Origin of the sequence: Bradyrhizobium genosp. SA-3 (assembly GCF_004212635.1) — a bacterium.
Classification (GTDB): Bacteria; Pseudomonadota; Alphaproteobacteria; order Rhizobiales; family Xanthobacteraceae; genus Bradyrhizobium.
The window spans coordinates 1-56,070 of record NZ_PSRT01000049.1 but is presented as its reverse complement, the minus strand read 5'-3'; the positions used below and the strand labels follow the sequence as shown (position 1 = coordinate 56,070).

At 64.9% G+C, this 56,070-nt stretch carries 45 protein-coding genes and 1 pseudogene; 11 read left to right on the top strand and 35 right to left on the bottom strand.

Going from position 1 to position 56,070, the window contains the following annotated elements; translation table 11 throughout:
• Positions 1 to 106 precede the first annotated feature (106 nt).
• The 7 genes from CWO91_RS18810 to CWO91_RS18775 form a co-directional block, all read right to left on the bottom strand.
• Positions 107 to 1,093 carry an ABC transporter ATP-binding protein gene (locus CWO91_RS18810; RefSeq protein ID WP_130215177.1) on the bottom strand — a complete coding sequence of 329 codons (987 nt, stop codon included), beginning with the start codon at positions 1,091 to 1,093 and terminating at the stop codon, positions 107 to 109.
• On the bottom strand, positions 1,090 to 2,097 hold the full coding sequence (locus CWO91_RS18805; protein ID WP_130215175.1) for an ABC transporter ATP-binding protein: 1,008 nt from the start codon (positions 2,095 to 2,097) through the stop codon (positions 1,090 to 1,092). The genes CWO91_RS18810 and CWO91_RS18805 overlap by 4 nt, the downstream gene beginning before the upstream one ends.
• The gene (locus CWO91_RS18800; protein WP_130215173.1) at positions 2,097 to 2,990 is read right to left on the bottom strand and encodes an ABC transporter permease; all 894 of its coding nucleotides are present in this window, start codon (positions 2,988 to 2,990) and stop codon (positions 2,097 to 2,099) included. Before CWO91_RS18800 ends, CWO91_RS18805 begins: the two co-directional genes overlap by 1 nt.
• Before the next feature lie 9 nt (positions 2,991 to 2,999).
• A complete protein-coding gene (locus CWO91_RS18795; protein WP_091887160.1) occupies positions 3,000 to 3,947 on the bottom strand; it encodes an ABC transporter permease in 948 nt (315 codons plus the stop codon).
• Between the two features lie 35 nt (positions 3,948 to 3,982).
• On the bottom strand, positions 3,983 to 5,581 hold the full coding sequence (locus tag CWO91_RS18790) for an ABC transporter substrate-binding protein (RefSeq protein WP_130215171.1): 1,599 nt from the start codon (positions 5,579 to 5,581) through the stop codon (positions 3,983 to 3,985).
• A gap of 394 nt (positions 5,582 to 5,975) precedes the next feature.
• A complete protein-coding gene (locus CWO91_RS18780) occupies positions 5,976 to 7,526 on the bottom strand; it encodes an AMP-binding protein (RefSeq protein ID WP_130215169.1) in 1,551 nt (516 codons plus the stop codon).
• Between the two features lie 19 nt (positions 7,527 to 7,545).
• Entirely contained in the window at positions 7,546 to 8,700 is a 1,155-nt protein-coding gene (locus tag CWO91_RS18775; protein WP_130215167.1) for an iron-containing alcohol dehydrogenase, read from the bottom strand.
• A 476-nt stretch (positions 8,701 to 9,176) separates the two neighbouring features.
• Here CWO91_RS18775 and CWO91_RS18770 point away from each other — a divergent pair, with 476 nt between their 5' ends.
• The 3 genes from CWO91_RS18770 (at position 9,177) to CWO91_RS18760 (ending at position 15,035) form a co-directional block, all read left to right on the top strand.
• Positions 9,177 to 10,376: an efflux RND transporter periplasmic adaptor subunit gene (locus CWO91_RS18770; RefSeq protein ID WP_165405535.1), complete on the top strand. Its 1,200-nt coding sequence runs from the start codon at positions 9,177 to 9,179 to the stop codon at positions 10,374 to 10,376.
• Positions 10,373 to 13,531 (top strand): efflux RND transporter permease subunit, encoded by a 3,159-nt coding sequence (locus CWO91_RS18765; RefSeq protein WP_130215163.1) that lies wholly within the window; start codon positions 10,373 to 10,375, stop codon positions 13,529 to 13,531. Before CWO91_RS18770 ends, CWO91_RS18765 begins: the two co-directional genes overlap by 4 nt.
• Before the next feature lie 313 nt (positions 13,532 to 13,844).
• Complete coding sequence (locus CWO91_RS18760) at positions 13,845 to 15,035, top strand: ABC transporter substrate-binding protein (protein WP_128930826.1); 1,191 nt, start codon at positions 13,845 to 13,847, stop codon at positions 15,033 to 15,035.
• Positions 15,036 to 15,215: 180 nt separating this feature from the next.
• Here CWO91_RS18760 and CWO91_RS18750 read toward each other — a convergent pair whose 3' ends face one another.
• From CWO91_RS18750 to CWO91_RS18735, 4 genes are read right to left on the bottom strand one after another with little or no spacing between them, the layout of a single operon-like run.
• On the bottom strand, positions 15,216 to 15,602 hold the full coding sequence (locus CWO91_RS18750) for an MAPEG family protein (RefSeq protein ID WP_130215161.1): 387 nt from the start codon (positions 15,600 to 15,602) through the stop codon (positions 15,216 to 15,218).
• Positions 15,603 to 15,629: 27 nt separating this feature from the next.
• The gene (locus CWO91_RS18745) at positions 15,630 to 16,712 is read right to left on the bottom strand and encodes a lipocalin-like domain-containing protein (RefSeq protein WP_130215159.1); all 1,083 of its coding nucleotides are present in this window, start codon (positions 16,710 to 16,712) and stop codon (positions 15,630 to 15,632) included.
• Positions 16,702 to 19,164 (bottom strand): ABC transporter permease, encoded by a 2,463-nt coding sequence (locus CWO91_RS18740; protein WP_130215157.1) that lies wholly within the window; start codon positions 19,162 to 19,164, stop codon positions 16,702 to 16,704. The genes CWO91_RS18745 and CWO91_RS18740 overlap by 11 nt, the downstream gene beginning before the upstream one ends.
• A complete protein-coding gene (locus CWO91_RS18735; RefSeq protein ID WP_130215155.1) occupies positions 19,161 to 19,814 on the bottom strand; it encodes an ABC transporter ATP-binding protein in 654 nt (217 codons plus the stop codon). Before CWO91_RS18735 ends, CWO91_RS18740 begins: the two co-directional genes overlap by 4 nt.
• A gap of 257 nt (positions 19,815 to 20,071) precedes the next feature.
• Here CWO91_RS18735 and CWO91_RS18730 point away from each other — a divergent pair, with 257 nt between their 5' ends.
• On the top strand, positions 20,072 to 21,397 hold the full coding sequence (locus CWO91_RS18730) for an MFS transporter (protein WP_130215153.1): 1,326 nt from the start codon (positions 20,072 to 20,074) through the stop codon (positions 21,395 to 21,397).
• A 224-nt stretch (positions 21,398 to 21,621) separates the two neighbouring features.
• On the opposite strand, the gene CWO91_RS18725 is transcribed toward CWO91_RS18730, so the two are convergent.
• From CWO91_RS18725 to soxX, 11 genes are all read right to left on the bottom strand, one after another.
• Positions 21,622 to 23,340 carry an N-acyl-D-amino-acid deacylase family protein gene (locus tag CWO91_RS18725; RefSeq protein WP_130215151.1) on the bottom strand — a complete coding sequence of 573 codons (1,719 nt, stop codon included), beginning with the start codon at positions 23,338 to 23,340 and terminating at the stop codon, positions 21,622 to 21,624.
• A 198-nt stretch (positions 23,341 to 23,538) separates the two neighbouring features.
• Entirely contained in the window at positions 23,539 to 24,747 is a 1,209-nt protein-coding gene (locus CWO91_RS18720; RefSeq protein ID WP_130215149.1) for an MFS transporter, read from the bottom strand.
• Positions 24,748 to 25,066: 319 nt separating this feature from the next.
• On the bottom strand, positions 25,067 to 25,237 hold the full coding sequence (locus CWO91_RS18715) for a hypothetical protein (protein WP_165405534.1): 171 nt from the start codon (positions 25,235 to 25,237) through the stop codon (positions 25,067 to 25,069).
• Positions 25,238 to 25,322: 85 nt separating this feature from the next.
• Positions 25,323 to 26,360, bottom strand: a complete 1,038-nt coding sequence (locus CWO91_RS18710; RefSeq protein WP_130215145.1) for an MBL fold metallo-hydrolase — start codon at positions 26,358 to 26,360, stop codon at positions 25,323 to 25,325.
• A 283-nt stretch (positions 26,361 to 26,643) separates the two neighbouring features.
• Entirely contained in the window at positions 26,644 to 27,102 is a 459-nt protein-coding gene (locus tag CWO91_RS18705; RefSeq protein ID WP_130215143.1) for a hypothetical protein, read from the bottom strand.
• A complete protein-coding gene (gene soxB, locus CWO91_RS18700) occupies positions 27,099 to 28,850 on the bottom strand; it encodes a thiosulfohydrolase SoxB (protein WP_130215141.1) in 1,752 nt (583 codons plus the stop codon). Before soxB ends, CWO91_RS18705 begins: the two co-directional genes overlap by 4 nt.
• 252 nt (positions 28,851 to 29,102) lie before the next feature.
• A complete protein-coding gene (locus CWO91_RS18695) occupies positions 29,103 to 29,411 on the bottom strand; it encodes a hypothetical protein (protein WP_130215139.1) in 309 nt (102 codons plus the stop codon).
• Positions 29,408 to 30,271 carry a sulfur oxidation c-type cytochrome SoxA gene (soxA, locus tag CWO91_RS18690; protein ID WP_165405538.1) on the bottom strand — a complete coding sequence of 288 codons (864 nt, stop codon included), beginning with the start codon at positions 30,269 to 30,271 and terminating at the stop codon, positions 29,408 to 29,410. Before soxA ends, CWO91_RS18695 begins: the two co-directional genes overlap by 4 nt.
• A complete protein-coding gene (soxZ, locus tag CWO91_RS18685; protein WP_130215135.1) occupies positions 30,271 to 30,582 on the bottom strand; it encodes a thiosulfate oxidation carrier complex protein SoxZ in 312 nt (103 codons plus the stop codon). The genes soxA and soxZ overlap by 1 nt, the downstream gene beginning before the upstream one ends.
• Before the next feature lie 11 nt (positions 30,583 to 30,593).
• Positions 30,594 to 31,085, bottom strand: a complete 492-nt coding sequence (soxY, locus tag CWO91_RS18680; protein WP_130215133.1) for a thiosulfate oxidation carrier protein SoxY — start codon at positions 31,083 to 31,085, stop codon at positions 30,594 to 30,596.
• Between the two features lie 25 nt (positions 31,086 to 31,110).
• Positions 31,111 to 31,464 carry a sulfur oxidation c-type cytochrome SoxX gene (soxX, locus tag CWO91_RS43035; protein WP_165405537.1) on the bottom strand — a complete coding sequence of 118 codons (354 nt, stop codon included), beginning with the start codon at positions 31,462 to 31,464 and terminating at the stop codon, positions 31,111 to 31,113.
• 261 nt (positions 31,465 to 31,725) lie between these two features.
• On the opposite strand from soxX, the gene CWO91_RS18670 reads away from it, so the two are divergent.
• The gene (locus CWO91_RS18670; RefSeq protein ID WP_130215129.1) at positions 31,726 to 32,400 is read left to right on the top strand and encodes a DUF938 domain-containing protein; all 675 of its coding nucleotides are present in this window, start codon (positions 31,726 to 31,728) and stop codon (positions 32,398 to 32,400) included.
• Between the two features lie 11 nt (positions 32,401 to 32,411).
• Here CWO91_RS18670 and CWO91_RS18665 read toward each other — a convergent pair whose 3' ends face one another.
• Complete coding sequence (locus CWO91_RS18665) at positions 32,412 to 34,481, bottom strand: prolyl oligopeptidase family serine peptidase (protein ID WP_130215127.1); 2,070 nt, start codon at positions 34,479 to 34,481, stop codon at positions 32,412 to 32,414.
• A gap of 188 nt (positions 34,482 to 34,669) precedes the next feature.
• Between CWO91_RS18665 and CWO91_RS18660 the strand changes: the two genes are divergently transcribed.
• Entirely contained in the window at positions 34,670 to 35,917 is a 1,248-nt protein-coding gene (locus CWO91_RS18660; RefSeq protein WP_165405533.1) for an MFS transporter, read from the top strand.
• Positions 35,918 to 36,090: 173 nt separating this feature from the next.
• Complete coding sequence (locus CWO91_RS18655; RefSeq protein ID WP_130215123.1) at positions 36,091 to 37,344, top strand: MFS transporter; 1,254 nt, start codon at positions 36,091 to 36,093, stop codon at positions 37,342 to 37,344.
• Between the two features lie 287 nt (positions 37,345 to 37,631).
• Here the strand turns inward: CWO91_RS18655 and CWO91_RS18650 are convergent, their stop codons facing one another.
• On the bottom strand, positions 37,632 to 38,126 hold the full coding sequence (locus tag CWO91_RS18650; RefSeq protein ID WP_130215121.1) for a VOC family protein: 495 nt from the start codon (positions 38,124 to 38,126) through the stop codon (positions 37,632 to 37,634).
• A gap of 90 nt (positions 38,127 to 38,216) precedes the next feature.
• Positions 38,217 to 38,762, bottom strand: a complete 546-nt coding sequence (locus tag CWO91_RS18645) for a carboxymuconolactone decarboxylase family protein (RefSeq protein ID WP_130215119.1) — start codon at positions 38,760 to 38,762, stop codon at positions 38,217 to 38,219.
• Positions 38,763 to 38,900: 138 nt separating this feature from the next.
• Here CWO91_RS18645 and CWO91_RS18640 point away from each other — a divergent pair, with 138 nt between their 5' ends.
• Positions 38,901 to 40,100 carry an acyl-CoA dehydrogenase family protein gene (locus CWO91_RS18640; RefSeq protein WP_130215117.1) on the top strand — a complete coding sequence of 400 codons (1,200 nt, stop codon included), beginning with the start codon at positions 38,901 to 38,903 and terminating at the stop codon, positions 40,098 to 40,100.
• A gap of 154 nt (positions 40,101 to 40,254) precedes the next feature.
• Positions 40,255 to 41,394, top strand: a complete 1,140-nt coding sequence (locus CWO91_RS18635; protein WP_130215115.1) for an acyl-CoA dehydrogenase family protein — start codon at positions 40,255 to 40,257, stop codon at positions 41,392 to 41,394.
• Between the two features lie 286 nt (positions 41,395 to 41,680).
• Here CWO91_RS18635 and CWO91_RS18630 read toward each other — a convergent pair whose 3' ends face one another.
• From CWO91_RS18630 to CWO91_RS18580, 10 genes and pseudogenes are all read right to left on the bottom strand, one after another.
• A complete protein-coding gene (locus tag CWO91_RS18630; RefSeq protein ID WP_130215181.1) occupies positions 41,681 to 42,718 on the bottom strand; it encodes an amino acid ABC transporter substrate-binding protein in 1,038 nt (345 codons plus the stop codon).
• 54 nt (positions 42,719 to 42,772) lie between these two features.
• Positions 42,773 to 43,366 (bottom strand): L,D-transpeptidase, encoded by a 594-nt coding sequence (locus CWO91_RS18625; RefSeq protein ID WP_130215113.1) that lies wholly within the window; start codon positions 43,364 to 43,366, stop codon positions 42,773 to 42,775.
• A gap of 443 nt (positions 43,367 to 43,809) precedes the next feature.
• Positions 43,810 to 44,784: a hypothetical protein gene (locus CWO91_RS18620; RefSeq protein ID WP_130215111.1), complete on the bottom strand. Its 975-nt coding sequence runs from the start codon at positions 44,782 to 44,784 to the stop codon at positions 43,810 to 43,812.
• Between the two features lie 102 nt (positions 44,785 to 44,886).
• Entirely contained in the window at positions 44,887 to 45,450 is a 564-nt protein-coding gene (locus tag CWO91_RS18615) for a thioredoxin family protein (protein ID WP_130215109.1), read from the bottom strand.
• 31 nt (positions 45,451 to 45,481) lie between these two features.
• On the bottom strand, positions 45,482 to 46,180 hold the full coding sequence (locus CWO91_RS18610) for a cytochrome c biogenesis CcdA family protein (protein WP_130215107.1): 699 nt from the start codon (positions 46,178 to 46,180) through the stop codon (positions 45,482 to 45,484).
• Positions 46,181 to 46,662: 482 nt separating this feature from the next.
• Positions 46,663 to 47,274, bottom strand: a complete 612-nt coding sequence (locus CWO91_RS18600) for a sigma-70 family RNA polymerase sigma factor (RefSeq protein WP_091887231.1) — start codon at positions 47,272 to 47,274, stop codon at positions 46,663 to 46,665.
• A 451-nt stretch (positions 47,275 to 47,725) separates the two neighbouring features.
• A pseudogene (locus CWO91_RS18595) lies at positions 47,726 to 48,454 on the bottom strand (response regulator); the annotation flags it as partial.
• A 10-nt stretch (positions 48,455 to 48,464) separates the two neighbouring features.
• Complete coding sequence (locus CWO91_RS18590) at positions 48,465 to 50,210, bottom strand: ATP-binding response regulator (protein ID WP_130215105.1); 1,746 nt, start codon at positions 50,208 to 50,210, stop codon at positions 48,465 to 48,467.
• On the bottom strand, positions 50,180 to 52,207 hold the full coding sequence (locus CWO91_RS18585; RefSeq protein WP_165405536.1) for a sensor histidine kinase: 2,028 nt from the start codon (positions 52,205 to 52,207) through the stop codon (positions 50,180 to 50,182). Before CWO91_RS18585 ends, CWO91_RS18590 begins: the two co-directional genes overlap by 31 nt.
• Before the next feature lie 54 nt (positions 52,208 to 52,261).
• The gene (locus tag CWO91_RS18580) at positions 52,262 to 53,257 is read right to left on the bottom strand and encodes a TRAP transporter substrate-binding protein (RefSeq protein WP_130215103.1); all 996 of its coding nucleotides are present in this window, start codon (positions 53,255 to 53,257) and stop codon (positions 52,262 to 52,264) included.
• 143 nt (positions 53,258 to 53,400) lie between these two features.
• On the opposite strand from CWO91_RS18580, the gene ugpB reads away from it, so the two are divergent.
• Both ugpB and CWO91_RS18570 read left to right on the top strand, forming a co-directional pair.
• Positions 53,401 to 54,783, top strand: a complete 1,383-nt coding sequence (gene ugpB / locus CWO91_RS18575) for a sn-glycerol-3-phosphate ABC transporter substrate-binding protein UgpB (RefSeq protein WP_130215101.1) — start codon at positions 53,401 to 53,403, stop codon at positions 54,781 to 54,783.
• A 224-nt stretch (positions 54,784 to 55,007) separates the two neighbouring features.
• Positions 55,008 to 55,967, top strand: a complete 960-nt coding sequence (locus CWO91_RS18570; RefSeq protein ID WP_130215099.1) for an aminoglycoside phosphotransferase family protein — start codon at positions 55,008 to 55,010, stop codon at positions 55,965 to 55,967.
• Positions 55,968 to 56,070 lie beyond the last annotated feature (103 nt).

The following is a 56,070-nucleotide window of genomic DNA, read 5'->3' as shown; positions in this document are numbered from 1 at the left end:
ACCTCGGGGAGTGGTTTGGCGAAGATTCGGAGTTCTATGCTGCTACCGAGCACCACGGAGAGATTCCGCGGTATGGGTCCCGGCCTTCGCCGGGACGACGGCGGAGTTATTGGCTACGCCCCGTCCCCTCATTCAGCAAACACGCCACCCGATGTCCGCCAGCCGCCTCCACCAGTGCCGGCCGTTCCGTCTTGCACCGTTCCATCGCAAACCGGCAGCGGGTATGAAACGCGCAGCCCGAGGGCGGATTGACCGGGCTCGGCACGTCGCCATCCACCAGCGGTGCAAGTTTCTTCGCGAGCGGATTGGCGACCGGCACCGAGGCGAGCAGCGCCTGCGTGTAGGGATGCCGCGGGTTGCGGAACAGCTCGTCCTTGTCGGCGATCTCGACGATCCGCCCGAGATACATCACCGCGACGCGGTGGCTGATATGCGCGACCACGGCGAGATCGTGCGCGATGAAGAGATAGGAGAAGCCGTGCCGCCGCTGCAGGTCGATCAAGAGATTGATCACTTGCGCCTGGATCGAGACGTCGAGCGCGGAGACCGGCTCGTCGCAGACGATCAGCCTCGGCTCCAGCGCAAGCGCCCGCGCGATGCAGATGCGCTGACGTTGGCCGCCGGAGAATTGATGCGGGAAGTTGCGCATCTGGTCTGGTCGCAAGCCGACTTGTTCAAAGAGCTTGGCGACGCGCTCCTCCAGCGCCTTGCCGGTGGCGAGGCCATGCACAGCCAGCGGCTCGCCGACGATGTCGCCCGCGGTCATGCGCGGATTGAGCGAGGCGAACGGATCCTGGAACACGATCTGCATCGAGCGGCGGTGCGGCCGCAGCGCCGTCTTGGAGAGATGGGTGATGTCCTCACCTTCCAGGCGGATCTGGCCCGAGGTCGGCTCGACCAGCCGCAGCACGCTGCGCGCCACGGTCGACTTGCCGCAGCCGGATTCGCCGACGAGACCAAGCGTCTCGCCAATACCAAGCGCGAACGAGACACCATCGACTGCGTGCACGGTGCCGACCTGCCGGCGCAGCACGCCCGCACGCACGGGATAGTGCTTGATCAAGTCCGTGACCTCGAGCAGCGCCTCGCTCATGCCACCTCCGCCACTTCCTCCGCGCGCCAGCAGGCGGCGAGATGGCCGCCGCCCCAATCGGCGAGCGGCGGATATTCGTCCTGGCAGCGCTTGATCGCGAGCGGGCAGCGTGGCGCGAAGGCGCAGCCTTTCGGCAATCGCACCAGCGACGGCACGGTGCCGGGAATTTCGTTCAGCCGCGGCGGCGCGGCGACGCCGGACGCCGGCACGGCTGGAATCGAAGCCATCAGCCCCCGCGTATAGGGATGTTTCGGCGCGGCAAACAGCGCTTCGACGCTGGCTTCCTCGACCTTGCGGCCCGCATACATCACGATCACGCGCTGTGCGGTTTGCGCGACGACGCCGAGATCGTGCGTGATCAGCACCAGCCCGGTGCCGAGCTCCTTCTGGAGGTCGAGGATCAGCGCCAAAATCTGCGCCTGGATTGTGACGTCGAGCGCGGTGGTCGGCTCGTCCGCGATCAGCAGCGCCGGCCGGCACGCCAGCGCCATCGCGATCATCGCGCGCTGGCGCATGCCGCCGGAGAGCTGGTGCGGATACTCCCGTGCGCGCCGCGCCGGCTCGGGGATCCGCACCAGCCGCAGCATCTCGACTGCGATATCCGCGGCCTCCTTGGCCGACAAGTTCCGGTGCAGCCGCACCGCCTCGACGATCTGGTCGCCGATCCGCATCACCGGATTGAGCGAGGTCATCGGCTCCTGAAAGATCATGGAGATGCGATTGCCCCTGACAGCACGCATCTTCGCTTCATCCAGCGCCAGCAGATCGGTGCCTTCGAGCGTGACGGAGCCGCCGACAATGCGGCCCGGCGGATCAGGCACCAGCCGCATCAGCGACAGCGCCGTGACGCTCTTGCCGCACCCGGATTCGCCGACGATCGCCAGCGTCTCGCCGCGCTTCACGGTGAATGAGACGTCGTCAACCGCCTTGAAGAGACCGGAATTGGTGAAGAACACCGTCTTCAGGTTCTTCACGTCGAGCACGAGGTCGGATTTGTCAGCCATCAGCCGCGCTGCCGGGGATCGAGGATATCACGCAGGGCGTCGCCGAACAGGTTGGCACCGAACACGGCGAGGCTGATGGCGATGCCCGGGAAAATCACCAGCCACGGCGCAGTGCGGACATATTCGGCAGCGGATTCCGAGAGCATACGCCCCCACGACGGATAAGGTTCGGGAATGCCGAGGCCGAGGAAGGACAGCGAAGCCTCGGTCAGGATGGTCGAGCCGAGCTGGGCGGTCGCCAGCACGATCAGCGGCGCCAGCGTATTCGGCAGCACGTGGCGCAGCGCGATCCGCATCTCGCTCATGCCGATCGATTTTGCCGCCTCCACGAAGGGCTGTTCGCGCAGTGCCAGCGTGTTGGCGCGGATCACGCGCGCGACGGTCGGGATCAGCGGAATGGCGATGGCGATGATCACGTTCGGCAGCGACGGGCCGAGCGCGGCGGTCATCACCAGCGCCAGCACCAGCAGTGGCAGCGCCTGGAGAACGTCGGAGACGCGCTGGAACACGAGATCGACCCAGCCCGAGAGATAACCGGAGGTGAGGCCGACGATTACGCCGATCGAGCCGCCGAGCGCCGTGGAGCCAAGCCCGACCGCGAGCGAGATCCGTGCACCGTGGATGATGCGACTGAACACGTCGCGGCCGAAGGAATCGGTGCCCATCCAGTGCACGAGGCTCGGGCGCGCCAGCGCGCGGGCGGAATCGACCGTCAGCGGATCGTAGCGCGCGATGAAGTCGGCGAAGATTGCGGTGAGCACGAACACCGTCATGATGACGAGCCCGGCCGCGCCAAGCACATGCCGCTGCGCCATGAACAGCACGCGCCGCCAGCCGCCGGTCGCATGCGCCCCGGCCCGTCTCAGTTCAACGTCAAAGTCGATCGCGGCCAAGCTGATCTCCTAATCCGTGTACCTGATGCGCGGGTCGAACACCGCGTAGAGCATATCGACGGTGAAATTCGCGAACACGACCACGACCGCGATGAACATCACGAGGTTCTGCACGATCGGATAGTCGCGCCAGCGGATCGCCTCGACCAGGAAGCGGGCGACGCCGGGGATGTTGAACACGGTCTCGGTGACGATCAGGCCGCCGATCAGGAATGCCGCCTCGATGCCGATCACGGTGATGACCGGCAGGATCGCATTCTTCAGCGCGTGGTGATAGTTCACGGCAGCATCGGATGCGCCCTTGGCGCGGGCGGTGCGGATATAATCCTGCCGCAGCACCTCCAGCATGGAGGAGCGGGTGATGCGCATGGTCAGCGCAGCGCTGCGGAAGCCGACGGCGGCCGCCGGCACGGCATAGGTGGCGAAGGCTTCGAGCCAGGTCTGCGGATTGGGATTGAAGATCGGCATCTGGCCGAACATCGCCACCGACGCGGTGAGGATCAAAAGGCCGAGCCAGAACGAGGGCAGCGACAAGCCGCTGAGGCTGACGACACGTAGCGCATAGTCGAGCCGAGTGCCCTGTTTCACGGCACTGATGACGCCGAGCGGGATGCCGATGGACGCTGAGAACAACAGCGCGAGGCCGGCAAGCCGCGCCGTGATCGGAATCCGCGGCAGGATCTCCTGGAGCGCCGGCTTCTCCGACACGTAGGAATAGCCAAAGTCGCCGCGCAGAAGACCGCTGATCCAGTGCCAATATTGCACGATCAGCGGCTGATCGATGCCGAGCTCCTTCTCCAGATTGGCCTTGTCGGCGGGATCGACATAGCCGGCCGCGGCGAACAGGATGTCGACGATGTTGCCGGGGACGACACGCAGCAGGAAGAAGATGACGATCGAGATCCCGAACAGGGTCACGAGCATCAGGAACAGGCGCCGCACCAGATAGGCAAACATGCACTGCCTCCTGTCGAACCCGTCAGCCGCCCGCGTTACTTGTCGAGCCAGACGTCCTCGTAGCGAAAGCCGTTATAGGAGCTGTTCGACATGATCGTGATCCCCTTGACATAGGGCTGCCAGCAGGTGCCGGCCCGCGCATGGAAGATGATCGGACGGGCAACATCCTCCTGCAGCTTCTTGTCGATGTCCCAGACCAGCTGCTTGCGCTTGCCAACATCGATCTCCTGCGACTGCACGTCGAACAGCTTCTCGATCTCCTTGTTGCAGTAGTTGGTGTAGTTCCGCTCCGAGCCGCAGGAGTAGTTTTCGTAGAAAGACTGGTCGGGATCGTCGACGGAATTGCCGGTCAAGTTCAGGCCGAGCATGTAATCCTTGCGTGCGACCTTCGGGAACCAGTTCGCAGTCTCCACGACGTCGAGCTCGCCGTCGATATAGATGCTCTTGAGCTGGTCGATCAGGATCACTGCGGGATCGCGATATTCCGCGAGATTGCGTGTCGAGACCTTCACGGCGAGGTGCTTGTCGGGGCCGTAGCCGGCCTTCTGCATCAGCTTTTTCGCCTCCTCCCGGCTCGCGTTCACGTTCGGGCCATAGCCTGGAATGGTCTCCAGCTTGTCCTTGGGCATGCCCCAGATGCCCTGCGGCGGCGGCAGCATGGTGCCGCCGATATCGGCCTGGCCTTCGAACAGGATGTCGACGAAGGCTTTGCGGTCGAGCGCCATCGCCATGGCCCGGCGGATGTCGATGTTGTCGAACGGCGGGGAGGCCGAATTGACGATGATGTTGGTCGAGACGTTGGTCGGCTCGACCGCGCAGATCGCGTTTGGCGCCTGTGACTTGATGTCTTTGAGGAGCGGGATCGTGATGTGCGTCGGGAAGGTCATGTCGAACTTGCCGGCGACGAAGGCGAGGATCGCGGTCGAGCGGTTCGTGATGATCGTGTACTCGATGCCGTCGAGATAGGGCAGGCCCTTCTTCCAGTAGTCCGGGTTTCGCGTCAGCTTGATCGATTCATTGGCCTTGAACTCGACGAATTTGAACGGGCCGGTTCCGACCGGATGGGTGCGCATGTCGGCCGGCGAGACGTGACAGGGGTAGATCGGCGTATAACCGGATGCGAGCATCGCCAGCAGCGACGGTTGTGGCCGCTTCAGATCGAAGGAGACCTCGAAATCGCCGTTCGGCGTGACGTCGTTGACCTCGTTGTACCAGGCCTTGCGCGGATTCTGCCGCAGCTTCTGCTGCGATTTGCCCATCAGGAGATCGAAGGTGCATTTGACGTCGGCCGAGGTGAACGGCTTGCCGTCATGCCATTTGACGCCCTGGCGCAGTTTGAAGGTCAGCTTCTTGTTGTCGCCGCTCCAGGACCAGCTCTCGGCCAGCTCTGGCCTCAGGGTATCAGGGCTGTTCTGCGCGATGTGCTGGTCGTAGATGACGAGATTGTTGAACACGCCCATGAAGGGCACGTTGATCGAATAGGTCGCGCCCTCGAGGATGGACGCATTGGCCGGGCTGTCGCGATGATACATCCGCAGGATACCGCCCTGCTTGGGCTCGCCGGCAAGCGCAATGGTCGAAAACGCCAGCAAAGATAGCGCCGCCCTCGCGGCGAGCGCCCGCACGCTCCGCATCCTCGTCCTCCCTGGACATCGGCCTTTTGGCCTGTTTGAGGGGACGATAGCCGATGGGCGCGGAGGGAGGCAACCGGCAAGGCCGCCCACGCTCTCGACAATTCGGATGACGGAAGGCCGCAGGCGCGTTTCACTCTCTCACATGGTGAGAGTGCGGGTGCGAAGGGAGGGTTCCTGTGAGGATGTTGTGCGCAGCCGCATCAACAAACTCGGTTGTCGTCCCGGCGCAGGCCGGGATCCATACCGCGTGATCTATCGGTTGCGCATGATGGGAGTACCGAACGACTAATCATCGCCAAACCACTCCCTGGGGTTATGGGTCCCGGCCCCCGTGCGCAATTGCGCACTAGGCCGGGACGACACCGCGTGTGTGGCGCGAGATCGCCCAAACCCCTCACACGATCCGCGATGCCTTGTTCCCCCAGTACCGGTCCCGCAGCAAGCGCTTGTACAGTTTCCCCGTCGGCAGTCGCGGCAATTCCTTTTCGAAATCGACCGAGCGCGGCATCTTCTGCCGCGACAGCGATTTTGCGCAGAACGCGATCAGCTCTTCCGCCAGCGCGGGGCCCGGCACGACGCCCGGCATCGGCTGCACCACCGCCTTCACCTCTTCGCCGAGATCGGCATTGGGCACGCCGAACACCGCGGCGTCGGCCACCTTCGGGTGGGTGATCAGCAGATTCTCGCATTCCTGCGGGTAGATGTTCACGCCACCGGAGATGATCATGAAGGTCGCGCGATCGGTGAGGTAGAGGAAGCGGTCCTTGTCGACATAGCCGACGTCGCCGACCGTGCTCATGCTGCCGTCGGCCGAGCGCGCCTCCCGGGTCTTCTCCGGATCGTTGAAATATTCGAACGGCGAGGCGGTCTTGAACCAGACCTGGCCCGGCGTGCCGGTCGGGCATTCCCTCATGTTCTCGTCGAGGATGTGGAGGTCGCCGAGGAGAACCTTGCCGACGGTGCCGCGATGGGCGAGCCACTCCTCGCTGTTGCAGGCGGTGAAGCCGAGGCCCTCGGTGGCGCCGTAATATTCATGGATGATCGGTCCCCACCATTGGATCATGTCGTCCTTGACGAGGGCCGGGCAGGGCGCCGCGGCGTGGATCGCGATCTCCAGCGAGGACAGATCGTAGCGCCTTCGCACCCCCTCCGGCAGCTTCAGCATGCGCGAGAACATCGTCGGCACCAGCTGGGTGTGGGTGATGCCCCATTGCTCGACGAGCTCAAGGTAACGCTCCGGATCGAAACTCTCCATGATGATCACGGTGCCGCCCATACGGATCGTGAGGTTCACGGCCGCCTGCGGCGCAGAGTGATAGAGCGGCGCCGGGGACAGATAGACCATGCCCTCGCGGTAGTGCCAAAGCTTCGTCAGAAAATCGAACAGCGGCAGATTGTGCTTCGGCGGCTCCTCCGGCAGCGGCCGCAGGATCCCCTTGGGCCGCCCGGTCGTGCCCGACGAATACAGCATGGCAGTGCCGAGCCACTCGTCTGCGATCGGCGTCGTCGGCAGATCGGCGGTCACCTCCGCAAGACCGACGATGCGGTCGCTCTCGCCCGGGCCATCGGCGACGACGCAGAGCTTGACGTCGGGACAGGCCTGGATCGCCTCGCGCGCGATGTCGAGTTTGGCCACCGACGTGATCAGGATCTTGGATTGGCTGTTGACGAGGAGATAGGCGAGCTCGCCCGGTGTCAGGAAGGAGTTGATGCAGGTGTAGTAGAGGCCAGAGCGCTCGCCTGCGCCGCAGGCTTCGAGATATCGCGAATTGTTCTCCATGAAGATCGAATAATGATCGAGCCGCTTCAGGCCGTGCCTACGAAACAGATGCGTGAGGCGATTACTGCGCGCCTCCAGCTCGCGATAGGTAACGGTCTCGCCCGTCGCCGCCATGATGAAGGCAGGCTGGAGCGGGCGTAGGCGGGCATGCTGACCTGGGTACATCAGTCCTCCGGCTTTTGGATCATGCGGCAAGAAGCAGGATTTCTCGCACCTGCGCCGGGCTGTCGATCCTGCGCGGATTGTGCGGGATCCAATTCGTCCGCATCGCCTGTTCGGCGATGGCGTCGAAATGCTCCGGCGACACGCGCACCTCGGCGAGGCTGCGCGGCATGCCGAGCGAGCGAATGAAGGCATCGAGCACGTCGGCGGCATCTCGGCCAGGAAAGCCCATGGCTGCCGCGACGATCATCTGGCGCTCGGCATTGTCGGGCGCATTCCAGCGCATCACCGCCGGCAGCATCACGCAGGAGGTGTAACCGTGCGGCACGTCGAGGGCCGCGCCCAGCGCGTAGCCGATGCCGTGGCTCGCGCCCATCGGTACGCCCGCTGCGAGTGCGCCCATCGACAGCCAGGTACCGATCTGCGCATCCATCCGCGCGTCGAGATCGGCAGGATCGGCCTTCACCCGCGGCAGCGCGTCGGCGAGCATGGCGAGGCCCTTCACCGATTGCGCATCGGCATAGGGGTGCGTCTCGCGCGAGCAGATCGCTTCCACGCAATGATCGACGGCGCGGACGCCGGTGGAGAGAAACAGCCATTCCGGCGTGTGCACGGTGATCGCGGGATCGAGGATGGTCGCGCGCGGCACCATGAGCGGATGCCGCAGCATCTGTTTCACATGCGTGCTGCGATCGGTCACGCCTGCGATCGCGCTGAACTCGCCGCCGGCAATCGTGGTCGGCACGCTGATCTGCCGCACGCTTGGCGCGGTCATCTCGGGCGTCACGCCCTTGTGCACGCGGATGCGCTCGATGCCGCCGATATCGTCGATGCCGTTGGCGAGGCACAGCTGCACCGCCTTGGCGCCGTCGGTGATGGAGCCGCCACCGACGGTAACGATCAGATCGGCATTCACCTCGCGCGCCGCATGCGTGGCGGCGATCACCGCCTCGCGCGGCGTATGCGCCGGCATGGCGTCGAACAGGCCGGCGCAGCGCTCGCCGAGCGCCTCCTTGATTTTCGTAATTTCGTCGGTCTGCCGGTTGAGCGTGCCCGAGACCATCAGGAAGGCGCGGCGCGTTCCCAGCCGGTCCATCTGCGCGACGATGGCCTCGGCCGCAGGATGGCCGAACACGACCTCCTCGATCGCGCCATAAACGACACGTCCCTGGTGCACGCCTGTCCTCCCCGGACAATTCGTCTTGTTTTTGTAGGGGGTAGTCTAGACGAGCAGTTGCGGCCCGTCATGCGCGAAGACGCTGGCCGCGTCTTCTTCCTCTCCCCGCCTGCGGGGAGAGGGTTGGGGTGAGGGGGACCCTCCGCGAGAAAGGTGATAGTAGGACTCGCGGAGGCTCCCCCTCACCCGGATCTCATCTTGCGATGCGATCCGGCCTCTCCCCAGCACGCGGGGAGAGGCGAAGATTGTGCCTCCTCCATTCATGAGCCCCGCGAAAAAGTCCATTCGTGTCTCGCCGCTAATCATCGCGTGCGAGGCCGGCTAATCCCCCTGTCAACCCGCCATCCGGTCAGGGCATGCGGCCGGGCATTGCGCGTGCATTGGTCTTGAAGAGTTCATCATTGCCGCCCATGTTGTGTCCCCCGCGAGTGGGCGCTTATCCTGCATTTTCCGCGGCTTTTATGCGAGGACCTGGGATGACTGGACCGGACGGAAGCGAGCAGTTTGTCAAAAAGCACGATTTCGTTCAGCACAGCGCAATCGCCGGGCTTCTCGCCGCGGCATTCGCCCTGTCCGGCTGCGACAAGCCGGCGTCACAGGCCGCTGCCCCGCCGCCGGCGCCGGTGACGGTCTCCCAACCGGTCAAGCGCACTGTCACTGATTGGGACGAGTTCACCGGTCGCTTCGAGGCGGTCGAGGAGGTGCAGGTGCGCCCCCGCGTCGGCGGCTTCGTCAACTCGGTCGAGTTCCAGGACGGCGCCATCGTGCGCCAGGGCGATCTGCTCTACGTGATCGATTCCCGTCCGTTCGAGGCGGTGGCTACACAGGCGGAAGGTCAGCTGTCGGACGCGCGGGCCAAGGTGGAGCTTGCCAAGCGCGAGCTCGACCGCGGCCTCAACCTGGTGCAGACCAGCGCGGTCTCGGAGCAGGTCGTCGATCAGCGCCGCCAAGCCTTGCAGGCCGCGCATGCGGCCGAGACGCAGGCCGAGGGCGCGCTGAAGGCCGCCAAGCTCAACATCGAGTTCACGCATGTGACGGCGCCGCTGACCGGTCGCGTCAGCCGCCACCTCGTCAGTCCCGGCAATCTCGTGCAGGGCAGCGACAACGGCGCTTCGACGCTGCTGACCTCGATCGTCACGCTGGATCCGATCTACATCTATTTCGACATGGATGAGGCGACCTTCATCAAATACAGCAAGCTGTGGTTCGAGGGGCGGCGCCCAAGCTCGCGCGACACCGCAAACCCGGTGCAGGTGACGCTGGCCGGTGAAACCAAGCCGTCGCATGAGGGCACCGTGAACTTCCTCGACAACCGCCTCGATGTCTCGACCGGCACGCTGCGCAGCCGCGCGGTGGTCAAGAACACCGACCTGTCGATCCTGCCGGGCCAGTTCGGGCGCGTCCGCCTGATCGGCAGCGCGCCCTACGAGGCGCTGCTGATTCCGGACGTCGCTATCGCGACCGACCAGTCTCGCAAGATCGTGTTCGTGGTGAAGCCCGATGACACGGTCGAGGCGCGTCCCGTGGTGCTCGGGCCGCTCGATGACGGCCTGCGCGTGATCCGCGAAGGGTTGAAGGCGGAGGACCGCGTCATCGTCAATGGCATTCAGCGTGCCCGCGTCGGCGCCAAGGTCGCCCCGCAGACCGCGCAAGCCCCGGCCGGTGGCAAGTCATGAATCTTGGCCGCCTCTCCATCAACCAGCCCATCCTGGCGATGGTGCTGTCGATCGTGCTGCTGATCGTCGGCGCGATCGCCTACACCACGCTGCCGGTCTCCGAATATCCGCAGGTGGTGCCGCCCACCGTGGTCGTCACCACGCAATATCCCGGCGCCTCCGCGCAGACCGTATCCGACACGGTCGCAGCTCCCATCGAGCAGGAGATCAACGGCGTCGAGGACATGCTGTATCTCTACAGCCAGGCGACCTCGAACGGCCAGCTCACCATCACCGTCACCTTCAAGCTCGGCACTGATCTCGACAAGGCCCAGGTGCTGGTGCAGAACCGCGTCGCGATCGCACAGCCGCGTTTGCCTGAGGAAGTGCAGCGCAACGGCGTCACCACGCGCAAGAACTCGCCCGACATCCTGATGGTCGTGTTCATGCTGTCGCCCGACGACACGTTCGATCAGCTCTACATCTCCAACTATGCGCTGCTCCAGGTCCGCGACCAGCTGCTGCGTCTCGATGGCGTCGGCGACATCCAGATCTTCGGCGCACGCGACTATTCGATGCGACTGTGGCTCGATCCTGACCGGATCGCCAATCTCGGCCTGACCTCGGCCGAGGTGCTCGCGGCGATCCGCGCGCAGAACGTGCAGATCGCCGGCGGCCAGATCGCCGAGCCGCCGATCGCCGACCGCTCCTTCCAGCCGAACCTCACCTTCACGGGACGCTTGAAGGACCAGAAACAGTTCGAGGACATCCTGATCAAGGCCGGCTCCGACGGCCGGGTCGTTCGTTTGCGCGACGTTGCCCGCATCGAGCTAGGGGCACTGGCGTATTCCACCAACAGCTTCCTGCTGCGCAAATCGGCTGTGGCCATGCTGGTGACCCAGCGGCCCGGATCAAACGCGCTCGCGACGGCGAAGAACATCTCCGACACGATGACGAAGCTCAAGGCGAGCTTCCCTCGCGGTCTCGACTACAATATCGGCTACAACCCGACCGAGTTCATCGCGCAGTCGGTCCACGAGCTGATCAAGACCATCTACGAGGCCATGCTGCTCGTGGTCGTCGTGGTGCTGGTGTTCCTGCAGGGGTGGCGACCTGCGATCATTCCGATTATCGCGATACCGGTGTCGCTGGTCGGCACTTTCGCGGTGATGGCGGCGCTGGGCTTCTCCATCAACAATCTCACGCTGTTCGGTCTCGTGCTCGCCGTCGGCATCGTGGTCGACGACGCCATCGTCGTGGTCGAGAATGTCGAGCGGCATCTCGAACATGGCATGAGCCGGCGCGATGCCGCGCTGAAGACCATGGAAGAGGTCGGCGGCGCGCTGGTCTCGATCGCGCTGGTGCTGTGCGCGGTGTTCGTTCCGACCGCGTTCCTGGGCGGCATTTCCGGCCAGTTCTTCCAGCAATTCGCGGTCACCATCGCGGTCGCGACTGCGATCTCCTGCTTCTGCTCGCTGACGCTGTCGCCGGCGCTGGCCTCGCAGATCCTGGTGCCGCACGAGGAGAAGAAGCCACCGGCCGCCTGGAATGTCATTGCGCGGGGCTGGGATGCTTTCACTGGGGTCTTCAACCGCGTGTTTGAACGGCTGGCGCATGGTTATGCCGGTCTTGCCAATTTCGTGATCCGCCACTCCGTCGTGATGCTCCTGATCTACGTCGTGCTGATCGGCAGTGCCGGCTGGCTGATCGTGACGACGCCGCAGGGCTTCATTCCCGCGCAGGATCGCGGCTACGTCATCATCTCCGTGCAATTGCCGGGCGCAGCGTCGCTGGCGCGCACCACCGAGGTCGTGCGCGAGATCGAGCGGATCTCGCTGGATACGCCGGGCATCGTCCGCGTTGCGGCCTTCGCCGGCTTCTCCGGCGCCACGCGCACCCAGGCCGGCAATGCGGCGGCGCTGTTTCCGGTGTTCGAAGAACCCGAGGCACGGCTGAAGAAGGGATTGTCGGCCAACGCCATCACGGCCGAGCTGCGCAAGCGCCTGTCCGCGATCCAGGGCGCGTTCATCATCGTGATTCCGCCACCAGCCGTGCCCGGCATCGGCACCGGCGGCGGTTTCACCATCCGTGTCCAGGATCGCCAGGGTCGCGGGCCCGAAATGCTCGCAGCCGCGACCGACGAGCTGGTCGCCGCCGCGCGCAAGGCACCCAGTCTCACCTCGGTGTTCTCGCCGTTCACGGCCAACACGCCACAGCTCTTCGTCGACATCGACCGCACCAAGGCGCAGAAGCTCGGCGTTCCCATCTCCAATATCAACGACACGATCCAGACCTATTTCGGATCGACCTATGTCAACGACTTCAACCTGTTCGGCCGCACCTACCACGTCACCGCGCAGGCCGATTTCCCCTACCGCAAGGAGCCCAGCGATCTCGCACGGCTGCGCACGCGCAACGCCGCCGGCGACATGGTGATGCTCGGCAGTGTGGTCGAGTTCAGGGATGTCTCGGGTCCCGACCGCGTCGCGCGCTATAATCTTTACGCGGCGTCCGAACTGCAGGGCGAGCCGGCGCCGGGCACCAGCTCGACCACCGCGCTCAACACCATCAAGAAGCTCGCGGACGATACGCTGCCGAGCGGTTTCAGCTTCGAATGGACCGACCTGTCCTATCAGCAGGTCACCGGCGGCAATGCCGGTCTCTACGTGTTTCCGATCTGCGTGCTGTTCGTCTATCTCGTGCTCGCCGCGCAATATGGCAGCTGGACCCTGCCATTCGCGGTGATTCTGATCGTGCCGATGTGCCTGCTCGCCGCCACCATCGGTGTGCGCATCATGGGGCAGGACGTCAACATCCTCACCCAGATCGGATTCGTGGTGCTGGTGGGATTGGCGGCAAAGAACGCGATCCTGATCGTCGAGTTTGCACGCGACATCGAGAACGAAGGCAAGCCGCGGTTCGAGGCCGTGATCGAGGCCTGCCGGCTGCGCCTGCGGCCGATCCTGATGACCTCCTTCGCCTTCATCCTCGGCGTTCTGCCGCTGGTGATCTCGAGCGGCTCCGGCTCGGAGATGCGGCAGGCCGTCGGCGTCGCCGTGTTCTTCGGCATGATCGGCGTCACCCTGTTCGGGCTTCTGTTCACGCCGATCTTCTACGTGGTGGTGCGCAACCTGGCGGAGGGGCGGCGGGATAAGAAGGCGGAGGTCGCGGGCTGACTCGGGTTCGTGTGGCCTACCGGCATCTCCACAATCACGCTGTCGTCCCGGACAAGCGCAAGCGCAGATCCGGGACCCATAGCCACAGGATCGAGTTTGGCGAAGACTCGCGGCGACCAGCTGCGCGCGATAACTGCTCCCTGGGGTTATGGGTCCCGGATCTGCGCGCGCTTGAAGCGCGCTTGTCCGGGACGACAGCATTTTTGTGGGGCGCGCCCATACTAACGGCCTACGCCGAAATGGATGGGCACGCGCGGGGTTCTTCACTAGTATCCGCGCGATTTCACAACAGAAGACTGCTGGGAGACAACATATGAAATCAGCATTTTTGGCCGCCGCGGCCTCGGCCGTATTGTTGGCGGTGCCTGCCTCGGCGCAGGGTGTCAAGATCGGCATCCTCAACGACCAGTCCGGCGTCTATGCCGATTACGGCGGCAAATGGTCGGTCGAAGCCGCGAAGATGGCGATCGAGGATTTTGGCGGCGAGGTGCTCGGCCACAAGATCGAGCTCGTCACCGCCGATCACCAGAACAAGCCGGATCTCGCCAGCTCGATCGCGCGGCGCTGGTACGACGTCGAGAACGTCGACATGATCACGGAGCTGACGACCTCCTCGGTCGCGCTCGCGATCCATGAGCTTTCCAAGGAAAAGAAGAAGATCGACATCGTCGTCGGCGCCGCGACCTCGCGCCTTACCGGCGATGCCTGCCAGCCCTATGGCTTCCACTGGGCCTACGACACCCGCGCTCTTGGCGTCGGCACCGGCGGTGCGCTGACCAAGGCCGGCGGCGACACCTGGTTCTTCCTCACCGCGGACTATGCCTTCGGCTACGCGCTGGAAAAGGACACCAGCGAGATCGTCACCGCCAATGGCGGCAAGGTGGTCGGGTCGGTGCGCGTGCCGCTCAACTCGTCGGACTTCTCCTCCTTCCTGCTCCAGGCGCAGAGCTCGAAGGCGAAGATCGTCGGCCTCGCCAATGCCGGCCTCGATACCACCAACTCGATCAAGCAGGCGTCTGAGTTCGGCATCGTCGCCAGTGGCCAGAAACTCGCGGGCCTGCTGATGACGCTCGCCGAAGTGAACGGCCTCGGACTTCAGGCGGCGCAAGGCCTCGTGCTCACCGAGGGCTATTACTGGGATCTCAACGACAAGACCCGCAATCTCGGCGAACGCTTCTTCAAGCGCACCGGGCGGATGCCGAGCATGATCCACGCCGGCACCTATTCGGCGACGCTGAGCTACCTCAAGGCGGTCAAGGCCGCCGGCACCAAGGATCCGGACGCGGTCGCCAAGAAGCTGAAGGAGCTGCCGGTCAACGACGACTTCGCGCAAGGCGGCAAGGTGCTCGAGAACGGCCGCATGATCCACGACATGTATCTGTTCGAGGTCAAGAAGCCCTCGGAATCGAAGAAGCCCTGGGACTATTACAAGCTGCTCGCCACGGTCCCCGGCGACAAGGCCTTCTTCACCGCCAAGGAAAGCGGCTGCCCGCTGACGAAGTAGGGCAAGAGGGGTTCAACAATCTCGGTGTCGTCCCGGCAAAGGCCGGGACCCATACCGCGTGATTTCTCGGTGGCGGAAGGTAGACGTACCGAACGACTAGTCTTCGCCAAATCAAATCCTGTGCCTATGGGTCCCGGCCTTCGCCGGGACGACGGCTGAATGTGTTGCGGCGTAGTTGCTTCACACCATCCGCAACACCACCGCCCCCAGCGCCCCCGCCCACAGCGCCATGGCGGCGAGGCTCTGGATCGCAAAGCCTAGGCTGCGCTTTGCCGCCGCCTTGGAATAGCCGACGAAATAGACGAAGCGGCCGATGATCCAGACCACGCCGATGCTGGCTGCGATGGCGTCGCTGATATAGGTCGCGAACAGCCACAGCGCCGGCAGGAAGATCGGCATCCATTCCAGCGTGTTCATCTGGATGCGGAAGGCGCGTTCGAAATCCGGATGGCCCGACATCGCCGGCACCTTGACGCCGGTCTTGTCGCGCGACCGCGCGACGTTAATGGCGGTGAAGAAATAAAATGCGATCGCCAGCAGCGTGACGAGAGCGGTGAGATGATACATCGCTAGTCCCTTCGAAGAGATCGCGCTTCAATAGCCGGTCAGCTCGAGATAGCCAACGCCATCGTGCGTTCCGGCAAAGCTGATCGGCCCTTCCCAATAAGAGAAGCCGGTCCCCATCCAGGCCTTGGGATTGAGTGGCTTGCACAGGATCGAGAACGATCGCGAGGGGATTGCGATCTGCCATTCCACCGGCAGCTTGCGTCCCGCAACGTCCGCGGTTGCCTTCGGCGTCATCTGGATGTCGCTCCCTGCAATCATCTGCGTCTCGCCGGCGGCGCTGATCCAATTGCCGAACGGATAGCTTTGGCCGTCCTTCTGCCGCAGCCGGTACAGCATCAGCTTGTCGCCGGTTGCGAGATGCAGCGACAGCCAATCCCAGCCGGTCTGGTCGGCATCGAGCGGCTGGCTGCTCCATTCGCGGTCCATCCAGGCCTGGCCCGACACCTCGACCTGCTTGTCATCGATGGTGAGCGTGCCGCGCGCGCGGTAGAACGGCTGGCTGTAATAGTAGGACGCCTGCCCACGTTCGGACTTGCGGCTGTAGCCGCCGTCGCCCTGCAACACCACCGGACGGTCGGCCTCCAGCGTCAGTGCGTAGCTGAAGTCGGTGGCGGAGGCCTTCAGCGTCAGCGGCGCCAGCGTGCGATCGTCGGTGCGCTCAAGACCCTTCATCTCCCAATCGTCGATCCAGGCCTCGAACGGCTTGGCCATGACGCCGGCCTGCCCCACACCACCGCGTGAAAACGTCTCGTTGAAGCGATGGGTGTCGGCGCGCGTCACCGCCGCATGTCCCATCCACACCTGCTGATTGCCCCAGCCCTCGGCTTGCGGGCCCGGCTGCGCCGCCTGGCGGAACAGCGTCCATTGCAGGCCGCAAGCCGCGCCGCTGGCATCGACGAGATTTGCCGTGAGATACCACCACTCGATGCGAAATTCCGGATGCGGTCCGTGATCGCTCGGAAAGGTGAAGACCTTCCCCGGCGTCACCTTGGCAAAGCCATCGGTCGTCTCGCCGAGCCCGGCATAGCCCTGCGCGCTCGCGCGACGTGCGAGCGCCAGCGCGGCAACGCCGCCGACGAAGGCGCGTCGCGAGATTTTCTCAGCGCTCATTGGCGAACACCTGGACGAGGCTCGCCGGCTGCATCCGCGCCAGCCGTAGCATCGGCAGCAGTGCGGCAAGCAGCGAGGCGAGCAGCGCGACCGCGACCAGCTCGACCAGCTGCAGCGGAAACACATGGAACGGCAGCCGCCAGCCGAACGCCTTCACATTGACGATCGCGATCAGGCACCACGCCACCAAGAGGCCGAGCGGCACCGCCAGCAGCGATGTGAACAGTGCCACCGACAGCGTCTTGGTCAATTCGATCGCGGCAAGGCGCGGCCGGGTGAGGCCGATTGCCCACAGCGGCGCGAGCTGCGGCAGGCGGGAGTTCGCCAGCGTCAGCAGGCTCGTGAGCAGCGCGATGCCGGCGACGCCGAGCGTGAAGGCATTCAGCGCGGAGGTCACCGCAAAGGTGCGGTTGAAGATGCGGATCGATTCCGCCTTCACCGTCGCCTGATCGGCAATGCTTCGATCGTCGAGTGCAAACTGCTTCTGCAGGGCCGCGATCAGGCCAAGAATATTCTCCTTGGCGACGATGAGACCGATCCGCGTCTGCGGCGTCTGCGGAAACTGCCGGATCAGCGCCGCGATGTTGACGGCGAGCTGCCCCTTGGGATTGCCGTAATCGGCATAGATGCCGACGATATCGAGCTCCCAGGTCCCACCCGGCGCCGGCACCTCGACGACGTCGCCGACGCGGACGTTCAGCCGCCGGCTCAATTGCTCGCTGATGAAGGCGGCATTGCCCGGCACGAGCCGGGTCCAGGCGCGCGGCGCGGATTCCAAGAGCGGCCAGCGCTCGCGATAGAGCGCGTGGTCGGGCAGGCCGAGCAATTCCACCGGCTGGCCCTGAACTTGCGCCTCCGCACGTCCGCCCGAGAGGATCGCCTGGACATCGCTACGCTCGCGCAGCCAGTTCCGGATCGCAACACCTTGCGCATTGTCGGACGCGCTGATGTAGACGTCGGCCGCCAGCCGTCCATTGAGCCAGCCGATGAAGGTCCGGCTGAACGTCTCCACCATGGTGGACACCCCGACATTGACGGCGAGCGCGAGCAGCAGCGCCATCAGCGCCAGCGACAGTCCGGAGAGTTGTTGCCGGCTGTCCGCCCAGAACCACAGCGCGAGCGGCTTACGCGCAAAATGCTGGCCGACGAGCAGGATGAGTTCGAGAAAGGCCGGAAGGATCAGCGCCGCGCCGAACATCAGCGCCGCCAGCACGCCAAAGCCGGCGATCAGCGATTGCCCATAGTGAAGCAGCAGCAGCGCGACCGCGAACACCATGCACGCCGCAGCACTTTGCAGGATCAGCCAGCGGCGTTGCCGCTGCTGCCAGGCACGTGGCTGCGCGGTTGCCAGCACCGGCATTCTGATCGCCTTGATCAGGCTGGTCGCCGCCGCGACCAGCGCGCCGGCAACGCTGATGCCGACACCGGCCAGCCACCATTCGGAGCGCAGCGTCAGCTGCCCCGGGATCTGCGCGCCATAGAGCCCGCGCAACGATGCCGCGACGTCGGGCAAAAGCGCGGCCGCGATGAAATAGCCGCAGACGAGCCCGATCAGCCCGGCGACCAGCGCCAATACGACCAGCTCGACCACCAGCACCGTGTTGACCAGCCGCGCCGACGTGCCGCAGGCGCGCAACGTCCGCAGCATCGGCAGCCGCTGCTCGAAGGCGAGGCCGACGGCCGAGTTGACGATGAAGAGCCCGACGAAGAACGACAGCAGACCGAAGGCGGTGAGATTGAGATGGAAGCTATCGGTGAGGCGCTCGAGCTCCGTCTCCGCATTCGGCTCGATCCGCTGCAACTGCTCGCCGACGACGCTTTGAAGCGCCGCGGGCTTGCCCTTCGCCTTGCCGAGCACGAGCCGCGACACCTGGTCCGGCTTGTTGAGCAGCCGCTGCGCCACGCCGATATCGACCACGAGTACGTCGGGCACGAGCTGCGGCAGCACGCGCAGCGGCGGCAACTTCACGCCGCTGCTGATCGCCGGCGCCGCGCCTTCTATTTCCTGCAAGTCGGCCAGCGTCTCCCGCGCCACCAGCGTCTGGCCCGGCGGTGCGACGAAGCGGCTCAAATCAGAAGCGCCAAGGCGCGGCGCGTTACCGACATCGGCCGGCAGCGTCACCGGCTCGATGCCGAGCAGCCGCACCGAACGTCCATTGATCTGGACGCGTCCCTCCAGCACCGGCGAGACCGGCCAGCCCGCGCGGCGGAGTTTTATGAACAGCTCTTGGGAAAAGGTCGCGGTATCAGGCGCGACCAGCGTCGCGGTGCGAGCGCCGCCAAACGTCGCCGCGGCGCGGTCATAGGCGCTGCGGGCTTGCTGGTTGATCGCCTGCACGCCGCTCCACAGCGCGGTCGCCGCGATCAGTCCGATCAGCAGCGTTGCGAACTGCATCCTGTGGCGCCGCCAATGGCTCAGCAGAACGACGAAGACCCACAGTGCGCGCCTCATGCGATGCGCCCCCCATGCAAAGTGAGATGGCGGTCGAGCGTCGCTGCCAGATGCAGGCTGTGCGTCACCATCAGGAAGCCGCAGCCGGTGCGCGCCACGAGATCGCGCGTCAGCGCCAGCACGTCCTCGGCGGTGGCTTCGTCCAGATTGCCGGTCGGCTCGTCCGCCAGCAGCAGCGAGGGCTTTGTCGCCAGCGCCCGGCCGATCGCGACCCGCTGCTGCTGTCCGCCTGATAATTGCTCTGGATAACGCTTGAGCAGGCTGCCAAGTCCGAGCCTTTCGATCAGCTCTTTCGTCCAGACCGCATCATGCCGGCCCGCGATCCGGGCCTGGAAGGCGAGATTGTCCGCGACCGACAGGCTCGGGATCAGGTTGAACTGCTGAAACACCAGGCCGATCCGGTCGCGTCGCAGCTCCGCGCGTCCCGCATCCGACAGCTTGGTGACCTCGATATCCGCCAGTCGGATCGAACCGCTATCAGCGGCATCGAGCCCGGCGATCAGGTGCAGCAGCGTGCTCTTGCCGCTACCGGATTCTCCCGTCAGCGCGACGCGCTCGCCGGCCCGGAGGTCGAGATCGACGCCACGCAGCACGTGGACCGGCTCGCCGGCCGAGAAGAAGGTCTTGGATAGATTCTTGATGCTCAGCACGGGCCTGCCATTTTTTCACCTCTCCCGTCGGGAGAGGTCGCGCCGAAGGCGCGGGTGAGGGGTTAAGGCCTATCGTGGGACCTGAGCCCCTCACCCGATTTGCTGCGCAAATCGACCTCTCCCCAGCGGGGAGAGGTAAGAATGCTGCGTAGCACACTTGCTGCGGAAATGCCGGGTTGCGTTGGTCTCGAACCCGTTGTTAGCTCCCAAGACGGCCAAATCAAAAAACTGCCGAAAAGACATAAACGGGGAGATTCATGAGCGCTCAGGGAACGCCGTCCGCGGCGAGCAAGCCGACCGGGACGCCGAAGGGCGCCTGGACCATCACCTTTCTCCTGTTCCTGTTCATGCTGGTGAACTTCGCCGACAAGATCGTCGTCGGCCTCGCCGGCGTGCCGATCATGGCGGACCTCAAGCTCACGCCGGAGCAATTCGGCCTGCTCGGGTCCTCGTTCTTCTTCCTGTTCTCGATCTCGGCCATCGTGGTCGGCTTCGTCGTCAACAAGGTGCCGACGCGCTGGGTGCTGTTGGCGCTCGCGGTGGTCTGGGCGCTGGCGCAGTTTCCGATGGTCGGCACCGTCTCCTTCACCGCGCTCCTGATCTGCCGCATCGTGCTGGGCGCCGGCGAAGGCCCGGCCTTCTCGGTCGCCGCGCACGCCATCTACAAATGGTTCCCGGACGAGAAGCGCACGCTGCCGACCGCGATCCTGTCGCAAGGCTCGGCCTTCGGCGTGATCATCGCGGTGCCGGCGCTGAACTGGATCATCGTCAATCATTCCTGGCACTATGCCTTCGGCGCGCTCGGCGTCGTCGGCCTGATCTGGGTCTGTGCCTGGCTCGCGCTCGGCAAGGAAGGCCCGCTGGAGGACACGCAGGCGCTCGCCGCCACCGAAACCAAGATTCCCTATATTCAGCTTCTCACCTCGCGCACCTTCCTCGGCTGCGTCGCGGCGACCTTCGGCGCCTATTGGGCTCTGTCGCTCGGGCTGACCTGGTTCACGCCGTTCATCATCAAGGGCCTCGGCTTCTCGCAGAGCCAGGCCGGCTGGATCTCGACCCTGCCATGGATCTTCGGCGCCACCATCGTGATCCTGACCGGCTGGATCTCGCAATTGATGATGGCCCGCGGCTCCACCACGCGCGTCGCCCGCGGCGTGCTCGGCTCCGTGCCGCTGGTCGTCGGCGGCCTGATCCTGGCATCGATGCCGCATGTCCAGGGCGCCGGCCTTCAGCTCGCGCTGCTTGTGGTCGGAACGGGCCTGTGCGGCGCGATCTATGTCGTCTGCCCGCCCATGCTCGGCGAGTTCACGCCGACCTCGCAGCGCGGCGCGATCCTCGCGATCTACGGCGCGCTCTATACGCTCTCGGGCATCATCGCACCCGCCGTGATGGGCACCGTGATCCAGCACGCCGGCAGCATGCTCGACGGCTACATGACCGGCTTCACCATCAACGCCGCGATCATGGTCGGCTCCGGCCTGCTCGGTCTGCTCCTGTTCTGGCCGAACACTGAACGCGCCAGGCTGACCGGTGGTGCCGCTCCGCAGGCGGGCGCGCTGAAGAGTGCGGTGTCGCCGACGTAAGCGACATAGGGGGCGTTGTTGCCAGCCCAAACCTCAATCGTCGTCCCGGCCTAGTGCGCAATTGCGCACGGGGGGCCGGGACCCATACCCCCAGGGAGTGGTTTGGCGAAGACTCGGACTGGGCGTTCTGCAAGCCAACTCCCTTTCGTGGTTATGGGTCCCGGCCTTCGCCGGGACGACGGCGAGATTGAGGCGCGGTCATCGCGCCTCAATCTCCGCCTGCGCTAACTCGCCACCCCCTGCGCGCCGCGAATCAACTTCCCCGGCCGGCGCCCGGTCGCCTCGCCCTGTCGCCGCGTCACCACGCCCGACACGATCGTCGCCTCGTAGCCGTCGACGTCCTGCAATAGCCGTCGGCCGCCGACCGGCAGATCGTAATGCACCTTCGGCGGATGCAGATGCAGGCGGTCGTAGTCGATCACGTTGACGTCGGCCTTGTAGCCGGGGGCGATCAATCCGCGATCGGTGAGGCCGACCGAGAGCGCGGTCTTGCGCGACTGCGCCGCGATCACGAACGGGATCGACAGCTTCTCGCCGCGCTTGCGGTCCCGCGTCCAGTGCGTCAGCAGATAGGTCGGGAAGCTGGCATCGCAGATGATGCCGCAATGCGCGCCGCCGTCGGAGAGGCCAGGCACCGATTGCGGATCGATCAGCATCTCGCGCGTCGCATCCAAGTTGCCGTCGGAATAGTTGAGGAAGGGCACGTAGAGCATGCCGCGGCCTTCGTCCGACAGCATCGCATCGTAAGCGAGCTCCTCCGGCTGCCGGCCTTGCTTGCGCGCCTGTGGCCCGAGCGCATTCTCCGGCGGCTGCTCGTAATCGGGGGGATCGCCGAGCAAGAACATCTTGTCGTAGTTGGGCCGGAAGAACAGCGGATCGTCGGTCGCGGTCGCCGTCTCACTCAGGATCGCCTTGCGCACGTCGCTCTGATGCAGCCGCGCGAGGCGCTCCTGCAGCGGCAGATGCGCGATCGCCTTGTAGCTCGGATGGGTCTGGAACGGGTTGCGCGACAGCTCGAGCCCGAGCAGCAGCCCCACCGGGCGCGCCGCGATCTGCGCGGTGATGGAGAGGCCGCGCTGTGCGGCCGCATTGATCTCATCCAGCGTCTGGCGCCAGCGCTGCGGCGCCTTGTCGTTCTGGGTGATCGAGAACGAGATCGGGCACTTCGTCACGTCCGCCACCCGCAGCATCATCGGCAGGTCTTCATGGATGGTGGAGAGATCGAGCACGAATTGCAGCACGCTGCGGCCCTGCCGATGCATCGCGCCGGCAATTGCGGTGAGCTCGTCCTCGCCCGCCTTCAGGGTCGGCGTGAAATCGCCGGTCGAGGTGCGATGGTTGAGCGTGCGCGAGGTCGAGAAGCCAAGCGCGCCGGAGCGCACGGCCTCGCCCGCGAGCCTCGCCATCGCCGCATTGTCCTCGGCGGTCGAGGGATCGCGGCGGGCGCCGCGCTCGCCCATGACATAGACGCGCAGCGCCGCATGCGGCAGCTGCGCGCCGACATCGATGTCGAAATCGCGCTTGGAGAGCCAGTCCATGTAATCCGGAAAGCTTTCCCAGGCCCAGGGAATGCCGGCGCTCAGCACAGGCTCGGGAATGTCCTCGACGCCTTCCATCAGCTGGATCAGGCGGGTGTGGTCGGCCGGCTTGCACGGCGCAAAGCCGACGCCGCAATTGCCCATGATCGCGGTGGTGACGCCGTTCTGCGAGGACGGCGTGATGTCCTGGCTCCAGGTGACCTGCCCGTCGTAATGGGTGTGCACGTCGACAAAGCCCGGCGTCACCAGTTTTCCGCGCGCGTCGATCTCCTCGCTGCCTGTGCCTGCAACCTTCCCGACCTCGCTGATCCTGCCGCCGGTGATGGCGACGTCGGCCTCGAACAATTCGCCGCCGCGCCCATCCGCAACGGTGCCGCCGCGGATCACGAGATCAGGGGTGTTCATGGTGTTTCTTCCCGTTTTGTTTTTGTAGTTGCTGCGCAATTCGCTCTACTCGTCGTCCCGGACAAGCGAAGCGCAGATCCGGGACCCATAACCACAGGGAGTAGTTTGGCGAAGACTCGTGGTGACCAGCTTTGTGCTCCAACTTCTCCCTGTGGCTATGGGTCCCGGCCTTCGCCGGGACGACGACTGAGTGTGTAGCTACGGTTTGCCTCGTGCCTTCCGCTCCGTGAACGGTGACAGCACCACCGTCGCGACCATGAAGATCACGGAGGCGCCGAACACCCAATGCGGCGCGCTCTGGTCCATGATCCAGCCGAACAGCAGCGGGCTGACGATGCCGCCAAGATTGAATCCGGTGGAGACGATGCCGAAGGCGCGGCCCGCAGCGCCGGCAGGCGCGGCATTGCGGACTAGCATGTCGCGCGAGGGCGCGATCACGCCGGACAGGAAGCCCGCGGCCGTCATCGCGGCGGTGAGAGCCCAGCCCGGCAGCGTGACGAGTGCGATGAGCAGCACGATTCCCGCGTTCGCGGCAAAGCAGGCCGCGGCGACCTGGCCGTGCCGCTCGGTCCGGTCGGCGAGGAAGCCGCCCGCGAGCACGCCGATGGCGCTGGCGCCGAGGAACGCCGTCAGCGCGACATTGGCGGCGGAGTAGGAGGCGCCATAGCCGCTCATCAGCGCCACCACGCCGAAATTGTTGATGCCGGCGACCGACAGGCTCAGCAGCATGAACAGCGCGGTCAGCGTGATCAGCGCCGGCGTGATGACGGCCTGTTTCGGCGCGTTTGCGCTGCCCGGCTTCTTCTTATGTGCGCCGGCGTCGGGAATGTTTATGGCGATCAGCAGCAGCGCCACCGCGACACCGATCGCGCCCGAGGCGATCAGCGCCCCGGTACCACCGGACAAGGTGACGAGCGCCGCCACGATGGCCGGTGCGACGGCGCCGCCGAGAAAGCCGGCAAAGGTGTGGATCGAGAACGCGCGGCCCATCCGCGCCTCGTCCATGTGTTCGGCCAGAATTGCGTAGTCGGCGGGATGATAGACGCTGTTGGCGAGGCCCAGCAGCACGGCGCAGGCGATCAGCGAGGCGTAGCTGAGGTGCAGGCCGAGCAGGATCAGCGCGACGCCGCCGAGCGCGAGCCCGGCCAGCAGAATTCGCCGCGCGCCAAAATGATCGACGAGATAGCCGGTCGGTGCCTGCGTCAATCCCGACACCACCGCAAACACGGTGAGGGCGAAGCCGAGCTCGATATAGCCGACGCCGAGCTGGCTCTTGAGGAACGGGAACAGCATCGGCAGCACCAGCAGATGGAAATGGCTGACCCAATGCGCAATCGAAATCCCCGTCAGCGTGCGCAGCGCGCTGTCCGCCTTGCCTTGCTGCGGTGCGGCGAGAACGTCGACCATTGCAGTTCCGTCTTGCGTCCGAAAGGGAGGCGCAAACTATCGGGCAGAGCGGTTATTTGTCCATGAACGCAGGCGCATGGCAGGTAGTGCGGGCGGGGACGTGAGGGAGGTCGCTATGCCCCACGTCGTCGTCCCGGCCTAGTGCGCAAAGCGCACGGGGGCCGGGACCCATAACCACAGGGAGGAGTTTGGCAGCGGATCGTCGTTCGGTACTGCGACCTACCGCAATAGAGCGATTACGCGGTATGGGTCCCGGCCTTCGCCGGGACGACATTGGAGAATGTTGCGCCAGCGTGCATTCAACCGGCCAGCAGCGCCCTCACAACGGCTCGTCGTCCGGCCCGTAGCGGTCGCGCTTCGGCGTTGCGATGTCGCCGTCTTCGTAATCGTCGTCGATCTCGCGCGGCGGCGGGGGCTTTTTCGCCTTGTCTTGCGCTTGCCTGTCGTCCGCGATCTTGGGCGGCTGGCTCGGCTTGCCGGTCTTGGCCATGGCTGGTTCCGGATGGTGATGCTGCACCCGATCCTATCCGGAAAATATGTGCGGTACCTGACCTATCGCAAGAAGGGGCGGCCGTTCAGTGCATCACCGGCCCGCCCGCCTTCTTCCAGGCATCCAGGCCGCCGGCGATATGGGCGGTGTTGGAAAGGCCGGCCGCCTTGGCGGCGGCCACCGCCATCGCCGAGCGTTCGCCGAAGGCGCAGAAGAACACGACGCGGCGGCCGGTGGCGGCCGCGACCTCGCGCAGCATGCCGCCGGGCTTGAGGCTCTCCTCCACGGATTGATAGGGCGTGTGCAGCGCGCCTTCGAGCATGCCGTGCTTCATCCGCTCGTTGCTCTCGCGCAGATCGACCAGCAGGACGTCGGGACGGCCGAGGATGCGGATCGCCTCGATCGCGCTGAGCGCGCGGCCCTCTTTCTCGAGCTCCTCCTGATGCAGGCCGACATGCATGTTGGCGGGGACCGCCACATCCATCATCTTCGGATTGGGCAGCTTCAGATTGGCCATCAGCTCGATATATTCGTCGACCGAGCGCACCTGGAGCCGCGGATTGTAGCGCTTCTCCTCGCCGATGGTGGAGACGGTGTCGCCCTTGTAGTCGTGCGCCGGGAACACCATCGTCTCGTCCGGCAGCTTGAGCAGGCGGTTGAAGATCGAGTCGTATTGCGCGCGCGATGAGCCGTTCTGGAAATCGGTGCGGCCGGTGCCGCGGATCAGAAGCGTGTCGCCGGTGAAGACGCGGTCGCCCATCAGATAGGAGTAGGAATCGTCGGTGTGACCGGGCGTGTACATCACGTCGAGCGAAAGTCCCTCGATCGTCACCTTGTCGCCGTCGGCGACGCGCATCGCGACGACGTCGGCCTTGGTCTGGTCGCCCATCACGGTCATGCAATGGGTGCGGTCGCGCAGCTCGCCGAGACCGGTAACGTGGTCAGCGTGCAGATGGGTGTCGACCGCCTTGACCAGCTTGAGGTCGAGCTCGCGCAGCAGCTGGCAGTAGCGATCGACCTTCTCCAGCACGGGATCAAGGATCAGCGCCTCGCCGCCTGGACGGCTCGCAACGAGATAGCTGTAGGTGCCCGAAACGCTGTCGAAGAGCTGGCGGAAGATCATGGCAGGACCCGGCGTGGAACTGACTTCGAGGATTCTACTACGTCGGAGGCCAGGAAGAGAAGCAATTCACTGTGTAGACAAGAAAATTTGGAAGATTTTTATTGTGCGTGAGGTGGGGACAGGCGCCACAAATTCGGTGTCGTCCCGGCGCAGGCCGGGACCCATACTCCCAACGAGGAGTTTGGCGAAGACCAGTCGTTCGGTACTCCCACCGCCCCTCTCGAAAGATCACGCGGTATGGGTCCCGGCCTTCGCCGGGACGACAGGGGAGGGGTGGCCAAGATTACGGCCGCACCACCGTGTACCCGTTCTCCGCCAAAAACAGGATCTGCCCGACCCCGACCTGCACCGGCGTCGCAGCTTGGATGAACTCCGGCCGCTTGCCCGTCTCCCGCTCGAGCGTGTCGACGGTGTTGAGGCAGATGTCGAAGCGCACGCCCTGTGCGATCAGGCTCTCGACCTGCTTGCGGCGCTCGCTGCCGGACAGCAGCAAATCGATGCCGGGACCGAATGCCACCACTTCGATCGCGATCTTGTCGGGGTCGTAAGCCTTCAGCAGATTGTTGGCGACGCTCAAGACCAGCGCCTGCTTCCTCGCATCGCCGTCGGAGAGCTGAAGCACGACCTTGTGCTCGGCGAACGGCTTGTCCTGCAGCGGCACCTGCTGGGCAGAAGCCTGTGGGATCGCTGCCCAGGCGAGCACTGCCAGAAGCATCGCGGATAAGTGTTGCGACCGCATCATCCCTTTGCTGCAATGCCTGGATTGCCCTCGGCCCCTTTCAGCGTGACGCCGGAGCCGAGCCGCTCCTGAAACATCCGGCCCGAGCGCAGATATTTGCCGACGACGTCCCACACCGGCGCGCCCTGCTGGCCGTTGATCGAGGCCCAGCCTGCGACCTTGTAGCGGTGGCTGGCGCTGAGCGCCTCGCCGCTATTCAGCTTCAGCTCGGAGATGCGGCTGCCGATCGCGGCGTCCAGTGTGCAGGTGTAGCTGAGCCCGCCGGCACGCACCATGTCGCCACCCTGCTGGTAATAGGGATCGGCGTTGAAGAGGTTGTCGCAGATGTCCTCCAGCACGTCCTTGATCTGTGCGCCGGTCATCTCCTGCACATAGGTCTCGGGATAGCTGATCGCGGTTTCCGCGAGCAGATCCTCCATGGTCAGCGCCTGGCCTGACAGCGCGGTGACGCCCCAGCGGAAGCCCGGCGACAGCGCGATCTCGGCATCGAGCTCGGTGCGCAGCGCCGTGCAGATCAGCTCGTCGACGGGCCCGGAGAAATTGCCGCGGCGGTAGAGCAGGCGATCGGGCGTTGCGATCTTCTCCGACCAGTCAGTCACGTGCGGCGCGCGCAGCCGGCCGATCAGCTCAGCCATCCCGGGATCCGGCTTCAGCAGCTCGGAGAAGACCGGCAGCAGATGATAATGAATGTCGCTGACCTTGCCCTTGCCGATGGCGAGATCGAGCACGGCCAGAAATTTTCCGTTGGAACCGGCATTGGTGACGAGCGTGGTGCCACCAACGTTCTTCACAGGAATCGGCTGCGGCACGGCGTCATGGGTATGGCCGCCGAGGATGACATCGATGCCGGTGACGCGGCTTGCGAGCTTGAGATCGACGTCCATGCCGTTGTGCGACAGCAGGATGACGGCATCGACCTTGTCGGTGCCGCGCAAGGCATCGACATGCTTCTGCAACTCCTCCTCGCGTATGCCAAAGGTCCAGTCCGGCGTGAACCGCTTGGGATGCGCGATCGGCACATAGGGGAAAGCCTGACCGACGATTGCGACGCGATGGCCACCGAGCTCCTTGATGATCGACGGCTTGAACACGCGCCCGCTGGCCTTGTCGAAGGCAGGGGCGTCGTTGAACGCGGCCTCTTCGGTCAGGAACACGTTCTGCGCCAGAAACTCGCCCTTGAAGCGCCCGAGATTGTCGCGCAGCGCCTGCTCGCCATAGGTGAATTCCCAATGCCCGGTCATCGCCTCGATGCCGAGCAGATTGGCGACCTCGACCATGTCGCGGCCCTGCATGACGTTGGCGAGCCCCGTGCCCTGCCAGAGGTCGCCGCCGTCGACGAGCAGCGAATGCTTTTCCCCGGCGTCGGCGCGCAAGCGGTCGACCAGCGTCTTCAGATGGGCAAAGCCGCCGAGCTTGCCGAAGCGGCCCGCTGATTTCTCGAACTCGAAGCAGGTGAAGGCATAGGCATCCGCACTGTCTGACCGGATGCCGAAGCGCTCCAGGAAGGCGCGCCCGACCAGATGCGGCGGCCGCCCCGCCATCTCACCGATGCCGATATTGACGCTTGGCTCGCGAAAAAAGACTGGGTTGAGCTGCGCATGCGTGTCGGTGATGTGCAGAATGCGCGCATTGCCGAAGCGCTCGATGTCATAGATGCTCGCGGTGTCGGCGCCGCGCGCGAGCCGCGGCAGTCCAACAGATGCGACGGCAAGACCTGCGCTCTTCAGGAAATCGCGGCGCCGGATAGCCATCTCAAATTCTCCGCGCCCCCGACGCTGTCGACTGTTCCACAAGCATGATCCGGACCCTAAGGGCCGTGTTAAAGCATGATCCGGAAAAGTGCGCAGCGGTTTTCCGAAAAGATCATGCTCAAACAATCTAAAGCGCGATGACGATTCATCCTAATCTCATCGCGCTTTAGCGCAAAGTGTGGTGCGGCTTTCCGACAAGATCGTGCTCAAAGAATGATCTGGAGCCCGATGTTCTCGCGCGCCAGGCCCAGTCTAGCGGATTTCCATCGCCTTCCAGGCTTCTTTTTCGGAATTTGCCTGAAAGATCGACGCCTTCGCCAGCGCCTCGGCCTCTTTCGCTGCGGCAAATGCGCGGTCGAAATCGCGGCCATCGGCCGCCTTCTTCGCCGCCGCCAGCGTCGAGACGGTCGTGGTCCATTGGTGACGCAGGCCGGCCGCCTCCTTGGCCGCGGCCTCCGCGGCAGCATAGGCCGCCTTGTAGTCCGCTTCCGTTGCCGCGCGCGCCGACGGCAGCGCGATGGTCAACGCAAGCAATATGGCGATGAGACATGTCCGCTTCATGGCCGCGCTCCCGGCCCCGAGATCGGCAGGCCGTTGGCGACATAGGAGAGGAAATATTCGACGTCGCGATATTCGTCCGATTGCGGCTCCAGCGGAACCGCGCGGGTCTGGCTGTTGCAGGTGACGAAGCGTCGGCTGGTCGTGCCCATGCCGCTCCATTCGGAGCGGTATATCGGCATCGCGTTGAGGATGCCGAGCGCCGGCGCCAGGGTCTCGGCACGGATGCGCTCGCCCGGGCTCTGCACGTGACAGCTCGCGCAGGAGAAGTTCATCTGGCCGCGGCGCGTGTAGAAATAGCGCTTGCCGTTCTCGAACGCGGCGAGCGCGCGGGGGTCGTCGGGGATCTTGATGTCCATCGGCTTGCCGCGCGAGGTGAAGGCCATGTAGGCCGTCAGCGAAGCCATCTCGTCCTTGACGTAGGAATAGGGCGCCTCGCCATTGGCCTCGCGGCAGCGGTTGAGCGCGAGCTCCAGCGTGACGACCTTGCCATCCTTCGTGTCGAAATAGGGATAGTTCTGACGGATGCCGATGCCGCCGTTCGGGAAGCAGTCGGCGTAAGTCTTGCCGTTCTTGAACGGGGTGGCGAACATTTCCTTGCCGGCGTCGAGCGCGAACTCGTAAGGTGGGAATTCTTCCTTCTCCTGCCACTGCCGCTTCATGTCTTCGTTCATGGAATAAGGACCGTTGACGAAATCCTCCTGCTTCACGTTCGGAAACTTCTGGAAGAAGAAATTCTGGAACGCCTTGGCATCGGCGACGGGATCGACCTTGTCGGCCGCGACCACGCGCGGAGAGGTGAGGGCGAACGCAACGAGCGCGGCGCTGAGCGAGCCAAGCAGGAGGGCAGATCGGGTCTTTATCACGAGATCTTCGCGGCGGTCGTATCCGACGCACCCTTGTTGTCGGTCCACGATATCTTGAGCTCGTCGCCCTTCTTGGCGCCCTTGAAGCTGAACTTGACGTAGGGGTCCTTGGAGATCGCAGTGCCCCAATTGGCGACGAAGACGTCCTTGCCGTTGCATTCGAACTTCAGCTCCTGGATGAAGTGCGCCGGGATCAGCTCGCCCTTGGAATCCTTGACCAGGCCGGTATCCATGGGGTGCTGGATCAGCGCCTGCACCTCGGTAATGTCGCCGTTGGCGGTGGCGCGGACGCGAATGCTGGATGCCATCTCGGTTCTCCTTAGCCGCCGCAGCCGCCGACGGTGACCTTCACTTCCTTGGTCGCGCTGTAGAGCTTGCCGTCCGCCTCGACGATGGCGACCAATTTGGTGGTCTTGGCCATCTTTAGCCGGTTGGCGACGCCCGGAATCGTGCCGTCGGCGATCTTGTAGGACGCTGCGAGCGCAAACGGGTTCTCGGCGACGAAGAACGAGATCGAGGTCACCTTGTCGAGCGTCGTCGTCACCGAGACCGGCACCACGCCGCCGTTTTCGGCGATCTCGGGCGCATCCAGCTTGACCTTGTCGGACGGCTCGGCGGTCTTGCCGTAGAGCGCCTTGATCGCGTCGGCCTCGCTCTTCTGCTTGAAGGCCTCTTCCGGATATTTGTCGTTCGCCGCCGCGCGCGCAGGGCTGGCCGCGAACGGCAGGTTGCCAAGCCCGATCAGCGCGACAGAGGCCGCGCCCTGAAGGATCAGGCGCCGCGTCGGGTGAGGGCCGGTGGTCGTGGTCATCAGAGGTCTCCTGGCGTGCCGGCCGTTACAGCGTTTGCAGGAAATCAACGATCGCGTTGATCTCCTCTTCGGTCAAAATCCGGTTCCGGCCGAACGGCGGCATCATGGTCTGCGGATTGCGCTTGGTCTCGTCGAAGATGATCGCGGCCAGCTCGTTGCGGTCGGGGTACCTGGCTTTGATGTCCTTCAGTTCCGGCCCGATCGTTCCCGGCAGGTCGCCGCCCTTGATCACGTGGCAGGTCAGGCAATTGCCCTTGCCGCGCTCGAAGGCGAGCTTCCGGCCCTCGTTCACGGCGGACTGCGCCCGCGCCGGGCTGGCGAGGCCGGCGGCAATGGCCAGCAGGAGGAACAGGACGGGCGTCCGGGACAAGGCAGTCAAGGCGGCATTCCGAGGCATTATGGCGATGATCTCGATCGCGGAAATAAAGGCGTTCCAAAGCATAAAGGGCATCGTCTGACAATCGAGACTATGCACGGAGCAAAATGGAGTTAATATCTTCCGCATTGCAATTAAAGAGATTATTGGTTCGGCCGATTTGGCCCCAACAATAAGGACAAACGGCGCGGGCCGGCTTTTTCCAGGGCGCTTTGGTGCCCATCCTGTTTTCATCGCGTTCTCGAGTTTTCAAGGGGACCTCACTTGACTGAATATCTCGCCGAATTTGGCAGGGACGGCGGACGGGTCGAGTCGGATGGGCGGCTCGATGCGCCGGCGTTCCATCGCAATCACGAGCCGATCTGGGCGGCGCTGGAGAAACATCTCGCCGGCTTGACCGGCAACGTGGTCGAGCTCGGCAGCGGAACCGGGCAGCACGTGGTCCACTTCGCCCGTCACACGCCCGGCCTGATCTGGTGGCCGAGCGACCTCAACCAGCGCCATCTCAAGAGCATCGAGGCCTGGCGCGTTCATTCGGGCCTGCAAAACATCCGCTCGCCCTTACGGATCGATCTCACCGACCCCGACTGGTGTCCGGAGATGAAAAGCGGGCATGGGCCGACCAGCCTCGCCGCCGTGTTCTGCGCCAACGTCATTCACATCGCGCCATGGAGCGTGGCCGAGGGTCTGTTCGCCGGCGCCGGCCGCTATCTGCGGGCCGACGGCAAGCTGTTCCTCTACGGTCCGTTCAAGCGCCACGGCAAGCACACCGCGCTCAGCAACGCCGTGTTCGACACGTCCTTGCGCGAGGGCAATCCCGAATGGGGCGTGCGCGACATCGGTGACGTCGAGGCGCTGGCGCAAGGCGCGGGCCTCGGCCTCGTCGACACCATCGAGATGCCGGCGAACAACCTCACGCTGGTGTTTTCGCGCGACTGAGCGCGAGGCCGTCAAGCCTCGCCGTCCCGCCACCCGATCTTCTCCTTCAAGAACCGATAGCTCAGCACCTCGAAGCCGGCGCGCTCCTTGTTGTCCTTGCCGTAGCCGTGGCCGCCTGCCGCGGGCTCGTAGAACCAGGCCTCATAGCCCATCGCCTGGAGCTTGGCGGCCATCTTGCGGGCGTGTCCGGGATGGACGCGGTCGTCGCGCCGCGTGGTGGCGAACAGGATCGGCGGATAGGCTTGGCCCGCCTTCACATTGTGATAGGCGGAATAGGTCTTCAGCCAGTCCCATTCCTCCACCTTGTCGGGGTCGCCATATTCCGCGATCCAGCTCGCGCCCGCGAGCAGTCTTGTGTAGCGGCGCATGTCGATCAGCGGGATGGTGCAAAACAGCGCGCCGAAACGCTCGGGGTAGCGCACCAGCATGTTGGTGATGAGGATGCCGCCGTTCGATCCGCCCTGTGCGGCGATGCGCTTGGCTGTCGTCACGCCGCGGCGGACGAGATCGGCGGAGACGGCGGCGAAATCGTCATGCGACAGCCTCTTGCCGGCGAGCCGGCCGGCATCGTGCCAGCGCGTGCCGAACTCGCCGCCGCCGCGCAAATTGGCCTGCACCGTCGTGCCGCCGCGCTCCAGCCACAGCTTGCCGAGCGAGGGGTTGTAATGCGGCTTCACGGAATGGGCGAAGCCGCCATAGGCGCTCATATAGACCGGCGCATCGCCGGTCTCGCTCGCTGGGCCGGTCTGCACATAGGGAATGCGCTCGCCGTCGATCGAGATGGCCTCGTGCTGCGTCACCACGAGGCCGTCGGCGGTGAACGTCCTCGGCGCCTGCTTCAGCACGGTCGGGCTGGCGACACCACGTGCGATCAGCAGCAGCGACGGCGGCGTCAGCGGATCCTGCACATTGGCGAGCAGATCGCCATTGCTCTCGGACGGATGGCGATCGAGCGGCCAGACGTCGACCACGCCGATCCGCGGCAGGCCGGGAAGCGTGTCGCGGCTCCAGCCGGCAGCGGATGGTGTGCAGATCTCGAAGCATGGGCGCAACTCGTCGAGGATTGACAGCACGAGCTTGCCCGCCGCCCAGAACAGACCTTGCAACGCGCGCCGCGGCGCCGGTTCGAACAGCACCGAAAAATCGCGGCTGCCGGCGAGGAACGCCGACAGCGAGATGCCGAGCACCGTGTCAGCGGTGTAGGTCCGGCCTTCGATGGACCAGTCCTTGCGCAGCTTGATCGCGAACCAGTCGCCATGCGCCTGCATCCAGATGCCGGTCGGCAGGTCGAGCTTCGTCGTCGCACCAGTCGCATCGCGCAGCCAGATGGCGTGATTGAAGAAGTCGATCTGATCGACGAGCCAGACTCGCGGCTCCGCTCCGGTGTCATCGGCGCTGCCATAGATCATCATGTGATCGGCGGCGGTCTCGATGATTGTTTGCACCTGATCGACAGGCTGGCCGCGCCGCCACAGCCGGACGGTCCGTGCATATCCCGAGCTCGTGGCCATGCCCTCGCCATGGGCGCTCGACAGCAGCAGCGTGTCCGCATCGAGCCAGTCCACGCCGCCCTTCGCTTCCGGCAGCGTGAACCCGCCGGCCACGAAGCTCTTGGTCTCCATGTCGAACTCGCGCAACGTCACGGCATCGCTGCCGCCACGCGACAGGCTCAGAATCGCCCGCGAGTGTCCCGGCATCGTGGCGATCTGACTCAGCAGCCAGTCCTCGCCTTCGTTTGCCGCGAGCTGGTCGATATCCAGCATGGTCTCCCACGCTGGGTTTGCTTTGCGGAATTCCGCCAGCGTGGTCCGTCGCCACAGGCCGCGCGGGTTGGTGGCGTCCTTCCAGAGATTGTGCAGATCGCTGCCGCGCCGGCTGACATAGGGAATGTTGTCCGGCCGATCGTAGATCGCCGCGAGGATGTCGCGGTCGTGCTCGAAGGCTTTCCCGCCGAACGCGTTGAGCGTCAGCTGGTTCTGCCGTTCGACGAAATCGAGCGCCTGCGTGCCTTCGATCTCCTCCAGCCACAGCCAGGGATCGTCGTCGGGAGCGCTGAGCGTAGGCCTGTCGTCGACGGTCATGAGCGAAACTCCAGGAAGATCGCGGCGGATAGGATTTGATCGAGCGCAAGCCGTCAAGGGCGCGGCCCGCTATCATCCGTCCGATTGCGTCACGGGCATGGCCCGCGCCCGTTTGCGCCGGTTGCCCGCCCATCAGCGCCCCTCCATAGTGCCGGGAATCAACGAGAGCCCTTTGGGCGGAAATGCCGATGCTGGACGTGACCTCGACCGCCGAAATCGTCGACGATACGCGCGCGCGTGCCAATGTGGTGCGCCTTGCCGCCGCGCAGGCGCTGACCGGCGCCAACTCGGCGGTGATCTTCGCCACCGGCTCGATCGTCGGCGCCACGCTCGCACCCGACATGTCGCTCGCGACCGTGCCGCTGTCGATGTACGTGCTGGGGCTCGCCGCCGGCACGCTGCCCACCGGCGCGATCTCGCGCCGCTTCGGCCGCCGCGCCGCCTTCGTCATCGGCACGGGCCTCGGCACGCTCACAGGCCTGCTCGGCTGTTTTGCGATCCTGCACGCCTCCTTCGCGCTGTTCTGCTTCGCGACTTTCCTCGGCGGCCTCTATGGCGCGGTCGCGCAATCCTACCGCTTCGCCGCCGCCGATGGCGCCAGCGCGGCGTACCGGCCCAAGGCGGTGTCGTGGGTGATGGCGGGCGGCGTGTTCGCCGGCGTGCTCGGTCCGCAGCTCGTGCAATGGACCATGGACGTCTGGCAGCCTTATCTGTTCGCCTTCAGCTTCCTGGTGCAGGCGGCGGTGGCGCTGGTCGCGATGGGCATCGTCGCCGGTGTCGACATGCCCAAGCCCGCGCCGGCCGATCTGCATGGCGGACGGCCGCTGCTCGACATCGTGACCCAGCCGCGCTTCATCGCGGCCGCTTTGTGCGGCGTCATCGCCTATCCCATGATGAACCTGGTGATGACCTCGGCGCCGCTCGCCATGAAGATCTGCGGCCTCAGCGTGTCCGATTCCAATTTCGGCATTCAATGGCACATCGTCGCCATGTACGGGCCGAGCTTCTTCACGGGTGCGCTGATCGCGCGCTTCGGGGCTCCGAAGGTGGTCGCGGCCGGCCTGCTGCTGGAGGCAGGCGCCGCCGGTATCGGCCTTTCCGGAATCACAGCAATGCATTTCTGGGCGACGCTGATCGTGCTCGGCGTCGGCTGGAATTTCTCCTTCATCGGCGCCTCCGCGCTGGTGCTGGAGACGCACCGTCCGCAGGAGCGCAACAAGGTGCAGGCGTTCAACGATTTCCTGGTGTTCGGGATGATGGCGATCGGCTCGTTCTCCTCCGGCCAGCTGCTCGCCAATTACGGCTGGTCCGCTGTGAACATGGTGGTGTTCCCGCCGGTCGCACTGGGCCTTGCCGTGCTGTCGCTGGCGTCCTGGGCGCGTCGCCGCAAGGCGCGTCTGGACGCTGCGATGGGCGAGTTCCCGGATGCGATCTGAGTTGGCAGGAGGCTGTCAGCAGCGTTGATGCTTCGATCGCCGTCGAAGTGATTTTCGGATGGGATTTATTAGATGCGTCATGGCCGGGCTTGTCCCGGCCATCCACGTCTTAGGCGCGCGGATCGAAGAACGTGGATGCCCGGGACAAGCCCGGGCATGACGGAGTAGGTAGCATGCTCGACAACCCTCGGACTCCGGCGATCGACGAATCCTCGCTCCGTTACGAAGGCTGGCGTATCGTCGCGGTCTGCTTCCTGCTCGCGACCTTCGGCTGGGGACTCGGCTTCTACGGCCAGAGCGTCTATGTCGCCGAGCTCCAGCGCGCGCACGGCTGGTCGGCCTCACTGATCTCGTCGGGCACGACCTTCTTCTATCTGTTCGGCGCGCTGCTGGTCGTCTTCGTCGGCGAAGCCGTCCACAAATACGGCTCGCGGCTCTGCCTGATTGCGGGCACGCTGGCGATGGCAGCGGCCGCTATCGCGATCGGCGCGGTGCGCGAACCCTGGCAGCTTTATCTCGCCAATGCCGTGCTCGCCTTCGGTTGGGCCGGCACCAGTCTCGCCATGATCACCAACACGATCAGCCTGTGGTTCGATGCCAAGCGCGGCATGGCGATCAGCCTCGCGCTGAACGGTGCCAGTTTTGGCGGCATCGTCGGCGTGCCGCTGCTGGTAGCGTTGATCGGCCAATTCGGCTTCGCCAGCGCGATGTACGCCGCTGCCGGGGCCATGCTGGTGCTGCTCCTGCCGGTCATTCTCGTTCTCGTCGACCGGTCGCCCGATCTTCACGGCTGGCATGCAGCGGCGAAGCCGAAGCTGCAATCGTCGACGCAGATCCGCGCGCAGGCGCTGCGAGACGTCGGCTTCCTCTCGGTGACGATCGCCTTCGCGCTGGTGCTGTTCGCGCAGGTCGGCTTCATCGTGCACCTGATCTCGTTCCTCGATCCCGTGATCGGCCGCGAGCGCGCGGCGGTCGCCGTCGCCGTGCTGACGGCGATGGCGGTGGTCGGCCGCGTACTGTTCTCGCTGGTGATCGACCGCCTCGACCAGCGACTGGCCTCGGCGCTGTCGTTCCTCAGCCAGGCCGCGGCGTTGTGTGTCGTCATCAACCTGCACAATGACTATGCGCTGATCGCCGCCTGCGCGGTGTTCGGCTTCTCCGTCGGCAACCTTATCACGCTGCCGTCGCTGATCGTGCAGCAGGAGTTCGACAGTGCCTCCTTCGGCGTGCTGATCAGCCTCAACACTGCGATCAACCAGGTCACCTATGCGTTCGGCCCGGGCGTCGTCGGTTTCCTCCGCGATCTCTCCGGCGGCTATGGATTGCCGTTCTATCTCTGCATCGCGCTGGAGGTGGCGGCAGCAGCGCTGATCATGGTGCGGGGAGGCCGCAATCGAAGCTCTCGTAGGGTGGGCAAAGGCGCATAGCGCCGTGCCCACCATCTGTCTCTCCACGCGTGCCGCAAGAATCGGTGGGCACGCTCCGCTTTGCCCACCCTACGGGATCTACGTCTTAATAGCGCGCCGGCGCTCCAACAGACTCCGTCATTGCGAGGAGCTCGCGACAAAATTGCGGAGCAATTTTGCGCTGATGCGACGAAGCAATCCAGACTGTCACCGTGGTAACAGTCTGGATTGCTTCGCGGAGCCTGTCATCGGGCCGCGCTTCGCGCGGACCCGGTGGCTCGCAATGACGGTGAAGGATGCAGCGGAGCTCACGCCTCCCGCTGCTTCAGCAAATCCTCCACGTCCAGCCGCTTCGTGAACATCGCGAGCTTGCCGTCCGGCCCGAACGGCCATTGCTCCCTCGGCTTGTCCCAATACAGCTCGACGCCATTCTGGTCGGGATCGCGCAAGTAGAGCGCCTCGCTGACGCCGTGGTCGCTGGCACCATCGAGCGCAATGCCGGCCGTGAGCACCCGGTGCAGCGCATCCGCGAGCGCCGGCCTGGTCGGATACAGGATAGCGGTGTGGTAGAGCCCGGTCGTGCCCGGCGGCGGCGGCAAGCCGCCCTTGCTCTCCCAGGTGTTGAGCCCGATGTGGTGGTGATAGCCGCCGGCCGAGATGAAGGCCGCGCCCGAACCCATACGCTGCATCAGCTCAAAGCCGAGCACGCCGCAATAGAAGCCGAGCGCGCGATCGAGATCGGCGACCTTGAGATGAACGTGGCCGATCCTGGTGCCGGCGGCGACGGCTTGGTTCTGCGACATGTGGCTGCTCCGTTGATCAACTCCACATAGGGCGGGCCCCGGGACAGTGCTACCGGCCCATCCTGAAACCCTTCGTTTCCGGATGGGAAACTAAGCCAGCTCCGACACCTCACCTTCCGGCAGGCCGAATTCAAACGTGTTCAGCGTCATCGACACCAGCGTGTAATAGCCGCACAGCCCGATGACCTCGACCACGCCGCGTTCGCCGAGCAATCTCACCGCCTCATCATAGAGCCCCTTCTCGACGCCGTGGCCCTCATGCAGCGACTTCGCGACGTCGTAAATCATCTTCCCCTTGGGATCGTCGAACTCAGGCGTGCGGCGGTCGCGGATCGCCTCGATGATCTCGAGCTTCATGCCGCCCGCAAGCGCCAGGCGCTTATGCGCATACCATTCGTAATGAGCGGTCCAGTGCCGCGCCGTCACCAGGATCGCGATCTCCGAGAGTTTTGCGGGGAAGATCGTGTCGAAGCGCAGCACTTCGCCGAGCCGCGTGGCGTGGCGTGCCATCTCCGGGCTGTTGAGCCAGGCCATCATCGGCGCCGGCGGCTTGCCGCGCTTGCCGGCAATCGACTCGTCATAGGTCTGGCGCTGGCTCTCGTTCATTTCGCCAGGCGAAAGAAGTTTCAGGCGCATTGTTGTTTCCTCTTTGTTTTCAAGGCTCGCCGTAGCGGCGACTATAGCCGAATGCGGGCTGCGGAAGTGGTTGAATTCCACGGGGCGATGGCTCAGAGTCGGCGGCAACAAGTCGATTTTGATTGATGGAAACGACCCATGACAGATTCTGAGACCGCCGATCTCGAAACATTCCGCAACGAGACGCGCGCCTGGCTGGAAGCCAACTGCCCGCCGGAGATGCGCAAGCCCGCGACATCCGATGCCGATGTGTTCTGGGGCGGACGCAACGCAAAATTCTCGTCCGAGCCGCAGCGCATCTGGTTCGAACGCATGCGCGACAAGGGCTGGACCGTGCCTGATTGGCCGAAGGAATACGGCGGCGGAGGCCTGAGCGCCGCCGAGCACAAGGTGCTGCGCGCGGAGATGGCCAGAATCGGCGCGCGTCCACCGCTGTCGAGCTTCGGCATCTGGATGCTCGGGCCGGCGCTGCTGAAATACGGCAACGACGCCCAGAAGAAGGAGCATCTGCCGAAGATCGCCGCGGGCGAGATCCGCTGGTGCCAGGGTTATTCCGAGCCGAACGCCGGCTCCGATCTCGCCTCGCTGCAGACCCGCGCCGAGAGTGAAGGCGACGACTTCATCATCACCGGCCAGAAGATCTGGACGTCCTACGCCAATTACGCCGACTGGATCTTCTGCTTGGTCCGCACCGATCCCACTGCCAAGAAGCACGACGGCATCAGTTTCATCCTGTTCGACATGACCTCGAAGGGCGTCTCGACCAAGCCGATCCTGTTGATCTCCGGCTACTCGCCGTTCTGCGAAACCTTCTTCGACAATGTCCGCGTGCCGAAGTCGCACGTGGTCGGCACCGTCAACCGCGGCTGGGACGTCGCAAAATATCTGCTCCAGCACGAGCGCGCGATGATCTCGGGCATGGGCGAGCGCGGCGTCGGCCGTCCGCTCGGCCAGATCGCGGCCGACTCCGTCGGCACCGACGCGCTAGGGCGGCTCGACGATGCCATGCTGCGCGGCCAGATCGCGCGCTTCGACGTAGATGAGGCCGCGCTTGCGGCCTGTGCCGAGCGCGCAGTCGATCTCGCCAAGGCGGGCCAGGCGCACCCGGCATTCTCCTCCGCGATGAAATATTACGGCACCGAGCTCAACAAGCGCCGCTACGAGATCTTGATGTCGGCCGGCGGCGTCGATGCGCTGGAATGGGAGAGCGAGCGCTCCAAGCAGGGCGCCCGCCCGCGCGCCTGGTTGCGCACCAAGGCCAACTCGATCGAGGGCGGCACGTCCGAGGTCATGCTCGGCATCGTCGCCAAGCGCATCCTGGATCTGCCGGGGGCGTGACCGCACTCTCACCAGCCGTCATTCCGGGGCGCGCAACGCGCGAGCCCGGAATCCATTCATCCACCAATTCCGCCGCTTGATGGATTCCGGGCCTGACCATTCGGGTCATCCCGAAATGACGAACCAAGATAGATTTCGAATCGGAAACCCCACCATGGCCCTCGTCCTCACCGAAGAACAATCGATGCTCCGCGACAGCGCGCGCGGGCTGATCAGCGACAAGGCGCCGGTGTCGCACCTGCGGCATTTGCGCGACAGCAAGGATCCCACCGGCTTCTCCAAGGAATTTTGGCATTCCTTCGCCGAGATGGGCTTTGCCGGCCTCTTGGTGCCGGAAGAGTTCGGCGGCTCTGGTCTCGGCTATGTCGAAGCCGGTGTCGTGATGGAGGAGATCGGCCGCACGCTGATGCCCTCGCCCTTCCTCGCCACCAGCGTGGTCGGGGCCTCCGCGCTGAACCGTGGCGGCAACGCCGCGCAGAAATCGGAATATCTGCCAAAGATCGCGAGCGGCTCGCTGCTCGCGACGCTGGCGATCGACGAGGGTGCGAAACATCGCCCGCTGCAGACCAGTCTCAAGGCCGTGCGCGCCGGTAACGGCTTCAAGCTTTCCGGCGCCAAGGCGCTGGTCATCGACGGCCACGTCGCCGATCTCCTCATCGTCGCCGCGCGCACCGCGGGTGCTGCCGGCGAGCGTGAAGGCCTGACGCTGTTCCTGGTCGACCCCAAGGCGAAGGGTGTCGCGGTCGAGCGCACCATCATGGTCGATGCGCACAACGCGGCGCGGATCGAATTCGCCAATGTCGAGGTCAATGCCGACAGCGTGCTCGGCGAGCTCGATCAGGGCGCAAGCCTGCTCGACGGCGTGCTCGACATCGGCCGTGGTGCGGTCGCTGCCGAGATGGTCGGCCTCAGCGACGAGGTCTTTGGCCGCACCGTCGAGTACCTGAAAAGCCGCAAGCAATTTGGCAAGCTGATCGGCGAATTCCAGGCGCTGCAGCACCGCGCCGCCGAGCTCTATGTCGACATCGAGATCACCCGCGCCGCCGTGATGAAGGCACTCCAGACGCTGGATGCGGATGTCGCCAAGGCCGCATCAAGCGTCGCGGTGGCAAAAGCCCGCGCCGGCACCACCGCCACCCGCGCGGTGCAGGAAGGCGTGCAGATGCACGGCGGCATGGGCATGACCGACCAGTTCGACATCGGCTTCTTCATGAAGCGCGCGCGGGTGTGCGAGGAGCTGTTCGGCGATGCCAACTACCACACCGAGCAGCTGGCGCGGGCGCGGGGGTATTGAGACGGGGCAGCCGCCTCGTTCTCCGCTGTCATCGCCCGCGAAGGCGGGCGATCCAGTACGCCGCGGCTTTTCAGTTTATCACTGACGTCTCTGGAATACTGGATCGCCCGCCTTCGCGGGCGATGACAGTTGAGAGTATGGAAAGCACTGCCCCAAGCTCGTCATTGCGAGCGCAGCGAAGCAATCCAGAATCTTTCCGCGGAGGCAGTCTGGATTGCTTCGTCGCTTACGCCATCGCTCGAAGGGCGACGGCGTCCGCTCCTCGCAATGACGATGGTAGACGGTCTCACCGCATCGGCGGTGCGTACTGCACGCCGCCGGCATTCCACAGCTGGTTCATGCCGCGCGGGATCTTCAACTTCGACTTCTCGCCGATGTTGCGCTCGTACATCTCGCCGTAATTGCCGACGTGGCGGATGATGCGGACGGCCCAGTCCTTGGTGAGGCCGAGCTGCTCGCCGTAATTGCCTTCGGTGCCGACGAGGCGCATCACGTCCGGCTTCTTCGACTTCAGCGCCTCGTCGATGTTCTCCGAGGTGACGCCGAGCTCCTCGGCATTGATCATCGCATACAGCGTCCACTTCACGATCATCATCCAGTCGTCGTCGCGCTGGCGCACGACGGGGGCGAGCGGCTCCTTGGAGATCATGTCCGGCAGGATCATTTGGTCGCCGGGTTTTGCGAGGTTCAGCCGCAGCGCATAGAGCTGGGAGACGTCGGCGCTGAGCGTGTCGCACTTGCCGGTGTCGTAGGCCTTCACGACGTCGTCGAGCTTGTCGAACTTCACCTCGTCATACTTCATGTTGTTGGCACGGAAGTAATCGGCGACGTTGAGTGCCGTCGTAGTGCCGGACTGGACGCAGACCTTGCTGCCGGTCAGGTCCAGCGAGGTCTCCTTGTTGCGCGAACGCGGCAGCATGAAACCTGCGCCGTCATAATAGGCGACGGCCGGGAAATAGAGGTCGTAGTCGAGCTCGCGCGCCATGCTCCAGGTCGAGTTGCGGGAGAGGATGTCCACCTTGCGGCTCTGCAATTCCTTGAAGCGCTCGCTGGCGTCGAGTGCGACGAACTTCGCCTTGGCCGGATCGTTGAAGATCGCCGCGGCCACCGCGCGGCAGAAATCGACGTCGAATCCGGTCCAGTTGCCTTTGTCGTCAGGGATCGAGAAGCCCGGCAGGCCCTTGTTGACGCCGCACAGCACCTCGCCGCGGCGTACGGTGCGCTTCAGGGTGCGGGTGTCGTAGAATTCATAGACGATGGCCAGAACGGCGACCAGCACGGCGACCGCGAGCCCGATCAGCAGGCCGCCTCGAAAACTGCGCATCATGTTGCTCTCTCGAAAAATCGGGAAATGGGATATTCGCTAAGGCGAAGAAGATTAGAGCTCGGGCTTCTGCCGGATGACGACCTTGGTCCCGACCGGGACCCGATCGTAGAGATCGGCGACGTCATTGTTGACGAGACGGAAGCAGCCCGAGGACACCTTGGTGCCGATCGTATCAGGACGGTTGGTGCCGTGGATGCGGTAGACGGTGGTGCCGAGATACATGGCGCGGGCCCCTAGCGGATTGCCGGGGCCGCCGGCCATGAAGCGCGGCAGATAGGGCTGGCGCTGGATCATCTCCGGCGGCGGCGTCCAGTCCGGCCACTCCTTCTTGTTGGTGATGTTCACCAGCCCCTGCCACTGAAAACCATCGCGGCCGACGCCGATGCCGTAGCGGATCGCGCGCCCGCCCGGCTGCACCAGGTAAAGGTGACGTTCGGCGGTCGAGATGATGATGGTGCCGGGCGCCTCGGTGGTGCGGAAGTAGACCACCTGCTTCTGCCATTCCGGATCGAGCTGGTAGGCGTCGTCGGCGATCAGGCCCGGCTCGTCGCCGCGATCAGGCTGCTGGGCGAAGGCTTGCGGCGCCCAAAGGATCAGGCCGATCGCAGCCACAAACATCCCGGTCAGGCGACGAAAATCCGTCATGTAAAGCTCTCCCCGCTGCCACGGCGCAAATCATTCAGAACCATCAAACCTGAGGGGCAAGTTCATGGCAAGTTGATGGCGCGCCGCCCTGGTATGTCACGACAATGCTTTGGTTTTTTGACGCGCCGGGCAATGCCACAAACAGGGGATGGCGCGAAAAGCATACATTGTCGCGGCGAGGCCGGTGCGCTCCCTCCCCCGCTTGAGAAGAGGGCGGTCGCATAGGACTGCTTGGCGGCGGCCGGACCGCGCGCCTCGTCCTTCGAGACGACCGCTCTGCGGTCTCCTCAGGATGAGGCTCAGAGGCATCGGTGCCCGTCGAAAACTGCTGCCGCACACTCCGCCCTCATCCTGAGGGCCCGCCGGAGGCGGGCGTCTCGAAGGATGGCCGCAGGAGACTTGCTAGCCCCCTCGAATGCGATCGCTGTCACAGGCGGGAAGGGCTAAATCCGGTTGCTCTCCGGCGCGATTCCCAGCCGCCGGACGATCTCGGCGCCTACGGCGCGGGCCTCGAGCCGCGATCCGATGCGGGGGCTGCGAAAGCGCCGTCCGGAGTGCAACCGGATCACGACGATGCAGTGCTCGTCCTCGGACCGGCCGCGGCGCTCGACCGTGATCGTCTTCACGTCGCGCCCTTCGATATGGTCCGCGCGCGGCGTGCCGTCGCCCCACAGGCGTTCGACGCGAATGTCCCCTTGCCGGATGATCCAGAAGGCGCCGGTCACGAGATTGGCATATCTGTGCACGGCGAGCGCGGCGATCGCGCCAACCGGCAGCAGCATGATGTCGATCGGGCCGGGCGGCAGGCCGCGCCAGAGCTTGTAGGCGTAGGGAACGGCGCATAGTGCGACGGCGATCAGCGCAACGATGCGGATGTCGCGCGCGGAAAACGGCTCGAGGGGTTCGCCGAGATGCATCTCGGGATTGCTGGCATCGAGCGGATTGCGAGGTGCCTCGACGTTGGGAACGCCGAATTGCGCGGCGATCCGGGCCACGGTGTCGCGCACATGCGTGACGTCGGAGATCGGCGGAGACGTCAGGCGTTCCCCGGAGGCCAGCGTGAAGGCCAGCTGGAAACGGGCTTTCGCCCGCTTGCTGCCGGGAACCTGCAATTCCCTGATGTCGTCCTTGGGGACGAGCCGCGTGCGGAGCTTTCCGAACGGACGCTGTTGCCCGATCAGGATCTCGTTCGGGGTGATGATCCACACCACCGCCGGCGCCAGCATGATGCCGCAGACGAATGCCGCGCCCAGGAGGAGCGCGGCCACCGAGATGATCACTTCCAGTGTGTCGTGTGTGAACAGGCCGGGCGTGAAGCACAGCGCAACCGCGGCCGCAGAGCCGGCCATGATCAGCCGCTGCGCGATCGAGGAGCCTTCACGAAGGCGGATGTCGTTGCTGGTGGTCGCGTCGTCCATCGCGGGCGGCTGATTCCAAGGCTGCGAAACTCCACGGACGGGTCCGTGGAGTCAAGCAACAAGGACGACAGATGAATCCGGCCGCGCGATGTCGGCGCGGTATCAGCTGTTCACGTTCAGGAGCCGCGCCACCGTTCCGTCGATCTGGTCGTAGCTGCCTTCGCCTTCGTGCTGGAACACGATCTTGCCGGTCTGGTCGATGATGTACTGGGCCGGCCAATATCGGTTGCGGTAGGCGTTCCAGGTTTTGGAATCATTATCCTGCGCCACCGGATAGGTGATGCCGTGGCGTTTCAGCGCAGCCTGCAAATTGGAGGCGGAACGCTCGAACGGGAATTCCGGCGTGTGAACGCCGACCACGACGAGGCCCTTGTCCTTGTACTTGGCGTAGAGGTCGGTGACGTGCGGCAGCGTGTTGACGCAGTTGACGCAGCCATAGGTCCAGAAGTCGACCAGCACGACCTTGCCGCGCAGGTCGGCCATGCTCAGCGGCTTCGAGTTGAACCAGTTGTTGATGCCGGTGAAGTCGGGCGCGGTCTGCTGGCTCGCGGCGGCGGTGACGATGGGGGCAGCGCGCACGGCCTCGTCGCAGATGCCGGGGATGACGGCGCCTGATCCGGCCATGCCGATCAGGGCGGCGGCCACAGTGAGCAGTTTGAAAGTCATGGACGAGTCCTCCGGTTGAGATGCGCGATGATCACAGGCCGATCTGGCCGGTGGGATAGAAGCCGGTGAGCCACGCCACGATCAGCGTGTCGTATTGGAAATAGGCGGCGACCGCGAACGCGATCACGACGATTCCAAAGGCCTGCTGCAGCCGCGGCGAGATGCGGGCGAGGCTGCGCACCCGCGTGGTCGCGGCCTGGCCGCCATAGGCGATCGCCAGCATCGGAATCGCCGCGCCGATGGCGTAGGCGACCAGCAGCGTGCCGGCCCAGCCTAAGTTCTTCGAGGTCGCAACCAGCGTCAGGATCGAGCCAAGCACCGGACCGGCGCAGGGCGTCCAGACCAGGCCGAGCGTGGTGCCGAGCACGAGCCCGCCCAGCGCGCCCTCGCGCTGGGTGGCGCTGGAATTGCCAAGATCGAGCCAGCCGTTGAGCCGGATCGACAGCCATTCGAATGGCGCGGGCCACAGCATCAACAGGCCGAAGCCGAGCAGCAGGATGGATGCCGCTTCGCGCAGTACGTTCGGATCGAAGTCGAACAGCCGCGTGATCGCTCCGAGCAGCAGCGCGGTCGCCGAGAACGAGATGACGAAGCCGAGCGCGATCATCGCCGGCCGCAAGTGCCCCGCGCGCCCGATCGAGGCGCCGAGCAGAATCGGCAGCATCGGCAGCGTGCACGGCGCGGCGATGGTGAGGATGCCGGCAAGGACGGCGAAGAGAAGTTCGAGCATCGGGCACTCGTGGATGAGGTCACGAGGGCTGTTCGGGCGCGACGCGTCAGTCGTTACGCAGCGTCACGCATTCGTGACGGCCGAGCTGCGTGCCACGGCAGCGGTGTGCTTCCTCCCCCGCTTGCGGGGGAGAGTTGGGGAGAGGGTGCTTCGTCAACGAAGACTCCCCAAGAGGAACGAACCCTCACCCGCCGCGCGCGGACGATGCTTCGCATCGCCCGGGGCGCGTCGGCCTCTCCCGCAAACCGGAGAGGCGGGAGCCCGGGGCGACAGCCCAAATACAAAACGACCCGGAGGGGGGCATCCCGTCCGGGTCGTTGGAGGTCCTTGGGAGGTTTAACCAAAACCGTATGTGAGCTTTATAGGAGGGAAGTTTTTCCGCCTGATGTTGTGCTTTGTTTCAATTGTTTCGTCGGCGGTAACACTTCCGTGTCCAGGGACAGGGCCAAAGGCGCGGCCCTATCCCATTGAATCCGTTGGGTTTAGGCGGCGAAGCGATCGACGCCGGCGCCCTTAAGCAAATCGGCCAGCTGCTTGCGGGCGTAGAACATCCGCGTCTTCACCGTGCTCTGGGGGATGCCGATGATCTGCCCGACCTCCTCCACCGACTTCTCGTGGTAGTAGACGAGATTGATGATCTCGCGATGCGCAGGCGACAGCTTCTGCACGCAGGCGCGCAGGATGGCGCTGGTGTCGCTGCGATCGAGCGAGGTCTCCGGCGTGTCGGAATCGTCGGGGATCTGACGCACGTCCTCCTGGTCGATGTCCTCGAAACGGCGCTGGCGCATCGCGGTCAGCGCCTTGAAGCGGGCGATCGAGAGCAGCCAGGTCGAGACCTGCGAGCGGCCCTGGAATTGGCCGGCGGTCCGCCACACGTCCAAAAACACCTGGCTGACGAGGTCTTCCGCCGTGGTGGCGTCGCGCACGATGCGCAGGATGAAACGGTAAACCCGCACATTGTGCCGGCAATAGAGGATGTGCATGGCCGTCCGGTTGCCGCCGGCAATGCTTTCGAGAAGCATGTCGTCCGAAGTCGCCTGAACGGCAATGATGCTTTGGCTGGCCTGGGCGTTGATGGCAATGACGTTCGGCATGAAATTAGCTCCCCGTAGCGCCGCGACCGAGCGGCGTTTCCTTAGGCCAAAGTGTTAATCAGCCAACGTTTCGGGACGTCTGCACGAAAAGCGGAAAATGGTTTCGTGCGCCGCCAAATTGTTTCGTCGAAAGGGGTGCGATGAAACATTCGGAGCGAAAAAGCGTGGAATTTCAATGTACGGGAAATACGGGGTGGGATTGGCGGCGAACTGAGGCTCCGGGAACGTATTTCGGGCCTTTGCGTTCGGTGTCGCCACGCCTTCCGCTGTCGTCCCGGACAAGCGTCAGCGCAGATCCGGGACCCATAACCACAGGGAGTGGTTGGGCGAAGACTCGGGGTTACCAGCTCGCGCCACACGTCTCCCTGTGGTTATGGGTCCCGGATCAGCGCGCGCTTAGGGCGCGCTTGTCCGGGACGACAGCGGAGAAATGCCGCGGTCCCCGCTTACGCCTTCTCGCCGCCGGCGAGAACAGATAGCCGCCGCCGCGGATGGTGCGGATCACGGCGGGCTTGGCGGGATCGGGCTCTATCTTGCGGCGGATGCGCATGATGCGGAGGTCGACGGCGCGATCGAAGGCTTCGGCGTCGCGCGCATTGGCGAGCTCCAGCAGGCGCTCGCGCGACAGCACGCGCTTCGGATTGGCCGCGAACACCTTGAGCAGACCGAACTCGGACGCCGTCAGCGGATGCTCGTTGCCCTCGTCGTCGCGCAACGCCTGCGCTTCGAGATCGAGCCATTTGGTGCCGAAGCGCACCAATTGATCCTTGTCGGACTTCGCGGCGGCGTCCGGCGCGGCAGCCTTGGCCGGCCCGCTCCGCCGCAGCACAGAACGGATGCGCGCCATCAGCTCGCGCAGCTCGCAGGGCTTTGCCACGTAATCATCGGCGCCGAGCTCGAGCCCGACGACGCGGTCGATCGGGCTCGCGGTCGCCGTCAGCATGATCACCGGCACGTTGATGCGGCTCTTGAGGTCGCGGATGATCGAGAGCCCATCTTCCTCGGGCATGTTGAGATCGAGCACGACGAGGTCGGGCATGCTGCCCTGGATCGCGGCGCGCAAGGACTTGCCGCCGTCGCACAGCGTCACGGTGAAGCCGTGCATCTTGAGATAATCGCCGACCATCTCCCGGGCCGGGGCCTCGTCGTCGACGATCATGATGTGCTGGCTTTGGGTCATGGTCTTGAGATCACGGCATTTCAGTCGCGGGGAGCGTGATGGTGAAGGTCGAGCCCTTGCCGGGCCCGTCGCTGTCGGCCGTCACCTCGCCGCCATGCATGTCGATAATACGCTTCACGATGGATAACCCAAGCCCCGTCGAGCTCTCGCCGGCGGTCGGTTTTGCCGACAACCGCTGGAACCGGCCGAACAGGCGGCCGAGATCCTCCGGCGACAGGCCGGCGCCCTCGTCGCTGACGCGGACGATGGTTTCGCTGCCCTCATGGGTCACGGCCACGGCGATCTTGCCGCCGATCGGCGAGTATTTGATGGCGTTGCTGATGAGGTTGTCGATCGCCTCGCGGATGCGGTCGGTGTCGCACATGGTGACGATGTTGGGCGGCGCGGTGAGGCTGATCGTCTGCTGCTTGTTGACGGCGAGCGGCTGGTTGGCATCGGCGACCTCCTTGACCAGGGCCGCGACGTCGACCGGTTCGCGGCGGATGGTGATATCGAAGGCATCGGCCATCGCGTCCGAGATCAGGTGATCGACCATCGTGGTCAGCCGCTTGGTGGCGTCGCGGATGTGATCGACCTGGGCGACCACGCCGCTTTGCGAGGCGCCGGTCGAGATCAGCTCCTTCAGCATCTCGGTGCGGCCGAGGATGACGCCGAGCGGATTCTTCAGATCGTGCGCGACGGTGCCCAAAATCTCGTTCTTGAAGCCATTGGCGCGCTGCAGCCGCAGCCATTGCGCGGACAGGCGGCGGTTGGCCTGCATCAGCGCGCGGGTGCGCTGGGCGACGCGGTCCTCCAGCTGCGTGTTGGCGTCCTGGAGCTGCTGGTAGAGGATGACGTTGTCGAAGGCGATCGAGAGCCGGCTGGAGAAGATCTCGACCAGCGAGCGGTCGGTCTCCGACAACTCGCGCTCGGCCTGCAGCAGCACCACCACCTCGCGGCCGCTTCCGGTGCGCAAATAGATCACGCTGCGGTGGTCGGCGAATTCGTTCTTGCGGCGCTGGAACGCGGCCTCCACCATCTCGCGCAATTCGGGGTCGAGCGCCTTTGACGAGGTGGTGCCGATGAAGCGGCTGTAGCAGCCGCTGCCGGCGAGCACCGAGAGCTCGGGGTCGACCCCGCCATTGTCGCGCAGGACCAGGATGCCGGCGCAGTCGACGTTGAGCAGCGAGGCGAGCTGGGTCAGCACGCCCTCGGCGAGCCGCTGCATCGACTTGAAGTCGTAAAGCGTCGAGGCGGCATCGATGATGATCTCGAGCCCGCGCCGCGTCTGCACCATGCGCTCGAGCTGCTGATAGGAGCGCAGCGCTGCGGTCAGCGAGGTGAACAGCTTGTCGGCGGTGAGCTCGGTCTTGGCCTTGTAGTCGTTGATGTCGTACTGCACGATCACGCGCCGCTCCGGCGCCTGGCCGGGCTGGCCGGTGCGCAGGATGATGCGGACGGTCTCGTTCTTGATCTCGTTGCGGATGAATTCGACGAGCTCGAGGCCGGCGACGTCGGTCTCCATGATGACGTCGAGCAGCACGGCGGCGATGTCGCCGTGCTCGGCCATCAGCTTGCGACCTTCCGCCGCCGAATAGGCCGACAGGATCTCCAGGCTCTGGCCGTTGAGGCTGTAGTCGGACAGCGCGAAGCGGGTGCCGTCATGCACGGCCGGATCGTCGTCGATGACGGCGATCTTCCATTTCCGGGCGTTGGCGTCCTCCGACGCGGTACCGGTGTCGTCGATCAGGTGGAGGACATCGTCCTGTTCGGCCATTGAGAAGTCCCGTCACTTTCTGTGCTTTGTGCGCCCTTGGCGACGCGGGGCATGATAATGCGAAAAGTAGTGCCTTGTCCCAGCTTGGATTCCAGCATCATGCGGCCGCCGAGCTGCTGGGTGACGAGGTTATAGACGATATGCAGGCCGAGTCCCGTGCCACCTTCATTGCGCCGGGTGGTAAAGAAAGGGTCAAAGGCCTGGCGCTGCACGTCCGGGGTCATGCCGGCGCCGTCATCGGCGAAGCTGATCTCGATGTCGTCGGCCCCGCGCGGCCGCGCCGAGATCGCGATCGTGCCGGCGCGGCCGTCGGCGAAGGCGTGGTTGGCGGCGTTGAGGAACAGGTTGGTCAGGATCTGGCCGTAGGAGCCGGGATAGCCGTCGAGCAGCAGCCCCTCGGGCACGTCGACCTGAAGCGTGATCGGCGAGCGCTTCAGCACGGGTCGGAGGCTGGCGATGATCTGGTCGGTGGCTTCACTGAGCGAGAACTGCCGCCGCTCGGCATGGGAGCGGTCGACCGCGACCTGCTTGAACGACTGGATCAGCTCGCCGGCGCGCTGCAGGTTGGCGACGAGCTGCTGCGAGGCGTCGCGCGAGGACTGCACGAACTCCTCGAGTTGGGAGCGGCGCAAGCCCCCGTCGCCCTTGAGCTGAGCCTCGAAGATCTCGCTGCGCCGGGCAAAGCTCGATGCAACGGTCAGGCTGATGCCGATGGGGTTGTTGACCTCGTGGGCGACGCCGGCAACGAGGCCGCCGAGCGCGGCAAGCCGCTCGGCGTCGATCAGATTCTGCTGCGCGGTGTTTAGCTCGAGCAGCGCGCTCTCGGCCTTCTCCTTCGACGCGCGCAGCTCGTCCTCGGTCTGGCGCTTGGCGATCGCGTTCTCGCGGAACACTTCCACGGCGCGCGCCATGGCGCCGACCTCGTCGCGTGCCTTGGTGCCCTGCACCTCGCGGTCGAGGTCGCCGAGCGTGATCGCGCGCATCGCCGCCATGAGCTGCTGGAGCGGCAGGCGGATCGACAATGCGATCATCACGCCCGCGGTGAGGATGACGCCGAGGAAGATCACCGCGATCGACAGCACGCGACGGGAAATGTCGGCCAGCGTGCGGTCAAAAGTCGCCTGCGCCTTCTGCTCGCGCTGGCGCATCTTGGTCGAGAGGTCGTCGATGGCGCCGATCGCTTCGGCCTGGCTGGCGTCGATGGTGTTGCGCAACAGATCGGTGCGGCTCGCCAGCTGTTCGGAGAGTTTTGCAAAGCCTTCGCGCAAGGACGCGGTGCGCTCCGCGAGCCGCCGCAAGGCCATGCGCTGGAGGTCGTTGTCGGCGAGGTCGATCATCACCGGGATGGTCTTCTCGATCGTCTCGGTGTTGCGCCGCGCGTCGTCGGCCGCGCCCGGTGACAGCGACAGATAGTAGGAATTGGCCGCGACCAGCATCGCGGTGAAGGCTTCGCGGGATTTTCCAAGCGAAGGCCAGATCAGCGCGTCGCGATGGCCGGTGGCGCCTTCGATGATGGAATAGAGGCCCGCCATGTCCTTGGCCGGGCCCTGCACCTGCTCCTCATAGGTCTTGGCGATGGTGGCCTGCACGCTGCGCAGCTCGCCAAAGCCGTTGAGGAAGCGGTCGGTGGTGCGCTCGAGCTCCTCCACCGAGCCTGACAGCATCGGATCCTTGGTGGCGCGGTTGGTCAGCGTGCCCAGCACCGCCTCGCGCAGCAGCAGGATCTCGGCGAACAGGTCCGGGCTCGGCTGGTTGATGTAGCGATGGATCAGGTTTTGCAGACGCCCGGTCTCGCTTTCGAGCAGTGCCAGGATCCGGTCGGACTCGCGCACCTGGCGTACGTCGTCCCAGGCCGAGCCCAGCACCTGCGCGCCGTTCCAGATCATCGCCACCAGCACCACGACGACGGCAGAGTTCAGCGCCGCGATCGACAGGATGCGCCAGCGGATCGGCACCGCCCGCAGCGCGCCGACCAGACGCGCGCGCAGGCGCCCGATCGGGCCGGGCGGCCTCTCTGTGGTCTCGCTGCGTCCAAGCCCGGCCAAGAGGCTCTACTCCACCTTGCGAATGCGTTCGATCAGCGCGGCCGCGGCCGGATCGCGCCCGGCCTTGGCATAGATTGGAGCCATCGCCTCCTCGAACGGCTTGCGGTCGATGTCCTTGATGATGGTGACGCCTGCGTCCTGGGCCCTGCGCTGCGACTGCTCCTCGAGGTCGCGCCATTTCTCGCGCATGAATCGGCTGGAGCGCTGCGCGGCCTCCTTGAAGATCGTCTGCTCCTCCGCCGAGAGGCCTTTCCAGGCCTTCAGCGAGATCACCAGCACTTCCGGGCTCATCGTGTGCTCGGTGAGCGCGTAGTGGCCGGCAAGTTTGTAATGGTCTGTCGTCACGAAGGATGGCCAGTTGTTTTCGGCGCCGTCGATCAGATGATTGGCAAGCCCGGTGAGTACCTGCCCGTAAGGTAGCTCGATCGGTTCGGCGCCGAGCGCACGCATCATCTGGCTCATCAACTCCGACTGCTGTACCCGGATCCGCAATCCCCTGAGATCCGCGACACTCCTCACGGGCCGGACGCTGTTGTAGATCGACCTCGCGCCGGAATCGTAGAAGGCGAGCCCGACGAAGCCATAGGGCTCGAAGCTGCCGAGGATCTCGCTGCCGATCGGCCCGTCCAGCACCTTCTGCATGTGCTCGATGGACCGGAACAGGAACGGCATCGCCAGCACGTTCATCGCCGGGACGAAATTGCCGATCAGGGCGACGTTGGTCCGGTTGAGGTCGATGGCGCCGGCCCGGGTCTGCTCGATCGTCTCCTTCTCCTCACCGAGCTGGCGGGAGTGGAACACCTTGATCTCGTGCCGGCCGCCGGTGCGCTCGGCGATCAAGGCGCCCATGTAGCGCAGCGCCTGGACGGTCGGGTAATCCTCGGTCTGGGTGTCGGCGGCGCGAAATTCGCGTGCGACCGCGTCCGTCGTACAGACGGCAAGCAGAAGCGCGACGAAGATCACCCCGGTCCGCGAGAGTTCGGCACGGCTCAACACTGGCACACTCAACCCCTCAGTGGTGGAGTCTATGGCGGAAGGAAAAGGTTCAACGCAATCTAGCAAATGGTAAAGGGAAGGCCATCCCGCTCCGGGCGTTGGGCCGATTGTGCGGCGCGGCCGCCGCTCATTCCCGGTTGAAACTGCCAATGCCGCGCCTTAAGCAGGGCAGCCGACTTTTGTCGTGCGACACGGGAAGAGCCATCGTGATTTCAGCATTGCGCTTTTTGCAGGTCGTCGCCGTCCTTGCGGCTGTCAGTATCACCACTCCAGTGCGTGCTGCCACCGACATCGCGCTGTGGCACGCCATGTCCGGCGAGCTCGGCCGGCAATTGGAGAAGCTCGCCGCCGACTTCAATGCCTCGCAGTCCGACTACCGCATCGTGCCTGCTTACAAGGGCAATTACACCGAGACGGTGACGGCGGCGATCTTCGCTTTCCGCTCGCGCAGCCAGCCCGCCATCGTCCAGGTCAACGAGGTCGCTACCGCCACCATGACGGCGGCCAAGGGCGCGATCTATCCGGTGTTCAGCCTGATGCGGGATCAGGGCGAGCCGTTCTCGCTGAGCGATTACCTACCCGCCGTCTCGGGCTACTACACCGATGCGGCCGGCAATCTGTTGTCGTTCCCGTTCAATTCCTCGACGCCGATCCTGTATTACAATAAGACCATGTTCCGCGATGCCGGCCTCGATCCGGAGACGCCGCCGAAGACCTGGCCGGAATTGGGGCTAGCGGCCAAGCGCCTGCGCGAGCGCGGTGCGGCGTGCGGCTTCACCACCTCCTGGCCGTCCTGGATTCACGTCGAGAATTTCTCTGCCTTCCACAATCTGCCGGTGGCGACGCGGGCGAACGGCTTTGCCGGGCTGGATGCGGAATTGACCATCAACAATCGGTCGCTCGTGCATCACATCGCAGCGCTCAGCGAGTGGCAAAAGACAAAACTGTTCGACTATAGCGGCCGCGGACAAGCGGCCGAGCCGCGTTTCCAGAAAGGCGAATGCGGCATCTTCATCGGCTCCTCGGCGACGCGCGCCGACATCAAGGCGAATTCGAAATTCGAGATCGGCTATGGCATGATGCCGTACTGGCCCGACGTGAAGGGCGCGCCGCAGAATTCGATCATCGGCGGCGCCACGCTCTGGGTGCTGCGCGACCGGCCGCGCGAGGAGTACAAGGGCGTGGCACGGTTCTTCGCCTATTTGTCGCAGCCGGGCGTGCAGGCCACCTGGCACCAGAACACCGGCTATCTGCCTGTTACCCGCGCCGCCTTCGAGCTGACGCGGTCGCAGGGCTTCTATGAGCGTAATCCGGGCTCGGCGATCTCCTTCGAGGAGATCACGCTGCATCCGCCGACGGAGAACTCCAAGGGCGTCCGGCTCGGCTCCTTCGTGCTGATCCGCGGCGCGATCGAGGACGAGCTGGAGCGGGCCTTCGCCGGCCACAAGAGCGCGCAAGCAGCGCTGGATTCCGCAGTCGAGCGCGGCAACAAGCTGCTCCGCCAGTTCGAGCGCGCCAGTCCCGAGCGGTAGAATGTCGCTATTAGACATCGCTGCTACTGCGCGTGAGGTGCGCTCCCTCCCCCGCGTGCGGGGGAGGGTCGGGGAGAGGGTGTCTCCGCATCGGGACAATCACCTAGAGGAGAAAGCCCTCACCCGGCACTACGTGCCGACCTCTCCCGCAAGCGGGAGAGGTGCACCGTCTCCTGGGCTTGCAGCCAACCAAAGCTGACGCTGCTTTCGATACGCGAGTGCAGATGACCATCACGCCGTCGCAACAACTCCCTCACTTCGCCGACGCGGAGAGCTTTCGCGCCTGGCGCTCCGACCCGGCGCAATGGCTGGGAATCGCGCTCGACATCGCGCGCGGCCACGGTCTCGATATCAGCGCGCCGCACGTGTTCGCGACCGGCACCAATCTCGTCGTGGGGCTCGGCGACAAGCTGATCCTGAAAATCTTCCCGCCGCTGCTGCGTACGCAATTCGTGTCCGAGCGCGGGTCGCTGGCGCAACTGAAAGGCCATCTCGATCTACCGATTCCCGAGATCGTCGCCGAAGGGGAGCGCGACGGCTGGCCATACCTGATCATCACGCGCCTTGCCGGCGCGCTCGGCTCGGAGGTCTGGCCGCACCTGCCGGAAGACCAGAAGGAGCGCGTGCTGCGCCAGATCGGCGAGACCATCGCGGCCGTGCAGCGCGCGCCGCTCGGAGAGCTCGCACACATCGAGCCGCGCTGGGACGGCTTCATGCGCCAGCAGATGCAGGGGTGCCGTGCCAGGCACGAGCGTCTCGGCCTCGCGCCGAAATTCCTCAAAGGCTTCGATGATCTCCTGCGCGACGCGGCAAAGCTCATTCCGATGGATGCGCCGCCGGTGATCCTGATCGGCGAATACATTCCAGAGAACTTTTTGCTCGCCTGCGATGACGGCAAATACTCGCTCGCCGGGCTGTTCGATTTCGGCGACGTCCTGGCGGGATGGCGCGATTACGATCTGCTCGGCCCCAGCGCCTTCATGGCGGCGGGCCGGCCGGGCCGGGTGCGCAGCCTGCTCGAAGGCTTCGGTTATGCAAAGCCGGATTTCGAGCTGAAGCGCCGCCTGATGGCCCTGATGCTGCTGCACCGCGCCAGCGACCTCAACAGCCACATCTGCATCGAAGGCTGGCAGGACAGGGCGGGCAATCTGGTCGAGTTGCAGGAGCTGATCTGGGCGGAGTGATCGCTCCCTGTCTCCCTCCGTCATTCCGGGGCGCCGCGGAGCGGCGAGCCCGGAATCCATTGTCCCGCGCGTTCTGTGGCCCGATGGATTCCGGGCTCGATGC

Bases quoted from the DNA above. Each gene is read 5' to 3' on its own strand.
- CWO91_RS18710 (WP_130215145.1), bottom strand. From the start codon at position 26,360: ATGATCTTCCGCCAGCTCTTCGACAGCGTTTCGGGCACCTACAGCTAT.
- ugpB (WP_130215101.1), top strand. From the start codon at position 53,401: ATGCCGCGCCTTAAGCAGGGCAGCCGACTTTTGTCGTGCGACACGGGA.
- CWO91_RS18695 (WP_130215139.1), bottom strand. From the start codon at position 29,411: ATGAAGCGGACATGTCTCATCGCCATATTGCTTGCGTTGACCATCGCG.
- CWO91_RS18715 (WP_165405534.1), bottom strand. From the start codon at position 25,237: ATGGCCAAGACCGGCAAGCCGAGCCAGCCGCCCAAGATCGCGGACGAC.
- CWO91_RS18750 (WP_130215161.1), bottom strand. From the start codon at position 15,602: ATGTATCATCTCACCGCTCTCGTCACGCTGCTGGCGATCGCATTTTAT.
- CWO91_RS18630 (WP_130215181.1), bottom strand. From the start codon at position 42,718: ATGCGCAGTTTTCGAGGCGGCCTGCTGATCGGGCTCGCGGTCGCCGTG.
- CWO91_RS18640 (WP_130215117.1), top strand. From the start codon at position 38,901: ATGACAGATTCTGAGACCGCCGATCTCGAAACATTCCGCAACGAGACG.
- CWO91_RS18600 (WP_091887231.1), bottom strand. From the start codon at position 47,274: ATGCCGAACGTCATTGCCATCAACGCCCAGGCCAGCCAAAGCATCATT.
- CWO91_RS18635 (WP_130215115.1), top strand. From the start codon at position 40,255: ATGGCCCTCGTCCTCACCGAAGAACAATCGATGCTCCGCGACAGCGCG.
- soxY (WP_130215133.1), bottom strand. From the start codon at position 31,085: ATGACCACGACCACCGGCCCTCACCCGACGCGGCGCCTGATCCTTCAG.
- CWO91_RS18810 (WP_130215177.1), bottom strand. From the start codon at position 1,093: ATGAGCGAGGCGCTGCTCGAGGTCACGGACTTGATCAAGCACTATCCC.
- CWO91_RS18610 (WP_130215107.1), bottom strand. From the start codon at position 46,180: ATGCTCGAACTTCTCTTCGCCGTCCTTGCCGGCATCCTCACCATCGCC.
- CWO91_RS18720 (WP_130215149.1), bottom strand. From the start codon at position 24,747: ATGGTCGACGTTCTCGCCGCACCGCAGCAAGGCAAGGCGGACAGCGCG.
- CWO91_RS18765 (WP_130215163.1), top strand. From the start codon at position 10,373: ATGAATCTTGGCCGCCTCTCCATCAACCAGCCCATCCTGGCGATGGTG.
- CWO91_RS18805 (WP_130215175.1), bottom strand. From the start codon at position 2,097: ATGGCTGACAAATCCGACCTCGTGCTCGACGTGAAGAACCTGAAGACG.
- CWO91_RS18625 (WP_130215113.1), bottom strand. From the start codon at position 43,366: ATGACGGATTTTCGTCGCCTGACCGGGATGTTTGTGGCTGCGATCGGC.
- CWO91_RS18760 (WP_128930826.1), top strand. From the start codon at position 13,845: ATGAAATCAGCATTTTTGGCCGCCGCGGCCTCGGCCGTATTGTTGGCG.
- CWO91_RS18615 (WP_130215109.1), bottom strand. From the start codon at position 45,450: ATGACTTTCAAACTGCTCACTGTGGCCGCCGCCCTGATCGGCATGGCC.
- CWO91_RS18745 (WP_130215159.1), bottom strand. From the start codon at position 16,712: ATGAGCGCTGAGAAAATCTCGCGACGCGCCTTCGTCGGCGGCGTTGCC.
- CWO91_RS18590 (WP_130215105.1), bottom strand. From the start codon at position 50,210: ATGGCCGAACAGGACGATGTCCTCCACCTGATCGACGACACCGGTACC.
- CWO91_RS18660 (WP_165405533.1), top strand. From the start codon at position 34,670: ATGCTGGACGTGACCTCGACCGCCGAAATCGTCGACGATACGCGCGCG.
- CWO91_RS18705 (WP_130215143.1), bottom strand. From the start codon at position 27,102: ATGATGCGGTCGCAACACTTATCCGCGATGCTTCTGGCAGTGCTCGCC.
- CWO91_RS18740 (WP_130215157.1), bottom strand. From the start codon at position 19,164: ATGAGGCGCGCACTGTGGGTCTTCGTCGTTCTGCTGAGCCATTGGCGG.
- soxB (WP_130215141.1), bottom strand. From the start codon at position 28,850: ATGGCTATCCGGCGCCGCGATTTCCTGAAGAGCGCAGGTCTTGCCGTC.
- CWO91_RS18795 (WP_091887160.1), bottom strand. From the start codon at position 3,947: ATGTTTGCCTATCTGGTGCGGCGCCTGTTCCTGATGCTCGTGACCCTG.
- CWO91_RS18780 (WP_130215169.1), bottom strand. From the start codon at position 7,526: ATGTACCCAGGTCAGCATGCCCGCCTACGCCCGCTCCAGCCTGCCTTC.
- CWO91_RS18620 (WP_130215111.1), bottom strand. From the start codon at position 44,784: ATGGACGACGCGACCACCAGCAACGACATCCGCCTTCGTGAAGGCTCC.
- CWO91_RS18790 (WP_130215171.1), bottom strand. From the start codon at position 5,581: ATGCGGAGCGTGCGGGCGCTCGCCGCGAGGGCGGCGCTATCTTTGCTG.
- CWO91_RS18645 (WP_130215119.1), bottom strand. From the start codon at position 38,762: ATGCGCCTGAAACTTCTTTCGCCTGGCGAAATGAACGAGAGCCAGCGC.
- CWO91_RS18665 (WP_130215127.1), bottom strand. From the start codon at position 34,481: ATGACCGTCGACGACAGGCCTACGCTCAGCGCTCCCGACGACGATCCC.
- CWO91_RS18570 (WP_130215099.1), top strand. From the start codon at position 55,008: ATGACCATCACGCCGTCGCAACAACTCCCTCACTTCGCCGACGCGGAG.
- CWO91_RS18770 (WP_165405535.1), top strand. From the start codon at position 9,177: ATGACTGGACCGGACGGAAGCGAGCAGTTTGTCAAAAAGCACGATTTC.
- CWO91_RS18655 (WP_130215123.1), top strand. From the start codon at position 36,091: ATGCTCGACAACCCTCGGACTCCGGCGATCGACGAATCCTCGCTCCGT.
- CWO91_RS18725 (WP_130215151.1), bottom strand. From the start codon at position 23,340: ATGAACACCCCTGATCTCGTGATCCGCGGCGGCACCGTTGCGGATGGG.
- soxZ (WP_130215135.1), bottom strand. From the start codon at position 30,582: ATGGCATCCAGCATTCGCGTCCGCGCCACCGCCAACGGCGACATTACC.
- CWO91_RS18730 (WP_130215153.1), top strand. From the start codon at position 20,072: ATGAGCGCTCAGGGAACGCCGTCCGCGGCGAGCAAGCCGACCGGGACG.
- CWO91_RS18650 (WP_130215121.1), bottom strand. From the start codon at position 38,126: ATGTCGCAGAACCAAGCCGTCGCCGCCGGCACCAGGATCGGCCACGTT.